The following is a 56,686-nucleotide window of genomic DNA, read 5'->3' on the forward strand; positions in this document are numbered from 1 at the left end:
CCAAGGCGCTGTCGCGGGTGTGGAAAGCGGTGCGCTTTTCCTGGTGGATGACGACGATGCTGCACCGCTTTCCCGAGACCGGTGAATTCGGCCAACGCATCCAGGAAGCCGAGCTCGACTATCTCGTGCATTCCAAGGCCGCTTCCACGGCGCTGGCCGAAAACTACGTCGGTCTGCCTTATTGATCCGACCGGTCAGACCCGCTCCAGGACAATTGCTATGCCCTGGCCGACGCCTATGCACATGGTGGCCAAAGCCAGCTTGCCGCCGCGCTCGCTGAGCTCGAGCGCCGCCGTGCCGGTGATGCGCGCGCCCGACATGCCGAGCGGGTGACCGAGCGCGATCGCGCCGCCATTCGGATTGACGTGCGCGGCATCCTCGGCGATGCCAAGCTGGCGCAGCACGGCAATGCCTTGCGAGGCGAAAGCTTCGTTCAATTCGACGACATCGAATTGCTCGGGCGTCAGACCGAGGCGGGCGCAAAGCTTCTCGGTGGCCGGGGCCGGACCGATGCCCATGATGCGCGGCGCCACACCGGCGACGGCGCCGCCGAGGATGCGGGCGATCGGCGTCAGGCCATACTTCTTCGCCGCCGCTTCCGACGCGATGATGAGGGCCGCCGCACCGTCATTGACGCCGGAAGCGTTGCCGGCGGTGACGCTGCCGCCCTGGCGGAATGGCGCCGGCAGTTTGGCCAGGGTCTCGACGGTGGTGCCGGCGCGTGGATGCTCGTCCTTCGAGACGACGACCGGATCGCCTTTCTTCTGCGGGATCGTCACGGACGTGATCTCTTTCGCCAGCCGGCCGCTGCCTTGAGCGGCAACGGCCTTGTCCTGGCTGCGCACCGCGAAGGCGTCCTGGTCCGCGCGGGAAACGGAAAAATCCTCGGCGACGTTCTCCCCGGTCTCCGGCATGGACTCGATGCCATATTGCTTCTTCATCAGCGGGTTGACGAAGCGCCAGCCGATGGTGGTGTCGTAGATCTCGGCGTTGCGCGAAAAGGCGGCGTCGGCCTTCGGCATGACGAAAGGCGCGCGGCTCATCGATTCGACGCCGCCGGCAATCATCAGCTCGGCCTCGCCCGATTTGATGGCGCGCGCGGCGATGGTGACGGCATCCATGCCCGAGCCGCACAGGCGGTTGACTGTCGAACCGGGGATGTCCTGCGGCAGGCCGGCAAGCAGCAGCGCCATGCGCGCTACATTGCGATTGTCCTCGCCGGCCTGGTTGGCGCAGCCATAGACGACATCATCGACGGCCGCCCAGTCGACGCCCTGATTGCGCTCGACCAAGGCCCTCAACGGGATGGCGCCGAGGTCGTCGGCGCGGACGGAGGACAACGAGCCGCCGAAGCGGCCGATGGGCGTGCGGATGTAGTCGCAAATGAAGGCTTCAGTCATCTAGGCAGCTTTCCCCTCGGCGATCCCTTGATGCGCCGCCTTGGTGCGGACATGCAGGTCGCGCAATGTGTTCAGCTCGAGTTCCGTCGGCGCCGGCGTCTCGTCAAGAGCCTCCGTGAACTTGACCGTCCAGCCACAGGTCTCCTGTACCTGCTCGCGCGAGACGCCGGGATGCAGCGACACCACTGTGAATTCCTTGGTCACCGGGTCCGGCTTCCAGATGGCGAGGTCCGTGATTAAAAGCGTTGGCCCGGCAGTATCGATGCCGAGCCGCTTGCGATGATCGCCGCCATCGCCATGGCCGAAGGAGGTGAAGAAGTCGACCTTTTCGACCATGCCGCGCTTCGACTGCGCCATGGTGATGTAGACCTGCTTTGACGAAGTGGCGATCTCCGGCGCGCCGCCGCCGCCGGGCAGGCGGGTCTTGGGATGCGCATAGTCGCCGATGACGGTGGTGTTGATATTGCCGAATTTGTCGAGCTGGGCGGCGCCCAGAAAGCCGATCGAGATGCGGCCGCCCTGCAGCCAATAGCGGAACATCTCCGGCACCGCGACGGTGGTGACCGCCGTCTCGCACAATTCGCCGTCGCCGATCGACAGCGGCAGCACGTCGGGCGCCGTGCCGATGGTGCCGCTCTCATAGATCAAGGTGATATCCGGCGCATGCGTCAGCCGCGCGACGTTGCAGGCGGCCGACGGCGCGCCGATGCCGACGAAGCAGACATCGTCGCTCTTCAAGGCGCGGCTGGCGGCGATCGTCATCATCTCGTTCGGGGTGAAACCAATCTCCTTCGCGTCGCTCATGCGGCTTTCCTCAGATGTTCGATGCGGCCGGCAAAGTCATCCGGGCTGCTCTCGATGACGTTCTGCTGCATCCACGCCTGGAAGCGACCGCGGTCGGCGGCGATCTCGTCCCATTCGAGATAGGCGGCGTTGTCGCGCTCGTAATAGCCATGCGTGTAGGAGGGATGCGAGCCACCGGGCACGACCGAAATCGCAGCGATCGTCCAGCTGGGCAGCACGGTGAGATTGGGGTGGAGTTCGTCGAAGCTGTCGACCATTTCCTCGACCGTCACCACTGCGCGCTTTGCGGCAAGAACAGCCTCCTTCTGGATGCCGATAATGCCCTCGACCAGCACGTTGCCTTTGCGGTCCGCCTTCTGCGCGTGGATGAAGGTGACGTCCGGCCTTATCGCCGGAACGGCCGCCAACACCTCGCCCGTGAAAGGGCAGGTGACGGATTTGATGTTTGGATTGACCACGGCAAGACCGGCGCCGCGATAGCCGCGGAACACCGCACAAGGCAGGCCGGCGGCGCCCGCCTCATAGGCATTGGCCATGCCGGCGTGGCTGTGCTCCTCGATCTCGATGGCGCGGGGAAAGCCGTTCTCGATGGCGTCGCGGGCGCGTCTGAGCAGGCCGACGCCGGGATTGCCGACATAGGAGAAGACGATTTTCCTAGCCATGCCCATGCCGATCATCTGGTCATAGATCAGGTCGGGCGTCATGCGGATAAGCGTCAGGTCGCGAAAGCCCTGGCGGATCGCCTCATGCGCGGCGGCGGTCGGGATCAGATGAGTGAAGCCCTCGAAGGCGACCGTATCGCCGTCATGCAGGTTTTCCGCGACCGCCTCTTTCAGCGGCAGGAACTTGACCATCTCCAGACCCCACGAAAAAAGTTCGCATTGCGAACATCTGTTTTGTATGAGATATTTCTAACTCCGAGCTCTGCATTGAGTCAACGCCGGCATGGAGGCGCTCGTGGGAGAGGAAGTAATTTCGCGCGACCACGTCGGCTCGCTGGAACGTGGCCTGGCAGTGATGGAAATCCTTGCGCGCCATCCGGCCGGCATGACGCTGACCGAGATGGCCGAAGAGGCCGACCTCACCCGCGCGGGCGCCCGCCGCTTTCTGCTGACATTGGTCGCCACGGGCTATGCGACGCAGTCCGGCCGGCTGTTCTCGCTGTCGCCGCGCCTTTTGACCGTCGCGCGGACCTGGCTCGGCGGCGCATCGCTCTGGACGTTCGCGGCGCCGATCATGCGCGAGGTGGCGGGCAAATTCGACGAGGCCTGCAACGCGGCGGTGCTATCGGGTGAGGACGTCGTCTATGTTGCGCGCATCCCCGGACGGCGGATCTTAAGCGTCGCGCTCGATGTAGGCACGCGGCTGCCGGCCTATTGCACCTCGATGGGGCGGGTGCTGCTTTCCGGTCTGGAGGCGGACGACTTGAAGACCTTCCTGGCGCAAGCGACCATCGAGCGGCGGACGCCGAAGACGATCACCGGCCGCAACGCGCTCGGCAAGGCCATCGACAAGGCGAGGGCGGAGGGCTTCGCCATCGTCGACGAGGAACTGGAACTCGGCCTGCGCTCGATCGCGGTGCCGATCGTCGATCGCGCCGGCCGCACCGTCGCCGCCATCAACGTCTCGACGCAGTCGGCGCGTTTCTCGGTCGAGGCGATGGAGCGCGACATCCTGCCGGTGCTGCGCCAGGCCAAGCAGCGCGTCGAGGAGTTCTTCTTCGCTTGAGCGGCGCGTCTCCGGTTGCCGCACGCTCATTCTGCGCCCGGTCCGCCTTCCGTTCTTGAATGGTGATGAAGGTTCGTTGACGGGGGAATTCAAATCCGATATTGAACAGGATTATACAGGTTCACTGAACAGGTATCGATATGGCCCGTCGCGCGACGCAGATCACTCCCGGCACGGGCAAGCCCGAGCAGATCGCGACGGTTCTGGAGCATGAGATACGCTCCGGCCTGCTCGGCTTCGGCGACCGCCTGCAGAGCGAAAACGAGCTCGTTCAGCGCTTCTCCGTCAGCCGCAATACGGTCCGCAAAGGGCTCGAGGAATTGTCGAGCCGCGGGCTGATCACCACCAAGGTCGGCATCGGCTCATTCGTCACCTTCGACGGCATGCCGGTCGACGACGCGATCGGCTGGTCGAGCGCGCTTGCCAATGCGGGCGCCAATGCCGAGACACGCACGTTGCGGCTCGAGATCATCGATGACGCCGAACTGGCGGCCAGGCTCGGCGTCGAGAGCTCGTCCTTCATCGCCGTCGATCGTGCCCGCACCAACGCCGATGACGGCCATGCCATTTCGATCGAGCGCAGCCGGCTGCCGCTGTCGCCGGAGTTGGAAGACATACCGCTGCGCGGCCTGCGCGAAGGCTCGCTGCACCAGACGCTGCGCGGGGCAGGGCTTGTTCCCGATCACGGTGAGGAATGGGTCGATATCGAGATGCTGAGCACCGCCGACGCGGCGATCCTCGCCTGCGCGCCCGGCACGCCGTTCCTGCGCACACGCCGCCTGACACGCGCCGCCGACGGGCGTGCCATCGAATTCGTCACTAGCCTGCTCAACCCGGCGCATTTCGCGCTGCACCTGGAGTTCTGAGCATGGTGGCCGACGCAATGGACCGGGCTATGGGCGCGCTGATCGGCGGGGCGCTGGGCGATGCGCTCGGCATGCCGACGCAGCTTCTGTCGCCGGCCCGCATCGCCGAGCTCTACGGCCATGTCGAGGATTTCGTCGCGCCTGCCGCCGATCACCCGGTGTCGAAAGGGCTGCCCGCCGGCGCGATCACCGACGATACCGAACAGGCGCTGCTGCTTGGCCGCATCCTCGTCGAATCCGGCGAGCGTTTCGATCATGCGCGCTGGGTCAACGCGCTGCTCGACTGGGAGCGCGAGGTCAAGGCGCGCGGCAGCTACGACCTGCTTGGGCCGTCGACCAAGCGCGCTATCGATGCCATCAACAGCGGCGTGCCCGCGGAGGAGGCCGGCCGCGGCGGCGACACCAATGGCGCTGCGATGCGCATCGCGCCGGTCGGCATCATGATGCCGCCGGAGCCGCTCGACGTTCTGGTCTCCAAGGTGGCGGAAACCTGCCGGGCCACGCACAACACCTCGATCGCCATCGCATCGGCTGCGGCGGTCGCAGCCGCTGTCAGTCTCGGTGTCTCGGGCGGCGACTGGCGCATCGCTTTCGGCCATGCCGTCGCGGCGGCAAGGCTTGGTGCTGCGCTCGGCCATTGGGTTACCGGCGGCGACATCGCCGCGCGCATCGTCTGGGCGCAGGAGCTTGTCCGCGGCAAGGCGGAGAAGCAAGCCATCAAGCTTATCGTCGACCTGGTTGGCACCGGCGTCGCCAGTCAGGAATCGGTGCCGGCGGCCTTCGCCGTGCTGGAGGTCGCGCAAGGCGATGCGTGGCGGGCTGCCGTCATCGGCGCCAATCTCGGAGGCGACACCGACACGATCGGTGCGATTGCCGCCGGCATGGCCGGGGCCTGCGCCGGCCTGTCGAAGCTGCCGCAGGATCGCATCGCCCAACTGCATGGGATTGACCTCGCGGACGTCCGCGCGCTGGCTGGCGACCTGGTCGCCGCACGCGGCTCCAAGGCCGGCCCAGGCAAGGAGGTTGCCTGATGAGCGGGCGCCTCGTTCATGTCGGCAGCGCCGTGGTCGACTATGTCTACCGCATCGACGCCCTGCCGGCGGCCGGCACGGAAAAGACCGCGTCAGCTTACGCGCGGGTCGCCGGCGGCGGCTTCAATATGATGGTGGCGGCAAGCCGCACCGGCATGAAGGTGGTGTTCGGCGGCCAGCTCGGCACCGGGCCGGACGGAGACTTCCTGCGCAAAGCCTTCGCGGCCGAAGGCATCGAGACGCTGACGCCGCCATCGCCTTCGATGGACAGCGGCAATTGCGTCGCGATGATCAGCGGCGACGCGGAGCGCACCTTCGTTTCGTGGCCGGGCGCCGAGAGCCGGCTCACGCCGGACATGATGAAGCCGGTTCAAGTCGTTCCGGGTGATTGGGTTTTCACCTCCGGCTACACGCTGAGCTATCCCGGCAGTCGCGACGCGCTTGCCGGTTGGATCGAAGCGCTGCCGGCCGGCATTCCTTTCGTCTTCGATCCGACACCGGTGATCGCCGACATTCCACGGCCGATCCTGGACAGGGTTCTGGCGCGTACGACCTGGTTGAGCTGCAACACCAATGAGGCTGCCGAGATTGCCGGCGCCGGCGATGCCCAGACCGTCGCGATCCGATTGCTCGCCGAGCATTGCCCCAGGGCGGAAGGCGTCGTCATCCGCGCCGGCGCGCATGGCTGCTTGGTGCGCATGGCCGATGGCGGCACCCGTGCGGTGCCGGGCTTCAAGGTGGAAGCCGTCGACACGAATGGGGCCGGCGACACGCATATCGGCGCCTTCGTCAGCGGCCTTTCGCGCGGCATGGGCGCTTGCGAGGCGGCACGCTATGCCAATGCGGCCGCCGCGCTTTCGGTCACCCGCCATGGCGGGTCTTCGGCGCCGACCGACATGGAAATCCAGGAGTTCCTGACCGAGCGCGGCGAAGCGACGACCGCGCTCGACCGGGCGGAAGCGACTGCAACTTAACAAGCCCGTCAATCGGGCAAACAATGAGAGGAAAAGAACATGCGCATGCCAAGACTGACCGCTTTCCTGACGGCGACCGCCGTCTTCGTCTCAGCATTTACGCTTGGAGCACAGGCCGCCGAGGAAGTGCATGTGCTCAACTGGAAGGGCTATGGCGCCGACGAGCCCTGGGCGGTCGCCAATTTCGAGAAGGCGACCGGCTTCAAGGTGGTCAACGACTTCTTCAACTCCGAACAGGAGATGCTGACCAAGATCCGCACCAATCCCGGCCTCTACGACGTCGTCATGATCAACGCCGCCTTCAACGACCAGGCGATGGCCGGCAAGCTGATCCAGCCGATCGATGTCTCGAAGCTTTCCAACTATGCCGACATCGCCAAGGACAAGGCCAGCTCGCCGATGCTCAATCATGACGGCAAGGTCTATGGCGTGCCGTGGGTGTGGGGCCTGACGGCTCTGGCGATCAACGACAAATCCTTCGACAAGCCGCCGACGAGCATCGCCGAAATGTGGAACCCGGCGCATAAGGGCCGCGTCATCATCCGCGACGACGCCGTCGAGGCGGTGCAGTTCGGCGCGATCGCGTCGGGGCAGGACATCAACGACATCAAGGATATGGACGCGGTCAAGGCGAAGCTCACCTCGCTGATGCCGCAGATCAAGACCTTCTGGAGCTCGGAGAACGACTGGAACCAGATGGTCGCCTCCAACCAGATCGACATCGGCACCTATTGGAGCGGCTCGGCCGACCGCGCCAAGACCCATTTCAAGCTGCCGGTCTCGCTGGTCATCCCGCAGGAAGGCGCCGTCGCCTGGCTCGACGCCTTTTCGATCCCGGTCGGCTCGAAGAATGTCGCGGGCGCCGAGGCCTTCATCAACTATATGATCGACCCGAAATTCTACGTCGAATGGGTCACCAAGGTTGGCGCGCCGGTTTCGGCCAACACCAAGGCTGTCGACGCGCTGCCCGAGGACGCCTTCAACCGCAAGGTCATGGGCAGCCCCGAGGTCGCAAAGCGCATCCAGTTCCAGGCGCCGATCACCGACGCGCAGCGCGAGAAATACCTGGCGCTGTGGCAGGAGCTGAAGGTCAACGTGAAGTAATCACGTCTTTCGGTGAGGAGAGGCAGATGGCTGACCAGCTTGCGATCGGTTCGCGCCGCGGACTGAGGCCGGCCTTGCCGCTTCTCCTTCCGGCCTATCTGTGGCTGACGGTGGCGATCTTCCTGCCGCTGTCGGCCATGGTGTTCTTCTCCTTCATGACCGACCTGCCGCTGGCCGGAAAGGAATGGTCGTTCACGCTCGGCAACTACGCAGCTTTCTTCTCGCAGAGCCTCTATTCGACGCTGTTGTTTTCATCGCTGCGGCTCGGGCTGGAGGTGACGCTGTGGTGCGTCGTCATCGGCTACCCGGCGGCCTATGTGCTTGCGAAGGTGCTGAAAGGGCGCAGCCGCGAGGCGATCTTCCTGCTCGTTATCCTGCCCTTCTGGTCGAACGGGCTGGTGCGCATCTTCTCCTGGGCGATGGTGCTGCGCGAAGGCGGCATCCTCGACACCGCGCTCAATGCGGTGCTGCCGTTCAAGATCAACATTGATCTCATGTATTCCTACCCAGCCGTCATCATCGGCCTGGTGCACTCCTATGTGCCCTATATGGTGCTGACCTGCTATCTCACGCTGCAGGCCATCGATGATTCGCTGATCGAGGCGGGCCGCTCGCTTGGCGCATCGCGGCGGCAGGTGCTGTGGCGGGTGATCATCCCGCTGTCGATGCCGGGCCTGATCGCGGGTGCCGCGCTGATCTTCGTACCGGTAGTCGGCTCCTTCATGGAGCCGCGCATCCTCGGCGGCCGCACCGGTACCTTCTACGGCACCATCATCGAGGACCAGTTCGTCGCCGTCTTCAACTGGCCGCTGGGCGCGGCACTCTCCTTTATCCTGCTCGCGGTCGTGCTGATCATCCTGGCGCTGGCCGCGCCTGTCCTGCGGAGGGCTGCGTGATGGCGACGACGCGCATCCTCGAATGGCTCGGGCGCTTCTACATCGTGCTTTTGCTCGGCTTCCTCTATTTGCCGATCATCATCATGGCGGCGATGTCCTTCAACGCTTCGCCCTTCTACCAATTGCCGTTCGAATGGACGACGGACTGGTATTCATCGCTCTGGCAGAACGACCAGTTGATCGCGGCGACCTGGAACAGCATCGAGATCGCCGTCATCACCACTTTGATCTCGACGGTGCTGGGCTCGATGGCCTCGCTGGCGCTCTACCGTTACGACTTCCGCGGCAAGAAAGTCCTGCAGGCGCTGCTCTTCCCGCCTATCGCCATCCCGTGGCTAATCACCGGCACGGCAATGCTGATCTTCTTCTTCGACGTCGGCATCGGCCGCGGGCTGGTGGCAATCCTGCTCGGCCATGTCGCGCTGGCGCTACCTTATGTTATCGTCGTCGTGTCGGCCCGGCTGCAGACCTTTGCGCCAGAGCTGGAGGAAGCGGCGCGCTCGCTCGGCGCCAACCAGTGGCAGGTGACCATGCGGGTTACTTTGCCGTGGATCATGCCTGGGGTGATCGCCGGCGGGCTGTTCGCCTTCGCCGTGTCGTTCGACCAGTTCGTGGTCTCGTATTTCCTGTCGACGCCCGGCCAGACGACATTGCCGGTCGAAATCTATGCCGCGATCCGCAAGGGTTTCACGCCCGAGATCAACGCGGTCTCGACGATCATCATTGTCGTGTCGATGGCGCTGATGCTGCTCACGGCGCGCTTCTTCAAGTTTGGCGGAGAGAAATAATGGCTGGCCTCCAGGTCGCGAACGTTTCGCGCAGCTTCGGCGCGCACAAGGCGCTGGACGATGTCTCGATCGACTTTGCCGATGGCGGCTTCTATGCGCTGCTCGGACCATCCGGCAGCGGCAAGACCACGCTGCTCCGTCAGATCGCCGGCTTCGATTTTCCGGATTCCGGCCGCATTGCGATCGGCGGCGAGAGCGTCGAGCGCGTGCCGGTCGAAAAGCGGCGCATCGGCATGGTGTTCCAGAACTATGCGCTGTTTCCCAATATGAGCGTCGTCGACAATATCGCCTTCGGCCTGTCGGTGCGCGGCGAGCCGAAAGCGACAATCGCTGCGGAAGTGCAACGCGCGCTCGATCTCGTGCAGCTCGGCAAGCTCGGCGGGCGCAAGCCGCACCAGCTCTCCGGCGGCCAGCGCCAGCGCGTGGCGCTGGCGCGGGCCATCGTTACCAAGCCGCGCGTGCTCTTGCTCGACGAGCCGCTCGGCGCGCTCGACAAGGCATTGCGCGTCGACATGCAGATCGAGCTGAAGCGCATCCAGCGCGAGATCGGCATCACGACCATTTTCGTCACCCACGACCAGGAAGAGGCGCTGACGATGAGCGACCGCATCGGCATATTGCGCGACGGCAGGCTGGTGCAGGAAGGACCGCCGGAAGAGATCTACGACAGGCCGCAAAGCGAGTTCGCCGCGACTTTCCTCGGCGACGCCAATATCTTTCGCGGCAACGCGACCGGCTCAGGGATCAAGCTGCCCGACGGCACGACGATCGCGGCTTCGACAGGCGCATCGGTGCCGGCCGGCGCCAAGGCGAGCTGCGCCGTTCGGCCCGAGCGCATCCGGATTTCGCCCGGCGCGGCAAAGCCCGATCCAGCCAATGTCAACACGCTCACGGGGCAGGTCTCAAAGCGCATCTTCGCCGGCAACAACAGCACCTATTTCGTCGACCGCGACGGCCAGACTTTGAAGGTGATCGTCCAGAACACCGGTGCCGAACGCCTCGCAGAGGGTCAGCCCGTCGTACTCAGCTGGTCGCCGGACAGCACGGTGCTGATTGCGGCCTGACTGATGGGAAATGATGGCGCGGGCCTTGGCTGTGGTCCGGACCATGGCGTTATATCCATCCTCCAAGGGAGGAATGGATGGGGAGTATAGACTTCGAACCGGACGTGACAGTTCGGGTCAGGGAATACCGGATCGGCTGCATCGGCGCCGGCATGATCATGGCCGAATGCCATCTCGCCGCCTATCACGAAGCCGGTTTTCCGGTGGTCGCCATAGCATCGCGCACCAAAGCCAATGCGCAGAAGGTCGCCGATCGCTGGAATATTGCGACCGTCCACGAGACGCCGGAGCAATTGATCGAGGACAGCCAGGTCGAGATCGTCGATCTGGCCTTTCCGCCCGATCAGCAACCGGCTTTGATCCGCCATGCGTTGAAGCAGCCGCACGTCAAAGCGATCTTGGCGCAGAAGCCGCTGGCGCTTTCGGTCGAGGAAGCTGTGAAGCTGCGCGACGAAACGGCTGCGTCCGGCAAGATCCTCTCGGTCAATCAGAACATGCGCTATGATCAGTCGATGCGCGTCTTGAAGCAGATCATAGACAGCGGCGCGCTTGGCGACATCGTCTTTGCCCAGATCGACATGCACGCGATCCCGCACTGGCAGACCTTCCTTGCCGATTACGACCGACTGACGCTCGCCAATATGAGCGTGCATCACCTCGACGTGCTGCGTTTCCTTTTTGGCGAACCGGAGGAGATAACCACGCTGACGCGCAAGGATCCGCGCACGGCGTTCGAGCACTCGGACGGCATCACCGTGTCGACGCTGCGCTTCCCCTCGGGCGTGCTTGCCGTTTCGCTGGAGGACGTCTGGTCCGGCCCGCGCCAGGAGGGTTACGAGGACGATCAGCACATCAATTGGCGGGTCGACGGCATCAAGGGCGTCGCCAAGGGCACGATTGGATGGCCGAAGGGCGTCGCGTCGACGTTGACCCATGCCTCGAGCGAAACGACGGGCGGCAAATGGGTCAGCCCAAGCTGGGAGACGATGTGGTTTCCGCATGCATTCATCGGCGTCATGGAGCAGTTGCAATACGCGCTGAAGACCGGCACGCCGCCGGCGCTGTCGGTCGCCGACAACGTCAAGACCATGGCGCTGGTCGAGGCCGGCTACCGTTCGATGGCGGAAGGTCGCACGATCAGGCTGTCCGAAATCTCTGTCGACTAGGCGACTAAAAGGCAGGGCAACTGAATCGCTTACCCAGAGGACTTCACCTCATGATGCAGGCAGGTATCTTCACAGGCTATTTTCCCTACGAGCTGGAAGAGTCCGCCAGGCGCATCCGTGCGCTCGGCTTCAACACCGTGCAGCTCGACCTGCATTTCAAGGATATCGACCTGTCGGCCGGGCAGATCTCCACGGAAAAGGCGCGGAAAGTGCGCGACACTTTTCGCGATCATAACCTGCCAGTCTGCTGCGTGTCCGGCTACACCAACATCATTCATCCGGACAAGACCGAGCGCGACAGGCGACTGGCGTATCTGAAGGAGATTATCCGCAATGCGCGCCATTTCGGCTCGCCTTACGTGATCTCGGAAACCGGCACCTACAACACCGAGTCCGACTGGGTGCATCACCCGAAGAATAAGACCGAGGAGGGGTTCGAGGAATGCCGCAAAGTGATTTCCGACCTTGCCCGGACGGCTTACGACCACGGCGCCGTGTTTCTGCTTGAGACCTATGTCAACAACGTCGTCGGTTCGGTCGAGGAGACGGTCAGGATGTTCGCACAGGTCGACCACCCCGGTCTCGGCCTGTTGATGGATCCGACCAATTACTTCGAGGCGCACAACATCGACCGCATGGACCATGTGCTGAACCAGGTGTTCGACACGCTGAGCGACAAGATCAGGATCGCGCATGCCAAGGACGTCAAGCGCTCGGGCGACGACAAGTCCGAGAAGCATGCCGATATCGGCGATGCGGACGCGCATGAGGGGCTTACCTTCCGCGGCGTCGGCGAGATCGAGCTGCCGGCGCCGGGCCTCGGCGCGCTGAACTACGACCTCTATCTGAAGCGGCTCAGCGAGAAGCATCCGAACATCCCGGTGATCATCGAGCACCTGACCGAGGACGACGTGCCGCGCGCGAAAAAATTCCTCGATGAGAAATTCTGCGCCAACGGAGTTTGACGGCTGGGGAATATGACGATGGCGATGGCCGGCAGCACCAAGCGCGACTACAGCCTTGTCGGCGAAAGCACTCGGCTTGCGATCGAGACCGGGCTCGCCTCGGCCGAGTGGTACCATACCGACGTGCCGCGCAAGACCATGAAGGAATTGATGCAGCGCTCCGATGGGCCGGCGATCCGCGACACCATCATCTGGATCGTCGCGATCCTGGGCTCGGCGGCCGGCATCGTCTGGTTCTGGGGCAGTTGGTGGGTCGTGCCGTTCCTGTTCGTCTATGGCGTGCTCTACGGCTCGTCGAGCGACTCGCGCTGGCACGAATGCGGCCACGGCACTGCCTTCCGCACGCGCTGGATGAACGATGTCGTCTATCACATCGCCTCATTCATGCTGATGCGCAATCCGGTGCAGTGGCGCTGGAGCCATGCGCGCCATCACACCGACACGATCATCGTCGGTCGCGACGCCGAGATCGCGGTGATGCGGCCGCCGGACCTCATCAAGGCGGCTTTGGCCTTCACCGGCATCCTCGACTTCCGTTATTCGCTGCCGACGCTGGTGCGCCAGGCCTTCGGCAGATTGTCGGACGACGAGAAGAGCTACATTCCGGAAATGGAGCAGCACAAAGCGGTGATCGCGGCGCGCTGGCATATGGTCGCCTACGCCGCGACGATTGCTGTCGCGATCGCGCTTGGATCATGGATACCGCTCGTATTGATCGGCCTGCCGCGGCTCTACGGCACCTGGCACATGGTGCTGACGGGGCTGTTGCAGCATATCGGGCTGGCCGACAACGTCACCGATCACCGGCTGAACACGCGCACCGTCTACATGAACCCGATCAGCCGCTTCATCTACTGGAACATGAACTACCATGTAGAGCACCACATGTTCCCGATGGTGCCGTACCACGCCCTGCCGAAGCTGCATGAGCTGATCAAGCACGATCTACCGGTGGCGAACCCGTCGATGTGGCATGCCTATCGCGAGGTCTGGCCGGTGCTGCTCAGGCAACTGAAATACGAGGACTATTATCTCAAGCGCGAATTGCCGGCGACGGCCAAGCCGTATCGCGGCGAATTCCATGATCTCGACATAACGGCCGCGGCCGCCGAATAGGCGCAGCTTAGGCAAAATGGAGACAGACGATGGCGGAATGGGTCGAAGCATGCGCGGTCGACGACGTGGACGAGGAGGATGTGATCCGCTTCGATCATGGCGGCCGCACTTTCGCGATCTATCGCTCGCCGGACGACGCCTTCTTCGCGACCGATGGATACTGCACGCATGAAAAGGCCCATCTCGCCGACGGGCTAGTGATGGACGACATCATCGAATGCCCCAAGCACAATGGCCGCTTCAACTACAAGACCGGCCAGGCCAAGGGCGCGCCGGTCTGCGTCAACCTCAAGACCTATCCGGTCAAGGTCAAGGCCGGTAAGGTGATGATCGATATCGGCTGAAAGCCGCCAGACAAAACAGGATGTAACCGATGAGCCGGAAGAGACCGACCGTTGCCGATCTGCGCGCCATGAAGGGCAAGCGGCAATTGACCATGCTGCGCGTGCTGACGCTGGAGGAAGCCGAGGCCGCCGAGCGGGCAGGGGTCGACATCGTCTCGGTGCCGCCGGACCTGGTTCTCAACCCGCAATATCGCGACGCCGCGCCCAGCCTCTTCACCATGCCGGGCGACAATTTCTTCGAGATCGGCACGGCCGACGATTTCGTGCGCTGGTCGTTCCGGCTCTACAAAGCCGGCGCCGACGCGGTCTATTGCAGCGCCGGCTACGCCACGATCAAGCGCATGGCCGACGACGCCATCCCGGTCATCGGCCATGTCGGCCTGATCCCGTCGCGCGCGACCTGGACTGGCGGCTTCAAAGCGGTCGGCAAGACAGCCGATACGGCCATGCAGGTGTTCGAGGCGGTCAAGCAGCTGGAAGCGGCCGGCGCGATCGGCGCCGAGATCGAGGTGGTGCCGGTGGAAGTGGCGAAGGCGATCTCGGAGCGCACATCGCTGATCATGCTGTCGATGGGCGCCGGCACGGGCTGCGACGCGCAATATCTGTTCGCCGAGGATATTCTCGGCGCCAATCGCGGTCACATGCCGCGCCACTCGAAAGTTTATCGCAACTTCGCCGCCGAATATGACCGGCTTCAGCAGGAGCGCATTGCGGCGTTTTCCGAATATGTCGCCGACGTTAACAGCGGCGCCTATCCGGAAGACAGGCATGTCGTGCACATGGATCCGGACGAACTCACCCTCTTCATGAGGAAGGTGGACGCAAAGCCCTGAACCAAGAGTCGAAAAGCGTCAGCCCGTTGCCGGGGGACCTTGCCAGATTCCGCTGGCGAGGGCGGCGTAAAGCGCTTCGGCGTCGATGCCGAGCGGTCTGTCTTCTTTGAGCGTCGCCACATGCGAGCGCACGGCCGCGTGGATTGTGCCCGTGGCCGGCGCGAGCGTCATACCCTCGCGCAAATCGACCGCCTGCGCTGCCGCCATCAGCTCGAAGGTAATCAGCCGCCGCCACAGCACGATCATCTCGGCGCATTTCGCGACGGCGAGCGGCGTCTGCGTGGCGTGATCCTCGACGCCCTCGGATACAGGCAGGAAATCGAGCATTACCGGATTGGCCTTGTGGCGGATCGCGGCCAGTATCGCCGTCACCGTCTTCTGCAGCGGCACGAAGCCGGCGGAAGCGCCGCCCACCGGCGAGAGGTATTTCGGCAGGCCATGGCGGGTCGAGCCGGTGAGCTGGACAAAGCGCGCGGCGGATGCCGCCGCGCATTGCGCGATCGCAAGGCCAAGCGTCTCGAAGGCGAGCGCCAGCGACGCGGTGTGGAAGTTGCCGGTCGACATGACCAGCTCGTCCTCGGCAAGCACCAGCGGGTTGTCGGCCGCGGCGTTGAGCTCGATCTCGATCGCCAACCTGGCATGGTCGATCGCCTGGATCAGCGCGCCGTGGATCGAGGGCATGCAGCGGATCGACAGCGGATCCTGGATGGTTGTCGGCGCCGGCGCTTCATCGCGGGCCAGCAGGTCGCGCAGGGCTTTCGCCGCAAGCTGCTGGCAGGCACCCGGGCGTGCCTGATGCTGGCGCGGATCGAGAATGGTGCGGTTGGCGCCGATGCCTTCCATCGTCAGCGCGCCGGCCTGCTGCTGCTGTTCGAGCGCCGACAGCGCATCGGTCAGCGCCAGCGCTCCGATCCCGACGGAAACGGCCGACGCGTTGATCAGGGAGAGACCGTCCTTCGGCGAGAGAGTGACGGGCGCCAGCCGCGCCATCATCAGCGCCTTGGCGGCAGGCATGCGGCGGCCCTGATATTCGGCTTCGCCATCGCCGATCAGCACGCGGGCGACCGCCGTCATCAGCAGAAGATCGCCGGCGCCGATCGAACCCAGCGACGGCATCACGGGATGCACGCCGGCATTGAGCGCCTCGACCAGCGCGGTGAACACGCGCGGCGACAGGCCCGAGCCGCCGGCGGCGAGCATCGCAAGGCGGGAGAACATCGCCGCCCGCACCACCGGCACCGGCAGGGCCTCGCCGACCGCGGCGCTGCGGCCTTCGATCAGCTGGCGCTGGAAGGCGCCGGCGTCGCCTTCGACAGCCGTGACGAGATTGGCGCCGAGCCCGGTGTTCAGCCCGTAAATCTGCTGGCCGCCCGCCGCGGCCGCATCGAGGACCTGGCGAGCCTTGTCGAGCTTTTCCAGGACGGCAGGCGTGATCTCGACCTTGCAGGCGTTGCGCGCGGCGGCAACCACATCCTCGATGCTGATGCCGGCGCCGGTGAGAACGAGCGGGCTCATGCGAAGCGCAGCCTCTGGCCGATGCCGTTTTCGCCGGCCTTGGCGAGCATGGCCTTGCCCAGCGCAATGTCGGACAACGAGAGGCCGCGATGCCAGAACAGGATCGTCTCGCCATCGCTTTGCCGGCCGGCTTTGAGGCCGGCCGCGATCTGGCCGAGCTCAGCGTGCAGCGTCGCCTCGCTCAGCCGTCCCGTCTCGACATGGGCGCGCAGCGAGCCGAACTTGCCGCCCTTGCACTGGCCCCAGTCGTCGACGACGATCTTCTGCATGATATCGGTCAATGACAGCTCGACCGCGCTCATCGTGCCATAGGGCACGACCAACGCGCCGCGCTTGATCCATTCGGTCTTGAGCAGCGGCTGCGGTTCCGGCAGCCGCGAGGCTTCGACGACGATGTCGGCGCCTTCGACGCAGCTTTTCCAGTCAGCCACGGCCATGACCGGCTTGCCGAGGTCGGCCGCCAGCCTGGCGACAAATCTATCGCGGCTTTCGGGGCGGCGTGAGTGGACGCGGATCTCGTCGAAGTCGAAGAGGTGGTCGAGCAGGCGCACGTTCCAATAGGCGGTGCCGCGCGCGCCGATATGGCCGAGTACCTTGGACGACCTCTTCGCCAAATGCTTGGCGCCGATGGCGGTGACCGCGCCGGTGCGCATATCGGTGATGACGGTAGCGTCGAGGATGGCGCGCGGCGTGCCGGTGCGCGGATCGAAAAGGTTGAGGATGCCGAATTCCGACGGCAGGCCATGCCTGTAGTTGTCGACATAGTCACCGACGATCTTCACGCCGGCGGCGTCGAGCGGCGCCACATAGCCGCGCAGCACGTTGAAGTGGCCGTGAAAGGACGGGTCGGGCTCGAGATGGACGCGCGGCTCGATAACAGTCTGGCCGTTGCCCTGCGCGACGAGCCCGGCTTCGACGGCGCCGATAATCTCGGCGTCCGTCATGGCAAGCGCTTCGATATCGAGAGCATTGAGGTAGTCGATATAAATCGGCTTCATGCGTTTTCCTCGGCCCACCCCCCGGGCTCATCCATAACAGGCGAGACGGCGACACGGAAGTTTGTTGGATAAGCTCTGGACTGGGCCGGCGCCACGGCGGTGTGTGCATGCTCCTGCCGCCAATGCCGGCGCAGAGGTTTCGGGCCATTCAGCGAACAATTGACGTCGTGCCGGGCGCATTTTGCGGACTCGAATTGCGCCGGTCCCGCGGGGTCCGAACAGGTTCTTCCGCGCGCCGTGCGATCACGGCAACGAACCGCCAAAAATCCAAGAGTTTCCAGCTATTGCGCCAGTTGCGGCAATTGATGCGTCCACTCGGAAAATAGTCGGAGAGGCGCGGTTCTTGAACGCGGATTCATTTGACGAGCCGCTGTTGAGCCGATTAGCTTTCATGCGGGGTGAGGGCCGGCAAGGCCTTGCCCACGGGGCGAAAGACACAAGCGATGAATGCGATCGGCTGGCCGAACTGGAGGCGCCTTAATCAGGAAGGCATCGTCTTTGCCATCGCCATCCTGTTGTTCGCCGCCGCTGCGCTGGGCCTGCCCGGTTTCCTGACCGCCGACAATCTGGTGGCCATCGTGCGCTCGGTCTCGGTGCTCGGCATTCTGGCGCTTGGCATGGCGGTCGTCATCATCGGCCGCGGCATCGACCTGTCGGCGGTGGCGATCATGGCGATGTCGGTCGCCTGGTACCTGCAACTGCTCAACACCGGAACCTCGGACGGGCTCGCCTTCGTCTATGTGCTGGCGAGCGTTTTAGCCATCGGCCTGCTCAACGGCTTTCTCGTCGCCTATGCCGACGTGCCGGCGATCTTCGTGACCTTGGCCACCGGCTCCTTCGTGTTCGGCTATGTGCGCTCGCAACTGATTACGCAGGATGCCGTGCCGGTGCCCGGCGGACACTGGGTCGAGCTGCTCGGCGGCGTCCGCTCCCTCGATATTCCGGTCGAGGTGTTCGTCTTCGCCGGTCTGGCTTTCCTGATGTTCCTGTTCCTGCGCTACACCAAATGGGGCCGCTTCATCTATTTCGCGGGCGACAATCCGGTCGCTGCCCGCAACATCGGCGTTCCGGTGCGGCCCATGCTGGTGCTGCGCTACGTGCTCTCCGCCTTCGTGGCGCTGATCGCCGGGCTTTTGACTGCGGCCAGCCTGCATTCGATCAACACCCGCATCGTCAACTCGACGCTGCTCTACGACATCGTCCTGGTGGCGGTGATCGGCGGCATCGGACTTTCGGGCGGCAGGGGCGGCGTGCGCAACGTGCTGGTGGGCGCGGCGCTGATCGGCATCCTGCTCAACGCCATGACCATTATCGACATTCCGCTTCTCTACCAGAACCTGATCAAGGCGGCGATCCTGCTCGGCGCCATCATCGTCGACGGCATCATCAATCCGCGCGACGAGCAGACGGCGCAACAAGGCGACATTTAGAGCGGATGGGCTAGCCCATCTTGCTCTCGGGTACCCGGCGCGATCGTGACGATCGGCCGGCAATGAAAACCGAACCAGAGGTGTGACATGAAACTAATCAGGACATTGATGGCCGCCGCCACGGCGCTCGCCGTTACCGCCTTCGCGGCGCCGGGCTTCGCCGCCGACGATCCAGGCCCCGCCGCCTATGCCAAGGCGCTCAACGGCAAGCGCGTAATGCTGGTGCCGCTGGCGATGGGCTTCGACCTGGCGCAGGGCTGGGCGCACTATCTGAAGAAGGAAGTCGAGGCCTGGGGCGGCACATTCGAAACCCGCGATCCGAACTGGGTGGTTGATGCCGGCGCGCAGGCGATCACCGACGCCATCGCTTCCGATACCAGGCCGGACGTACTGATCATCCATGCGCCCGACCTCAACTCCTATTCGAAGCTGATGAAGAAGGCGCAGGCCGCCGGCACATATGTGATCCTGGTCGACAATCCGGCCAACTTCCCGGCCGACGCCTTCGTCGGCAGCGACTGGGACAAGCTCGGCCAGCTCGAAGCCGAAGCGGCGATCAAGGGCTGCGGCGAGAATTCGTCCAAGAAGATCGGGCTGGTGCAGGGCGACCAGGCGAACTCGTCTAGCCTCTACCAGTATGCCGGCATCATGAAGGTGCTGGAGAAGCATCCCGACTTCCAGGTGGTGGCCAAGCCCGACTCGAATTGGGATGCGACCACGTCGCGCAACGTGACGACGACGATGCTGCAGCAGCACCCGGATATATGCTCGATCATCGACTTCTGGGACGGCGACGCCACCGGCGCCTCGGCCGCGATCCGCGACGCCAAGCTCGACGGCAAGGTGTTCCTGGTCACCACGGGCGGCGGCGAAAAGGCGGCCGATTGCGACAAGCTGAACGACGGCACCTATGGCGCCGTGGTGATGACCGATCTTGCCCGCCAGTCGGGCGACATGAACGCCATCATCAAGTTCCTGCTGCAGAGCGGCCAGCCGGCCGGCACCTCGCACACCTATATCTACACGCTGGAGAAGGCGACGACCAAGGCCGACCTCAAGCCCGACAGCTGCTGGGACCTGAAGGCGCTGCAAGCCGAAGCGGCCGCGAAATAAACCGCGCCGCCCCAAGAGCATCCCATGAGGTGGCCGGATCGTTCCGGCCACCTCTTTCCCGTTTTAATGACAGCGGCAGCCGATGAATTTCCGTGAACGCCTCCAGGCCTGGCGCTACAACCTCGTGCCCGACCATCTGGTCGGCGAGATCTTGACCAAGCGCTGGACCGACAACGCCATACCCTTCCTGGCGCTGGTGGCGACGCTCGGCGTGTTCGACTCGATCATTCCGGGCTTCTTCAAGCTCACCTCGCTGCAGGAATCGACGCGCCAGCTCGGCGAGTTCTCGCTGGTCGTCATCGGCATGACCGTGGTGATGCTGGGCGGCGGCATCGATCTTTCGGTGGGCTCGATCTTCGCGCTGTCCTGCTTTTCCGCCGTCTACGTCTTCTTCATCCTCGAACAGTCGATCTGGCTCGCGTTGGCCGCGGCACTTTGCACGGGGCTCGTCTTCGGCGCCATCAATGGCTACCTGGTCGGGTATCTCAGGCTGCGCGCCTTCCTCACCACGCTGGTCACCTTCATTTTCGGGCGGGCGCTGTTCGACATCCTCGTCACCACCTATGCCGCCGACGTGCAGCTTTCCCAGGCAAGTTCCGATGTGCTCGACTTCATCGGCGACGGCACGTTCTGGGGCCTGTCGGTCTCGGTCTGGCTGGCCATTATCCTTGCCGTCATCACGCATATCGCGCTGACGCGCTCGCGCCCGGGCTGGCATGTGCTGGCGGTCGGCGGCTCCCGTCGTTCGGCGCATAATGCCGGCATCCGGGTGCGGCGCACCGTGTTCATGACCTACGTCTTTTCCGGCTTCTGCGCCTCGATCGGCGGCTTCCTGATCGCCTGCCGGTTGAGCGGGGCGGGGCCGGGCACCGGCCTCAATCTCGAGATCATGGCGCTGACGGCGGCGGTGGTCGGCGGCGTCAGCCTTGGCGGCGGACGCGGCTCGGTGGTCAAAGGCCTGATGGGCGCCATCATCGTTCTGACCATGACCAACGGGCTGATCCGGCTCGGCTACGGCACCGGCACCAACCAGATGGTGCTCGGCATCCTCTTGGCGGTCGCCGTCACCATCGACATCCGCTGGCTGAAGAACCGCCACAAGGTGCTGAACGAGGTCTATGTCGCGCCGGTCTACCTCAAGATGGGCGAGACCCAATCGGCCGCGCCCGGTTCCGGCACGTCCTACGAACTCGACAATCGGCTCTCGGCCGCGGACCATATCGGGCTCGGCGAGCTGGAAGGACCCGAGGACGTCATCCTCGACCGCGGCGACCATCTCTATTGCGGCACCCGCCACGGCGAGATCGTCCGCTTCTTCGCACCGGACTACCGGCGTTCCGAAGTCTTTGCCCATATCGGCGGCTTTCCGCTGGGGCTCGCCTTCGACCGGGACGGCAATATGATCAGCTGCGTCGGCGCCATGGGGCTCTATTCGGTCTCGCCGGACCGGGAGGTGAAGCGCCTCTCGGCAGAGACGGCGCGCTCTTGGACCTCGATCGTCGACGATGCGCGTCTGCGGGACCCGAACGATTGCGACATCGCGCCTGACGGCCGCATCTATTTTACGGATTCGACCAAGCGCTATGACGCCCATGATTGGGCGCTGGACTCGATCGAGAACCGCGCCACGGGCCGGCTGCTCGTCTATGATCCCAAGGACGGCTCGACCAGAACGCTGCTGGACGGCTACCGCTACACCAACGGCGTGTGCATGGCGCATGACGGCAAGTCGCTGTTCTTCGCCGAAAGCTGGGCCTGCCGCGTGCACCGCTATTGGCTGGAAGGGCCGAAGGCCGGCACCGCCGAATGCGTCATCCGTGACATGCCGGGCTATCCCGACAACATCAACCGTGCCTCCGACGGCAATTACTGGATGGCCTGGCTCGGCATGCGCACGCCAAGCTTCGACCTGTCGCTGCGCCATCCCGACATGCGCAAGCGCATGACCCGGCGCCTGCCGCAGGATGAATGGCTGTTTCCCAACATCAACACCGGCGGCGTGGTGAAGTTCAACGAGAAGGGCGGCATCGTCGAGACGCTCGGCGATCTTTCCGGCAACGCGCATCCGATGGTCACCTCGATGCGCGAGCACAAGGGATATCTGTTCGTCGGCGGCATCCTCAACAACCGCATCGGGCGCTACAGGATCGAAGGCGCAGACCCGAGCTGGACGAGCCCCGCCTCCTATTGGGGAGGCAAGCCATGATCCTCGATCCGATCCTGGATGTCTTTCGCGGCAGAGCGGTCACCATTCCGCCGCTCGACGGCGCCTTCCGTCCCAACACGCGGCTGGACGACGCGCCGGCCTTCGCCGAACTGAGCGAGCCGGACAATCTGCTGGCGTCTGACGGGCGGCTGCTTGTCTCCAGCGGCAACGCTCTCCTGGCGGTTGCGGCCGGTTCCGAGCCCGTCGCGGTCGAAACCTTTCAATCCCCCGTGACCGCCCTGGCGCTGTCACCATCGGGCGACCTGACGGTCGGGCTGGAGAGCGGCAGACTGCTGATCGCCGGCGAGGAGGTTTCGCTCCCGGCCGAATTAAGGTGCATCACAGCGCTTGCCTATGCCGATGACGGCACGCTGTGGCTGGCCAATGGCTCCAGCGAACATGCTCCGTCGCAATGGGCGGCCGACCTGATGAAGAAGGGCGCATCCGGTTCGCTGTGGCGGTGCGGGGCGGGTGGCATCGGTTTTCAGAAGATCGCCGGCGACATCGCCTTTCCCTATGGACTTCACCCGGTCGGCGCCAACGTGCTGGTGAGCGAAAGCTGGCGCCACCAGCTCGTGCGCTTTGACGGCGCGAACGGAAGCCGCTTGACGGTGCTGACGCATCTGCCCGGCTACCCGGCGCGGCTGGCGCCTGCCGACGATGGCGGCGCGTGGCTGACCCTTTTTGCGCCGCGCAACCGGCTGATCGAATTCGTGCTGCAGGAAACGCATTATCGCCGCGACATGATCGACCAGGTGCCGCCGGCCTACTGGATTGCGCCGGCGCTGGCCTCCAACCGCAGCTTCCTCGAGCCGCTGCAATGCGGCGGCATCCGCACCATGGGCATCCACAAGCCGTGGTCGCCCAGCCGCTCCTATGGGCTCGTAGTCAGGCTCGACCGAACCATGCAGCCGCAATTCAGCCTGCACAGCCGCGCCAACGGCACGCGGCACGGCATCTGCAGCGTGGCGGAAAAGGACGGGCGCCTGTTCGTCGCCTCGAAGGGCGGTGATTGCGTGCTGGCGCTCGACCTCGCTTCGGGAGGTTTCTGATGGAACTGATCGTCCGTCTGGAAAACGTCACCAAGACCTATCGCGGCGTTCCGGCGGTGAAGAACGTCACCTTCGATCTGCGGAAGGGCGAGATCCATGCGCTGCTTGGCGAGAACGGCGCCGGCAAGTCAACGCTGACCAAGATCATTGCCGGCGTCGTCGACGCCACGTCGGGCAAGATGTTCCACAAGGGCGTCGAGACGGCTTATGCATCGCCGCACGCCGCGCTGGAAGCGGGCATCGCCATGGTGTTCCAGGAGACCAGCCTGGTGCCGTCGATGACGGTGGCGCAGAACCTTTATCTCGGCACCGAGAAATTCCTCAACCGGCTGCGCGGCACCTACATCTCGGCGCAGCAATTCCTGCAGTCGCTGAATTTTCCGGTCGATCCCAATGCGATGGTGGCGACGCTGGGTGCTGCCAAGCGGCAGATGGTCGAGATCGCGCGCGCGGTCCACCATAATGCCGAGATCATCATCTTCGACGAACCCACGGCGACGCTGACGCCGGAGGAGAAGCGCCATTTCTTCGCGCTGATCCGGAGGCTCAAAGCGCGCGGCGTATCGATCGTCTTCATCAGCCACGCGCTGGAGGAGGCGCTGATGATCGCCGACCGCATCACCATCCTGCGCGACGGCGAACTGGTGATCACCGACCAAACATCGGCTTTCGACCGCGACAGGATCGTCGCCGCCATGGTCGGGCGGTCGCTGTCGGGACAGATCTACCGCCAGCGCGACGAGACGAAGCTGCGCAAGGCCGGCAAGAAAGTGCTCTCGGTGCAGGACATCTCGATGAGCAACATCGTGCGCAACAATTCCTTCTCGATCTTCGAGGGCCAGATCACCGGCGTGTTCGGCCTGATCGGGTCGGGCCGTACCGAGACATTCAAGATCGTCTCGGGCATCTACAAGCGCGACTTTTTGCGCGGCGGCGCGATTGAATTGGACGATAAGCCGGTACGCTATCTGGTGCCGAGCGAGGCGGTGGCCGACGGCATTGTCTACGTCACCGAGGACCGCAAGAGCGAAGGCATCTTCGAGACGATGGGCATCGCCGAGAACCTGTTCGGCGGCCTGCTCGCCGCGGGCCGCGAAAAGGCCTGGGTGATCAACCAGCAGGAGATGCGGCAGCTCTCGGCCGAATGGACCAAGACACTCAACATCAAGGCGATCAACGACAACGCCCGCGTGGTCGAGCTTTCCGGCGGCAACCAGCAGAAGGTGGTGATCGGCAAGGGGCTGGTGCAGCAGCCGCGCATCGTCATTTTCGACGAGCCGACACGCGGCGTCGATGTCGGCGCCATCGCCGAGATCCACCAGATCGTCAACCGACTGGCCGACGAGGGCCTCGCCGTCGTCGTCATCTCGTCCTACCTGCCGGAGATCATGAACCTGTCCGACCGCATCCTGGTCTGCCGACAGGGCCGCATCGTGGAAGAGTTCTCGCCAGCGGAGGCGACGGAGGAGAAGATCATGTACGCGGCGGTGCACTAGGGTGTCGCTGGTGGCACCTTGACAATTGGCCGGAGCCTCCGCGACGTCGTCATCCACGGGCGGAGCAAGGAGCGCAGCGACGCGCGCAGACCCGAGGATCCATGCCGCGACTTTCAGGCGCGGCTACGGTCCAGAATTCTGCTCCGCCGCACCCTTCGCGCGAGGTCACGGAATGGATTCCAAGGTCTGCGCGCGTCGCTTCGCTCCTTGCTCCGCCCTGGAATGATGATGCTGAGGTGCTTCGGCCAATTTCCGCGGCAGTGTGTTGCTTCGAGCTAAAAACTGAATCGGACAAACACGTTAGCTGTCTATGCGCAACCTTGGTTCAACGACCTCGACCAGCGATTCAAACGAAAGGAAACACCATGGCCACCACAAAACTGCTCAGCGATGCCGAGGTCGAAAAGACCCCGGCGGTGAAGGCCGTGTTTGACGATATCCGCGCGACGCGGAAGTCCGACTTCGTCAACAATTTCTGGCGCGGACTGGCCAATGATCCCGCATCGCTGAAGCGGGTGTGGGAGCAGCTCAAGGCAGTGATGGTCGCCGACAGCGCCATCGATCCGCTGACCAAGGAAATGATCTATATCGCGGTCTCGACCGCCAATGGCTGTTCCTACTGTGTCCACTCGCATACCGCCGCCGCACGGGCCAAGGGCATGACCGACGCGCAGCATGGCGAGCTTGTGTCGATCATCGGGCTTGCGGGACAGACCAACCATCTGGTGACGGCAATGCAAATCCCGCTCGATCCGCAATTCGAGGTCAAGTGAAGCGCCAGCTTCTCCTTCTCCCCTTGTGGGAGAAGGTGGCCGAGCGAAGCTCGGTCGGATGAGGGGTGTTCCAGGGAATGCCACCGTCTCACTCCGATGGAGCACCCCTCATCCGTCTCGGCGCTTCGCGCCGATCCACCTTCTCCCACAAGGGGAGAAGGTAAAGCCGCGCTACACCGGCCGATACACCTTCTCCGCCGTGTTCCAGAAGATATCCGCTTGCGCCGCCGCGCCATGCTTCGCCACCGCTGCCCGGTGCGCTTGGATCAGCTCGGCATGGCTGGTCCAGAGCTTCTCGATCGGGAAGTTCGAGCCGAACATCAGCCGGTCGCTGCCGAGGATTTCGATGGCGTTGTCGACGATGTAGGCGATGAGCTCGGGATCGTTGCGATGCTCGAAAGTGCCGAGGCCTGACAGCTTGGCGTAGAAATTGGGCGCCGCTGAAAGCGTGCGGAGGCCAGCTTGCCAGGCTTCGGTGGTTTCCGGCTCCATGCCGGTCAGCATGCCGGCATGGGTGAGGATGAAATTCGTCTCAGGGTTTTCGCCGACCAGCGTCAGCCCGTCCTTCATCTGCGCCGGGAAAAGCTGCAGGTCGAAGGAGAGGCCGTAGTCCTTCAAACGCGCGACGTTCTTCCGCACTTTCGGATCGATCACCTGGTCGGCCGAGGCGGCGAAGCGGAAGGCGGGCGTCTCGTGCCAGTGGAGCTGCATGCGCACGCCGCGCAGCAGCCTGTATTTCATCAGCCGGTCGATCTGCGGGCGGACATCGTCGACCGTCATGTCGGCATAGCCGACGATGGCGTGCGGCCAGCCGGTTTCGTCGGCGGTCTTCTGCAGGAAGGCGACCTCCTTCTCGAAATCCTCCTTGGCCCAGTTGGTCTGGACATAAACGGCCTTCTCGACGCCCGAGCCTTTCTGGTCCTCGAGGAACTCCGTGATCGGATAGTCGCGGCGGATCGGCTCGTAGGGGCCGAAGATGCGCGGCACCATCGGTCCGACCAGCCAGGGCTGGTCCTTCTGGCGCCAGATGTGGAAATGCGCGTCGATGGCTTTCTGCATCACGATACCCTTTTCCAGATGGCTTCCGCCGCCGGGGCCGGGCGGGCGAGCGACAGGATGAAATCGGTCAGGCTCTTGACCGACGAGCCGTCGACCAGGTCGTCGAGCGCCGGCAGGATGGCGCGGAGCGCCGACGTCGCCGGGCGGAAGCGCGGATCGCCGGCGAGCGGGCTCGCCAGCGACAGCCGGAAGGCGCGGGCGCTCAACCGCCGCATCGCGGTTTCGAGGTCGGAATGATCGCCGCGTTCCAGCCCGTCGGACAGGATGACGACGCAGGCGCCGCGCGCGAAGGCGGAGAAGCGTGGCACCGAAAGGAAGGCGAGCAATGTCGGCCCCATGCGCGTGCCGCCGTCCCAATCGTCGACGAGCGCTGCGGCGCGGGCGAGCGCCTGTCCGCGGTCGCGGATGCGCAACGCCGAGGTGATGCGGGTGAGCCGCGTGCCAAAGGTGAAGACTTCGGCGCGGTCGGTGCCTTGCACGGCCGCGTGGGCCAGCTTGAGATAGTCGGCGGTGTGCAGCTTCATCGATCCGGAGACATCGATGAGCAGGAGCAGCTTTCGCGGCACTGGCTGCCGGCGGCGCAGCAGCGGCGAGGGGATGTCGCCGTCCGCGGTGACGATTTCGCTGAGTGAGCGGCGGAGGTCGAGCGTGCCGCGCGAACGGGTGCGCATGGTGCGGAAAGAACGGCGCGCGGGGAGGGCGGAGGCGAGCTTGCGGCGGAACTGGCCGAGACCATCGGGATCGCGCTGGAAATCGCGGCTGCTCAATTGCTCGAGCGCCGAGGACAGCTCACCGCCTTTCTCCTGGCGGATGGTTTGCTTCTCTTCCTCGCGCGTGCCGCGATCGTCCTTGACGCGGGTCTCGTCGTCCTTCTCGCCTTCGATCGAAGGCTTGGCGTCGCCGTAGAAATGGGCGCGGAAATGCGTTTCGAATTCGTCGCGGCGATCGGGCGAGGGCGTAAGCGTCGCGAGCGCTGCTTCGCGGATGTCGTTCATCGAGCGCGGGCCGAGCAGGGTCACGGCCTGCATGAAGCTGGTCACCTGTTCCGGCGCGATGGCGAAGGCGTGGCTGCGCAGCAGACGAGCGAAGCCGAGGAAGGGGGCTGCGGGACGAGGCAAGCTCTCCTCTCCCCGTTCACGGGGAGAGAATGCCGGCAGGCAGGTGAGGGGCAGCGCCATGTTCTGCCTAGCATGGCGCTGCCCCTCATCCGCCCCTTCGGGGCACCTTCTCCCCGTGAACGGAGAGAAGGGGTTGTCGAGATCGCGGCTCACCCTAGCGCCTCCTCGACAATCCTCCCCAGCTCCGGTGCGATCGTCAACAAATCCTCCTCGTCCTTGATCAGCACGCCGATGGCCCGCCGAAAGGCGTGCGGCCACGGGCTGCCGCCTTTTTCGAGGATGGTGGCGGCATTCGCCCATTCGACCGCTTCGGCGATACCGGGTGGCTTGGCCAGAGGCCGCGCGCGGATCTCCTGCACGGCGTTGGCCACGGCACGTGCGGTAGCTTCCGCGACATCGCCCGCGCGCAGCATGATGATCTCGGCCTCGCGCTGGGCGTCGGGATAGCCAATCCAATGATAGACGCAGCGGCGGCGCAACGCCTCGGCCAGCTCGCGCGTGCGGTTGGAGGTGAGGATGACGATCGGCTGCGTCGCAGCACGGATCGTGCCGCGTTCCGGGATGCTGATCTGGAAGTCTGAGAGGAATTCGAGCAGCAGCGCCTCGAACTCGTGATCCGAGCGGTCGATCTCGTCGACAAGAAGAACGCGCTGCTCCGGCGCTCGCAGCACCTGCAACAGTGGCCTGGCGATCAGGAAGCGGTCATCATAGATGTCGATCTCGTGCTTGCCGGCATGGCGGATGGCGAGCAACTGGCGCTGATAGTTCCACTCGTAAAGCGCATGCCCGGCGTCTATGCCTTCGTAGCATTGCAGCCGCACCAGCTCGCGGCCAAGCAGTTCGGCCACCGCCTTGGCGGCCTCGGTCTTGCCGACGCCCGGCGCGCCTTCGAGCAGCAGCGGCTTGCCCAGGCGGATCGCGAGGAAGATCGCCGTCGCAAGGCTGTCGTCGGCCAGGTAGCGCGAAGCGGCAAGGCGCGCGGCGATCGCCTCCGGCGAGTCCGCGACCGCAACGGCGTCGGCGCTGGTCATCTCCCCTCAGCCCGCCGCCTGCGCCTTCAGCGCGCGCAGGATGCGCTCGGGCGTGATCGGCAGCGTGTCGATGCGCACGCCGACCGCGTCGAAGACGGCGTTGGCAACGGCGGGGATCTGCGGGTTGGCGCACATCTCGCCCGGTCCTTTGGCGCCGAACGGCCCATCGGCGGAAGGACGCTCCAAGACGATGATCTCGGTTTCGGCTAGGTCCCCTGGGCCCGGCATCAAATACTGGTTGAAGTCGGTGCCGCCATGGTCGCGGTTCGGATAATAGGGCTCGGTCGTCTCATAGAGCGCGTGGCTGATGCCCATCCAGGAGCCGCCGACCAGTTGCTGCTCGACCATCTTCGGGTTGAGCGCACGGCCGATCTCGAAGATGTTCTTGACACTGAGCACCGTCACCTCGCCGGTCTCGTCGTCGACCTCGACCTCGGCCACCGTGCAGGCATGGGCGTAGCAGGTGGAAGGCTTCATCGCGCCGGTCTCTTTTTCCGGGTAGGAGCGCGGAATGAGAAACATGCCGCGCCCCGAGATCGAGCGGCCGCGCTTGAAATGCGCCGACAGCGCCACATCGAAGATCGAGATCGATCTTTGCGGCGCGCCCTTCACCTTGATGTTGCCCTGACCGTCGGTCTCAAGGTCGGAGGCGTTTACCTCCAGCTCCTCGGCGGCCACTTCCAGCATCACCTGGCGGGCTTCCTTGGCCGCCTGGATGACGGCGTTGCCGGCGCGGTGCGTGCCGCGCGAGGCGAAGGTGCCCATGCAGTGCGGGCCGGTGTCGGTGTCGGCGGTGTCGATGACGACGCGGTCGGTCGGCACGCCGATCGTCTCGGCGCAGATCTGCGCCATGATCTGCTTCATGCCCTGGCCGAGATCGACGCTGGACAACGTCACCATGAAGTTGCCGGTCGGCGTCGAATGCACCAGCGCCTGCGTCGGGTCGCCGCCGAGATTCATGCCGGTCGGATAGTTGATCGCGGCGACGCCGCGTCCACGCCGGATCGCCATCTCAGGCTCCCTTCCTGTAGGAGGACATCGCCATGTACTTTTCCGCCACCGGCCAGTTGGCGACGCGCGAGGCCTCCTGCATGCATTCGATCAGCGCCGCACCCTCGGTCGGCTGGCGATGCGCCTTCATGTCGCCGTCGCGATAGGCGTTGATGAAGCGGAACTCGAGCGGATCCATGCCGATCAGCCGCGCCAGCTTGTCCATCTGCACCTCCAGCGCGAAGTCGCCGATGGTGACGCCGAAGCCGCGCATGGCCGACGAAGGGGTGCGGTTGGTGTAGACGCAATAGGTGTCGATCCAGACATTCGGGATCGTATAGGGGCCTGGATAGTGGGCCGCGCCCTTCTGCGCGCCATAGGGCGAGTGGCGCGAATAGGCGCCGGCGTCGGTATAGCCGGTCACCTTGCGCGCGACGATGCGGCCGTCCTTCATGACGCCGTCCTTGATGATCACCTTTTCGGCGGCGCGCGGCGAGGAGATCTGCATCTCCTCCTCACGGCTGTAGATAAAACAGACCGGGCGTCCGGTCAGCTTGGCCGCGAGGATGGCGATCGGCTCGACGACGACGTCGACCTTGCCGCCGAAGCCACCGCCAACGGTGCCGCCGACGAAATGCAGCTTCGAGCCGGGCATCTGCAGGATGATCGAGGCGTTGTCGAGGGTGAAGAACATCGCCTGCGTGTTGGTGTAGCAGGTGAAGCGGTCATTGCCTTCCGGCGCCACCACGCAGCCCGTGGTTTCGGTCGGGGCGTGCTCGATCGGCGAGGACTGGTAGGACTGTTCGAGGATGTGGTCGGCCTGGGCAAAGCCTGCCTCGACATCGCCGAAGCGCACCTTGCGGCATTCGCCGCTGTCATAGAGGTAGTAATTCTGGCCGTGATATTCGTTGACCAAAGGCGCGCCGGGCTTCAGCGCTTCTTCCATGTCGAAGACGGCCGGCAACACCTCATAGTCGACCTTGACCTTGGCGGCGGCTTCCTGCGCGGCGCGCTCGGTCTCGGCCAATACCGCCACCACGGCCTCACCCTTCCACCGCACCTTGCCGTCGGCAAGCACGGTTTCGTCCTCGGGACCGATCTGGATCAGGATCAGGATGGTGTAGACATTGTGCGGCACGTCCTTGGCGGTCAGCACGCGCACCACGCCCGGATGTTTCTCCGCTTCCGACGTATCGATCGAGCGGATGCGGGCATGGTGGTGCGGGCTGCGCACCATCTTCAGATGCAGCATGCCCGGGAAGTTTCGGTCGGCGAAATAAACGGTCTTGCCGGTGACATGTCCCGGCGAGTCGAGCCGCGGGCGACCCTGGCCGATCTCATGCAGGCCGTCCTTGCGGACATCGGCGAAATAATCCTTGCGCAGTTCCATGGCTCGTTCCCTCAGGCGGCGTTCTGCGAGTTGGCGAGCGCCGCAAGCAGCACGGCCTGGATGATCGGCTCGTAGCCGGTGCAGCGGCAGATGTTGCCGGACAGCGCCTCGACCACATCCTCGCGGCTCGGGTTGGGCGTGCGGTCGAGCAGAACCTTCGCGGCCATGATCATGCCCGGCGTGCAGAAGCCGCATTGCGTGGCGAAGGCATCGAGGAAGGCGCGCTGCAGCGGATGCAGCACACCGCCTTCGGCAAGGCCGGCGGTGGTCCTGACGTCGGCACCGCCGCAGGTTTCGGCCAGCGTCAGGCAGGAGAGCCTGAGTTCTCCGTCGATGATGACCGAGCAGGCGCCGCAGGTGCCTTGGTGGCAACCCCCCTTGGGTGAGGTGTCGCCGATCTTGTCGCGCAGCACATTGAGCAGCGTCGTGCCGCTTTCGACGAACTCGGCTTTCTCCGAGCCGTTGAGTGTGAATTGAACCGGGACCTTCGCCATTTTTCCTCCCTGCGCGCCTGCCCGGGTCGGCCGGACAGACGCGCGTCCCCACGGATATTAGTCAAGCAGCAGCCGGCCGAGATGGACCGGCAGAACCTCGGCGCGATACCAGGCGCTGGCGATCGGGTCGGTGATCGGCGCGATGCCTTCGCTCGCGGCGGTCAGGGCCGGCGCGATCTCCTGCGGGGTGAGCTTGCAGCCGAGCAGCGCCTTTTCGGCCGCTAAAGCGCGCATTGGACGATCGGCCATGCAGCCCAGCGCGATGCGCGCCGAGGTCACCGTGCCGTCCGGTGCGAGTTCCAGAAGCGCGGCGATGCTCAGCACGGACACACCCTTGGGCTTGACCCGCGATACTTTCAGGAAGCGGAAGCTCTCGGCTTTAGGCAATGAAAAGCCGACAGCCGAGACGATGGCGCGGCTGGCATCACGGCCGACCAGGAAGGTCTTGATCGGCACTTCGCCGTCTTCGGTGAAGACGGTCGCGTCCAGCGCCAGCAGCGCCACCGCGAAATCGCCATAAGGGGCAGGGGCGAACAGATTGCCGCCGACGGTCGCCATGTTGCGGATCGCCGGCCCGCCGACGGCGCGCGCGGCCGGCGCAAGCGCGGCGAGCTCGGGATGGCGGGCAATCGCGGCCATGGTGACCGAAGCGCCGAGCCGGACCTTGCCGCCGGAAACCGCGATCTGCGAGAGGCCGGGATCGTTGACGCGGATCAGGCTGGAGACGGCAACATCGCCTTCATTGGCCGCGCGGACGACAAGCGTGCCGCCGCCGAGATAGCGTGTCCCAGCGGCCTGCAACGCGGCGTTGGCGTCTTTCACGCTCGAAAAAGTCTGCAGCGCAAGCGACATGGCGCGCTCCCGTCAGCTCTGGCCGGCGAAATGGGCCTTCAGGGCGTTGAAACCGCCCTGGAAGACGTTGGCGCCCATGCCCTCGGCCAGCTTGTCGGCCTCCTCGGGCGCGGCGTCGAAGCTCGCTGTCCATTCGGCATAGGTGCGGTTGCCGTCGGTGACGCGCCGCAACTGCAGCGTCGCCTTGTGATTGGTGAGCGGCTGCGGCGTCTCGAGGATCGAATAGCTGACCAGGAAGTTCTCATCCGAGAAATCGAGCAGCTTCTCGCGTAGCCGCGCGCCGCTGACCAGTTGGAAGTTGCGCACGCAGCCGATCGTGGCGGCGTCCTTGCCGTCCTCGATATGGCTTTCCACCATGCGCGGATGCCAGCTGGGCAAACCATTGAAGTCGCGGATGCGCGCCCAGACCTGCTCGACCGGCGCGTCGATGACGCTGGAGATGGTGACTTTCGCCATAGACTGGTCCTCTTGCAAAGATCGGGAGCAGGCTAGAGCGGCCGACGGGCCGGCGCTTATCAATGCGTCTTGAGCGCGTATCAACCAGTCGGAAAATGCGGCGACGGATCAGCCTGCAAAGGCGCTCACGACATGGCCTGAGCGGCTTCGCGGTAGAGCGTCGGCGGCACGCCGACATGGTCGCGGAAAAAGCGCGAGAAATTGCCCTGGGTGGTAAATCCGAGATTGCAGGCAACGGAGATCAGCGGTTCCTGCGACCACTGCAGCTGGCGCACGGCTTCCTCCATGCGCAGCGTGTTCCAGTAGACGTTCGGCGTAAGGTTGGTCTGTTCCTTGAAGAGCGCGAAGAAATGCGGCCGTGAGAGCCCGACCGAACGAGCCACGTCGTCGAACGAGATGCGCTCGCAGACATTGGCCTTCATCAACTGGATCGCCTTGCGGACACGGAAGTCGAGCATAGTGTTGATGCGCGCGCGGACTACCTGTGGCGCCGAAGCATCCGCCGCGTCGAGAACGCTGTCGATGAAACGCTCGATCTCGTAGTTGGCCACGTCGTCGATGCTCTCATTGTCGGCCAGGTGATCGAGCAGGTTCGCCGCCGCCTGGTGCAGCCAGGGCTCCAGCGTGATCGCCGCTTGCGCGAACAGCGGCGCGGAGGAGGGCAGGTCGCGGCGCCGGCGCGCCCAGTCCGGGTCGATGTAGAAGGCTAGGAACAGGCCGGGCTTGCCGTCGCGGGATAGCGCATGGCTATGCGGCTGGAACGAATTGATGCCGGCCGCGGTGCCAGGCCCAAGCCGCACCGTCTCGCGGCCGATGGTCATTTCGCCTGCCGTGCCTTCCAGCCAGATGATGAGATGCGCCTCGCCATGGGCATGGGTGACGAAGTCGTTGGCGACATTCAGCACGGAAACATGTCCGAACCGGCCCCAGTAGAGCCTGATCGCGTCCGTCATGGCTATCGTTCCTCCCGCAGGCGACTGGCCTCCCTTCGCCTGCCGGGCAATAGTGCGGCTGGGGTGAGGCTGCGTCAAGGCAGGCAGGAATGGTGGCCATCTCGCATCGCCCGTCCGGACCCGATTTTCAGACTGGGCGATAGGCGCGTTCCCTTCTCCCCCTGTGGGAGAAGGTGTCGCCGAAGGCGACGGATGAGGGGTGCTCCAGGGAAAGCCAGCGTCTCACTCCGCTGGAACACCCCTCATCCGTCTCGGCGCTATCGCGCCGATCCACCTTCTCCCACAAGGGGAGAAGGCGAGGCGGCGCGCTTCAGTCGCTACGCCTGAAATTGCGGATGCGATCGAACAGAACCGCCAGGATGATCGCGCCGCCGATGAAGGTGCCTTGCCAGAAGGCGTTGATGCCGAGCAGGCCAAGGCTGTTGCGGATCACCTCGATGAGGGCGGCGCCGACGACGGCGCCGAGCGCGGTGCCGACGCCGCCGGCGAGATTGGCGCCGCCGATGACGGTGGCGGCAATCACCTGCAGCTCCATGCCGTTGCCGAGATTGGTGGTGACGGCGCCCAGCCATCCGGTCTGGATAATGCCGGCAAGCCCTGCCGACAGCGCCGAGATCATGTAGACGACGACCTTGATCTGCTTGACGGGAACGCCGGTCAGCGTCGCCGCATGCTCATTGCCGCCGATGGCGAAGATGTGCCGGCCGAATTTGGTCCAGCGCAGGATGAAGCCGGTGATCCCCGCCAGGAGGATCATGTAGAGCACCGGATTGGCGATGCCGAAAACCCAGGCGCCGCCGCCCAACGACAAAAGCTTCTGGTGGTCCGGCCCGAACTGGAACACCACGGTGTTGTTCGAGGCGACCATGGCAAGGCTGCGCGCCACCGACAGCATGCCGAGCGTGACCACGAAAGGCGGGAAGCCGAGATAGGCGATGAGCAGGCCGTTGAAGGCGCCGATCGCAAGCGCGGTGGCGATCGAGGCCAGGATGCCCACCTCGATCGAATAGCCGGCATGCATGGTGACGGCGAGCACCATCGAGGATAGGCAAAGCACCGAGCCGACCGAAAGGTCGATGCCGCCGGTAATGATGACGAAGGTCATGCCGAGCGCGACGATGGCGACGAAGGTGATATTGCGCGTGATGTTGAAGATGTTCTTCGACGTGGCGAAGGAATCGGTGGCGACGGACAGGAACAGGCAGGCGAGGATGACCGCGATCACCACCCAGAAAGTCTGGTTGGCAAAAAGCCGCGACAGGAAGGTGTGCTGCTTCTGCGCGATCGTCTGGTCAAGTGTGACTGCCATTATCGACCTTTCCTGAGGCGTGGACGCCCGATCCACGCGACTACGCAACCTGTTCGATGGCGCCGGTGATCAGCCCGGTGACTTCCTCGGGCGAGCTCGAGGCGATTTTCTTGTCGGCCACCTTGCGGCCGCGCCGCATGACGATAACACGGTCGGCGACGTCGAACACGTCGGGCATGCGGTGGCTGATCAGCACCACGGCGATGCCCTGATCGCGCAGGTGGCGGATGAGATTGAGCACTTCGGCGACCTGCCTGACCGAAATCGCCGCCGTCGGCTCATCCATCAGCACGATCTTGGCCTGCGACAGCATGGTGCGGGCAATCGCCACCGCCTGGCGCTGGCCACCCGACATCTGCTTGACGAGGTCGCGCGGCCGCGTCTCGGATTTCAGCTCGGCAAAGAGCTGGCCGGCACGCTTGTACATCGCGCCATAGTCGAGAATGCGCAGCGGACCGAAGCCGCGGCGCAGCTCGCGGCCGAGATAGACGTTGGCCGCGGCGGTCAGGTTGTTGCAGAGCGCAAGGTCCTGGTGGACGATCTCGATGCCGTGCTGGCGCGCATCCGCCGGCTTGTGCATGACAAGGTCCTTGCCCTCCAGCCGCATGGTGCCGTGGCTCGGGTGGAAATTGCCAGCGATCATCTTCACTAGCGTCGACTTGCCGGCACCGTTGTCGCCCATCAGGCCGACGACCTCACCAGCTTCCAGCGAAAACGATACATCGTTGACCGCCTGGATGGCGCCGAAATGCTTCGAGATGTTGGCGAGTTCCAGAACCGACACCAGCCTTAAGCCTCCCCGTTGTTGGCGCAACTGGCCACCGAACCCGGCGGCGCCGCTTGCGTCTTGCCCCGTCCATCTCCTCCCGAACGGTGCGTCCACGCATTTAGGCAAAAGCGGACGGGGGCGTCAATCAATTGTCTGACGATTAATTTCGAGACTCGACGAAAAATCGGTTTTGTAGGACAAATAGCAATTGACGCTGGCGAAAAGCCGATATTAGCTAAGCTTCGGAACAAGACTTTGCCAATCGTCCGTCTATCCGGCGGAGGCAGGCAGATGGTTTGAGGGTAAAGGATTCGGCTGCATCGGTATTCGGGCGGACGGATCGGCAAATGCTTATCAGCCCGGCGCGGGGCGCGAACATCATGAGATGCTCGTCGTGGTTCTTGTGTATCCGGGTTGATCAGTGTGGCGGGCACGCGGTGTCCGTCTGTTTCAAGGGAGGACTGACATGAGGAAAACACTTTTGCTTGCCGCCGTCGCCGCCATGGCGTTGGGCGCCGGGCCGGCTTTGGCCAAGAAACAGCTCGTCATCGTTGTGAAGGGTCTCGACAATCCGTTCTTCGAAGCCATTCATCAGGGCTGCGAGAAGTGGAACAAGGAAAACGCCAGCTCGGAATATGAATGCTTCTACACCGGCCCGGCATCGACTTCCGACGAGGCCGGCGAGGCGCAGATCGTGCAGGATATGCTGAGCAAGCCAGACACGGTGGCGATGGCGATCTCGCCGTCGAACGCGCCGCTGATCGCGCAGACGATCAAGAGCGCCAATCCGTCGATCCCGATCATGACGGTCGACGCCGACCTTGCCAAGGAAGACGCCGCCCTTCGCAAGACCTATCTCGGCACCGACAACTACCTGATGGGCAAGAAGATCGGCGAGTACATCAAGAAGGCCAAGCCGAATGGCGGCACGATCTGCACGATCGAGGGCAATCCGGCGGCCGACAACATCCTGCGTCGCGCGCAAGGCATGCGCGATGCGCTGACCGGGAAGGAAGGTCTTGCAGCACTTGCCGGCGAAGGTGGCTGGACCGAAGCTCCCGGCTGCCCGGTGTTCACCAATGACGACGGCGCCAAAGGCGTGCAGGCGATGACCGACATCCTCGCCGCCAACCCGAAGCTCGACGCCTTCGGCATCATGGGTGGCTGGCCGCTGTTCGGCGCGCCGCAGCCTTATCGCGACCTGTTCAAGCCGATGGCCGACAAGATCGCCAAGAACGAGTTCGTCATCGGCGCCGCCGACACGATCGGCGACGAGGTGGCGATCGCCAAGGAAGGCTTGGTGACCGCGCTGGTCGGCCAGCGGCCGTTCGAAATGGGCTACAAGGCGCCTTCGGTGATGATCGACCTCATCGGCGGCAAGAAGGTCGACGATCCGGTCTTCACCGGCCTCGACGAATGCACCAAGGAAACGGCCGACACCTGCATCCAGAAGTAGGCGCCGGCTGCATCCAGAAGTGACAAAAAGGGGCGCCCGGTGGGCGCCCCATCTTTTCCAGCGCCTGCTCCCGCCGTCGAACAGGGCAGGGCGGCTCCCGCCTAAATCTTCTGCTTCACGCCGTCCTTCGAAGGCATCAGGTCGACGCCGTTGAGCTTGCCGATATGCGTGGCGAGCATCGGCACATACTGTTCCGCGGGGCCGGTGGCGAAGGCGGTCGCAAAGGAATTCTTGGTCGCGTTGCCCAGAGGGTTGGCGATGCCGGCCGCGCCCGCCATCGATTCCAGATAGGTCAGGTCCTTGAAGGCATTGGCGATGGTGAATTTGTGCGCGTCGCGGTCGCCCTCCAGCGTCCAGCGCATGAAGGTCTGGTAGAAGCCGCAATCCATGCGGCCGTTGCGAATGACGCTGTCGAAGCGCGGCGGCGAGATGCCGACCTTCTCGGCCAGCGCCAGCGCCTCGGAATAGATCGCGGCGTAGGCCAGCGAGATGAAGTTGTTGAGCAGCTTCATGCGGTGGCCGTCGCCGGTATCGCCGATATGAACGATGCGGCCGGCCCAGGTCTCGAGCACCGGCTTCAGCCTGGCGAACACGGCGTCAGGCGCGCCGACCATGGCGTCGAGCGTGCCTTCCCAGGCCTCCTTCGGCGTGCGGCTGAGCGGCGCATCGACATAGTCGACGCCGAGCGCCTTGAGTTCGGCGGCCAGGGCCACTGTCGAGACCGGATCGGAGGTCGAGCAATCGACGACGACCGAGCCTTGCTTCAGGCCCTCCTTCAGCCCGTCGGGGCCGCGGATGATCGCCTCCACCTCGCGGGAGCCGGTGACGCAGATGAAGACGATGTCGGAGGCCGCGGCCACCTCCTTGGACGTGGCAACTTCCTTGGCGCCGCGTCCGGCCAAGTCTTCCGCCGGCTTGCGGTTCTTGCGACCGAGGAAGGTCAGCGGATAGCCCTTGTCGACGATGTTCTTGGCGATGCCGTGCCCCATCAGGCCAAGGCCGATGAAACCGATGTTCTCGCGGGCAGCGGTGGTGCTCATGTCGTCTCTTCCTTGTCTTTCATGGTGATGGGCGCCCGCGCGGCGGGCGATTGTCCAGAAGGTTTCCGCGGATCGCGGGTGGCGGGCGATCGCGGAATGTCATATTGTCTGACAATACACATAATTACCTAGCATTGTGGAGAGCAAAATGACGAAGCGGATCATGTTCACCGGCGGCAGCGGCAAGGCTGGCCGGCATGTCGTGGAATATCTGGTCGAACATGGCTGCCAGGTGCTCAACATCGACACCAAGCCGCTCGACAATCCGAAGGTGCGCACTTTGGTCACCGACATCACCGACAGCGGCCAGGTTTTCAACGCGCTGTCGAGCTATATGGGTCTGCACGAGTTCGACCCGTCGTTGAGATCGCAGCCGGTCGACGCCGTGGTGCATTTCGCGGCGATCCCGCGCATCATGATCACGCCGGACAACGAGGTGTTCCGCATCAACGCGATGGGCACCTATAATGTCATCGAGGCGGCGGTGAAGCTCGGCATCCGCAAGGTTATCATCGCTTCCAGCGAGACGACCTACGGTCTTGTCTTCGCCAACGAGCCTCGCAATCCGACGCATTTCCCGCTCGACGAGGATTATGACGTCGACCCGATGGACTCCTATGCGCTGTCGAAGATCGTCAACGAGAAGACTGCGCGGGCTTTCGCGTTACGCAGCGGCTTCGACATCTATGCGCTGCGCATCGGCAATGTCATCGAGCCGCATGAATATTCGCTATTCCCGAAATGGTTCGCTGATCCCGGTTTCCGCAAGCGCATCGCCTGGAGCTATATCGATGCGCGCGATCTCGGCCAGATCACCTTGCGCGCCATCGAGAAGGACGGCCTGGGCTATCAGGTGTTCAACGCGGCCAACGACGACACCTCATCGGACCTGCCGACGGCGGAGCTGTTGAAGCGCTTTTATCCGGGCGTGCCGGTCAAGGCCGAGCTTGGCGAATATGAGACGCTGCTTTCGAACCGCAAGGCGCGCGATGTGCTTGGCTTCCGGCCCGAGCACAGCTGGCGCAAATACGTCAAGACGGCGTGAGCCGGCGGCAAATGCCGGTTGATCTGTGCACATCCTCGCGCATTGCGGCAAAGCGGGCTTGCCCTGCTTGACAGCTTCTGAAAACGGGATTTTGTGGAACCATGCGGGACGCTAAGCCGAACAACGAAAAGAGGCCGACAAAAATGGCAGCGGCGGAGCGTCCGTCCGGCGTTCGCCGGGCCAACGCGTCACGCATCCCGGGCGCCAGCGTGCATGCTTCGCTTGCGAGCGAGATCGGCCTTCGGATCGTGCGCGGCGACTATCCGCCGGGCACCATCCTGCCCAATGAGGCCAAATGGTCGGAGACCTTCGACGTCAGCCGCTCGGCGGTGCGCGAGGCGATCAAGATGCTGATGGCAAAGAGCCTTCTGGCCTCGCGACCGAAGATCGGCAGCTGGGTCGAACCGAAGGAACGCTGGAACCTTCTCGACCGCGACGTGCTCGCCTGGTACGCGACCTCGCCGGACCGCGAGGTGTTCCTCAAGACCGTGCAGGAGTTCCGCCACATCATCGAGCCGGAGGCGACGGCCTTCGCGGCGATGCGGCGGACCCGCGAGCAGATGGCCGAGATCAGCCAGGCCTGTCGCGAGATGGGCGAGGCGACCAACCTGCAGGAGCGCACGCGGGCCGACACGCGCTTCCACCTTGCCATCCTCAGGGCTTCGGGCAACGACCTGCTGGTGCCGCTGGGCGTCTTGATCGAGTCTGCCTTCGACCATCTCTTCACCTATACGACGCGCGAGCTCGACAATCTGCAGCACGCCCAGAAACTGCATGAGGCGATCGAACGCAGTATCCGCCTGCAAAGGCCGGATGCGGCGCGCAATGCGGTGCGCAAGCTGCTGGCCAATACCGACGAAGTGATCCAGTCGCGTTAGGGTCTTGTACCGGACCAGTTCGCCAGCACAGAAACTTTGACCGCTGCCCGTGCGTGCGTTGGCAGATCCCATGCCTTGGCGATTGGCCAAGACGCCTATCGCGGTCGTCATCCTCGGGTCTGCGCTCCGCTTCGCGTAGCTCCGCCCTAGAATGACGAGGTTGGGGGCTTCAGCTCATCGCCAGCGTTTGCGCTGAACACCCCAAACGGATGCTGATAGCCTTGCCCGACAAGCCTGCAATCTTTCCAGATCCCTGCGTTGAGGAACTGGTGCTAGCGCTCCCAGCAACCCTCAATCCTGCTTTTCGCGACCGAAGGCGACACGCAGCTCGTCCTTCGCCTTTTCCAACACCTTCTTGCGCTCGTCAGGCAGATTCTTGCCGGCACGGTTGATGTAGAAATTCAACATCGACATGGCGGATTGGAACGGCTCTGCCTTGCGGCGGTGGCTGTGCTCGGCCGAGCGCTTGAGCGAGGCGGCGATCTTCTTCGCGTCATCGGATTCGAAGACGTGCTCCTCGAGATCGAGGGCGTCGCTGTGTTCGGTCACGTCGGCCGACCATTTCTTCTTGGCGGTCATGACAAACTCCTTCCTTCAGAGAAACCCCATGAGGTGAGGCGGGTTCCCGGTTCTGGAGCCACGGATTTGCCGGTCGTGGCGCTGCTCGGCTCAGGAAATGGGCCGATAGTGCGCTCAAACGCGCGATCTCGAAGAAATCGTGGACAGGAAACCCCGTGACGACAGTTCCAGGAAACGCGGCAAACAACGCGGACATAGACAGCTTCTACGCGTGGACGCGGCTCGGGATCTCCTTGCTGCTGGCGACGATCGGCGGCGTCGGCATGTGGGCCGTAGTCGTGGTCCTGCCCGCCGTGCAGGCCGAGTTCGGCGTCGATCGTGCCGCCGCCTCGATGCCTTACACCGCTACCATGGTCGGCTTCGCCGCCGGCAATGTGCTGGTCGGCCGCGCCATCGACCGTGTCGGTTACTGGATCCCGGCGCTGGGTTCCTCGATGGCCCTGGTTGCCGGCTTCGCGCTGGCGTCGCTCTCCACTTCGATCCTGCAATTCACGCTCGCCCAAGGCTTGCTCATCGGGGTGGGGACATCGGCGATTTTCGGACCGCTGATCGCCGATATCTCGCACTGGTTCAACCGCCGGCGCGGCGTTGCCGTGGCTACGGCCGCGGCGGGCAGCTATCTCGCCGGAACGGTCTGGCCAGCAATCATACCGCCGCTGATGAAGGCGGAGGGTTGGCGCTTCACCTATGTGGCTATCGGCATCGCTTGCCTGGTGACTATGGCGCCGCTGGTCATAATGCTGCGACGTCGCGCCCCGGTGGCCGTCGCAGGCTCGCCAGGCGCACGCCCGGTCCAGCCGATTTCATTGTCGCCGGCCGCCCTTCAGGCGCTGCTCGTCATAGCTGGTCTTGGCTGTTGCGTGGCGATGTCGATGCCGCAGGTGCATATCGTCGCCTATTGCATGGACCTCGGCTATGGTGTCGCCCACGGCGCCGATATGCTGTCGATCATGATGGCCGCCGGCGTCGTCAGCCGCCTTGTTTCCGGCTTCGTCGCCGACCGTATCGGCGGGGTGAGGACCTTGCTGATCGGTTCGGTGCTGCAGTGCCTGTCGCTGTTCTTCTACATTCCCTTCGACGGTCTTGCCTCGCTCTATGTCGTCTCGCTGGTGTTCGGCCTGTCGCAAGGGGGCATCGTGCCCTGTTATGCGATCATCGTGCGCGAATACATGCCCGCCAAGGAGGCCGGCCAGCGCGTTGGCATCGTCATCATGGCGACCATTTTCGGCATGGCTATCGGCGGCTGGATGTCGGGCTGGATCTACGATCTCACCGGATCTTACGCGGCCGCGTTCCTCAACGGAATTGGGTGGAATATTTTGAATTTACTAGCAATTGGTTTGCTATTGTGGCGAGCACGACGATCGTCAATGATTGCTGCTTGAGCCTAATTTTCAGCGGTGCACAGAATGCATCTAGCCCTTCACGGTAAGCCCATTCTTCTAGCAATAGCGGTCTGGGCGTGCACCGCTGTGTGTCTCGTAAGCTTCGCCTTTTTTATCTATGCGATTTTGCTGGTAATCAGCAGAACCGGGGCGCTTGTCGACATAGCCGAGGAAAGAGCACTTGGTTGGAGCGAGCGTGTTGGCCGTAAGAATAGCCGACTCAATAGGTTTTTTGTTGCCCAAGAGTTTCGACCGCTCCGCAAACGTCTATTTGGTGCATTGGCCGGATTTTACGTATCGTTTGGTCTTCTTTTCCTGCTGATTTTGCTCTTCGGCGACCGGACGTCGGCCTAATGTCGGGCTGGAGATGCCTGAACGACAGGCTGCGTTGACAACATAGGCGACTGCGCGACGCGATGGCTGACAACAACTGTTTCGTTCGGCATATCGAGGAGGCTCGCTCTTGACCAAGCCGCGCTCCCGTCGTGGCGGCGGCCGTCCGACCATTGCCGACGTGGCGCGCAAGGCCGGTGTCGGCGCGATCACGGTATCGCGGGCCTTGCGTGAGCCCGGGCGGGTGTCGGAAGACCTTCGACGGCAGATACAGGCCGCGGTCGACGAGCTCGGCTATGTGCCCGACCCGAACGCCCGCGCGCTCGCCTCGGCGCGCGCCGAGGTGTTCGGCGTGCTGGTGCCTTCGCTGACCAACAACGTCTTCGCCGAGGTGGTGCGCGGCATCTATGACAGTCTTTCCGACAGTCCGTTCCGCATCCAGATCGGCAACACCCATTATTCAGGCCTGGAGGAAGAGCGGCTGCTGCAGGTCTTCGGATCGCAACGCCCTGCGGCGCTGATCGTGGCCGGCATAGACCAGACGCCCAGCGCGCGACGACTGCTGGAGAATGCCGGCTGCCCGGTGGTGCAAGTGATGGAGACCGGGCCGGACCCGGTCGACATGATGGTCGGCTTCTCGCATCTCGACGGCGGCAGGACCGCCGCCGAACACCTGCTGCAAGCCGGATACCGCAAGATCGGCTTCATCGGCGCGCGGATGGATCCGCGTTCGCAGCGGCGCCTTGCCGGCTACCGCGCCGCGATGGAGGCCGCCGGCCTGTTCGATGCGCGGCTGGTCACCACAACGCCGGTGCCGTCAAGCGTGACGCTCGGGCGCGAGTTGTTCCGCGACGCGCTGGCCAAGATGCCGACGCTGGACGGCGTGTTCTGCAACAATGATGATATCGCGCTTGGCGTTCTGTTCGAATGCCATCGCGCATCGATCGACGTGCCGAAGCAGATCGGCATTGTCGGTTTCAACGATCTCGACATGATGCAGGTGTCGTTTCCTTCAATCACAAGCGTGCGCACGCATCGCTATGAAATCGGCACCCGTGCCGTCGCCATGGCGCTGTCGGCGATCGCCGGAAACCGGCCGGAACAGCGGATCGTCGATCTCGGTTTCGAGCTGATGCGGCGCGAGAGCACCGGGCGCTGACGCGGTACTGTTGGTTCCTTAAGATGATTCTTTACAGCCTGAGATGGTAGCGCTACCATTTGCGTGCCGGTAAAGGCTCGGCGAGGCGGGAAGGCTGTTTATTATACATAAGCAACAGCTCGTACTTGTTTATTATGTATAATATGATAGTTTTCTAAATTGCCAGAGAGCTGAGGGGGACGAGGAGGATCTGGGCGGCGCGGCCGTCCTGTGTGGGTGTCTGGTTGGCCGGAGGGTTGCCGACCGTATCGCCAAAGATTCATAACAAGCGGAACTGCAACTGGGAGGAATATCGATGATCAAGTCACTCGTTGGCGGCGTCATTGCCGCCACCGCATTTGTCATGCTGAGTTCGTCGGCGATCGCCGGACCCGAGGTCGTCAAGGGGCCCGCGGCCGAGCCGGACTGCTTCGCGCCGTGGTCGGCCGACACGCAGTTTTTCAAGTATCCGAAGAAGGACGGTCCCTACCGCATCGCGCTTGCCAACGGCTACATCGCCAACACCTGGCGCATCCAGATGATCCAGACGGCCAAGGCTTATGCGGCGCAGCCGGATGTCGCCAAGAAGCTCAAGGAATTCAAGGTCGTGTCGACCGGCGAGGATGTGCCGGCGCAGATCTCGGCGATCAACAACTTCATCGATTCCGGCTTTGACGCCATCGTCGTCAACGCGCAGAACCCGACCGCGTTCGGGCCGGTCATCAAGCGCGCCAAGGAAGCCGGTGTCGTGCTGGTCGCCTTCGACAACATCCTCGACACCAAGGACGCGATCAACGTCAATGTCGATCAGAAGGGCCTCGGCGAGCTCTGGGGCAAGTGGCTGGTCGCGCATGTGCCGAACGGCGGCAAGGTGCTCGAGGTACGCGGCGTCGCCGGCACTTCGGTCGACACCGACCGCCACAACGGCATCCATGAGGTGCTCGACGGTTCCGGCAAGAAGTGGGCCGTCACCGAGGTGGTCGGCAAGTGGGATGACGGCGTGGCGCAAAAGGCCACGGCCGACGCGATCGCCACCAGCGGCCCGTTCGACGCCATCACCGGGCAGGGCGGCGACACCGGCATCGTGCAGGCGATGATCGACGCCAAGCATCCGTTCGTGCCGTTCGGCGGCGAGACGGAAAACGGCTTCCGCAAATTCTGCGCCGCGCATGCGGCCGACGGGCTGAAATGCTCGTCCGCCGGTACCGGCCCGGCCCAGGTGGCGGTTGCCATCAAGACGGCGATTGCCGCGCTCGAAGGCAATGTCGTGCCGCAATCGGTCAAGCTGCCTTTGGCCATCGTCGAGGATCCGAACTTCAAGGCGGGTCAGGATTTCTTCCCCGACCAGTCCGACAATTTCTTCGTCGGCAATTCCTTCCCGACCTGCGGCATCAATTTCACCGCGCAGGAAATCATGGGCCAAACCAAGGAAAACAAATAGTCTGACCGGACAGTGCCGCGGCGAGCCCGCGGCACTGTCTCCCCAATCAAAACCGGCCGGGAGGGCTGATGGACGGCACGGCTCCGCTCTTCCGCATGGAAGGCATATCCAAGCGCTATGGCGGCGTTCGGGCCCTGGAAAAGGCCGAGCTGACGGTCACCGCCGGCAGCATCCACGCCATCCTCGGCGAGAACGGCGCCGGCAAATCGACGCTGATCAAGGTCATGGCGGGCGTCGTGGCGCCGGATGAAGGTCGCATGACACTGGACGGAAGCGAGGTCACCTTCGCTTCGCCTGCCGCCGCCAACCAGGCCGGCATCGTCTGCATCTTCCAGGAGCTGTCGCTGATTCCGGAACTCAGCGTCGCCGACAACATCGTCATTTCCAATCCACCCAAGCGTTTCGGCATGATCGACCGCAAGGCGCAGCGGAAGATCGCTGAGGAAGCGCTGGCACGCGCCGGCGCTTCCGACATTCATCCCCGCGCGCTGGTCAAGGACCTGCCGCTGTCGCGCCGGCAGATGGTGGAGATCGCCAAGGCGCTGGCTCGGAAGCCGCGCATCCTGATCCTCGACGAGGCGACCTCGGCGCTGACGGCGGCGGACGTCGCCAAGGTCTTTGAGGTGTTGAAACGGCTGCGCTCGGAAGGACTGGCGCTGCTCTACATCTCGCACCGCATGAACGAGATCGCGGAACTCGCCGACCATTGCACGGTGTTCCGCAACGGCCGCAACGTCGCCAGCTACCCGGCCGGCTCGAAGAGCGACAATGAGGTGGTCGAGCTGATGATCGGCCGCGAATACAGTCATATCTTCCCGCCGAAACCCGCTTCCGCCCCGGCCGCTGCGACGGTGCTCGAAGCGCGCAATCTCTCCTGGGCCGACCGGCTGGACAATATTTCGCTTAGCGTCAGGGCAGGGGAGGTTGTGGGCCTGGGCGGTCTGGATGGGCAGGGTCAGCGCGAATTGCTGCTTGCCTTCTTCGGCGTGCTGCGCGGCCTGCGCGGCGAGGTGCTGATCGACGGCAAGCCGGTTTCGATCGCCAGCCCGACCGCGGCCAGCCACGGCCGCATCGGCATGGCGCTGATCCCCGAGGATCGCAAGACCGAAGGACTGATGCTGCCGATGACGGTGCGCGAGAATCTCTCTTTCGCAGCCCTAGACCGGCTGACCAAGGCCGGCATCATCGACCGCGCCACCGAACAGCGCCTGATCGACGACATGGTCGGGCTGCTGGCGATCAAGACGGCGGGCCTGGACATTCCGGTCGGCGCGCTTTCCGGCGGCAACCAGCAGAAGGTGGTGATCGCCAAATGGCTGATGCGGCAGCCGCGCATCATCCTGCTCAACGATCCGACGCGCGGCATCGATGTCGGCACCAAGCAGGAGCTCTACCAGCTTATGCGCAAGCTCGCGGATGCGGGTGCTGCGATCCTGTTCTATTCGACCGACTATGACGAGCTGATCGGCTGCTGCGACCGCGTGCTCGTGCTCTATGACGGCGCGGTCAAACGCGAGCTGGTCGGCGCGGGGCTCACCGAGCACGCGCTTATCGCCAGCGCGCTCAACATTCACGGCGATGATGTCCGCATCGGGCAGGGAGAGCACGCGTGAAGGATTGGCGCTACCGGCTGGCCGAACAACGCGGAACGCTTTTGGCCTTCGGCATCTTCGTCGTCATGTTCGCAATTTACAGCGCGAACCATCCGGCCGGCTTCACCGCCAATGTCGTGCAGACGGCCGCCAACAAGGGCGTGCTGCTCGCCTTCGTCGCGATGGCGCAGACATTGGTGGTGATCACCGCCGGCATCGATCTGTCGGTCGGCATGATCTTCACGCTGACCAACTGCATGGCTTCATGGCTGGTGGTCGGCACCGGCCTGGAAACGGCGTTCGGCGTGCTGGCGGTGCTGGGCACCGGGCTCATCTGCGGGGCGATCAACGGTGCCATCGTCATCTACGGGCGGCTGCAGCCGATCGTGGCCACCATCGCCACGGGCGCCGTCTATTTCGGCCTGGCCTTGCTTTTGCGACCCGTTCCGGGCGGATCGGTCAACGAGGCTCTTGCCGATTTCCTGACCGGACGTTTCTTCGGCGTCGTGCCGGCGAGCCTCGTGGCGCTGCTCGTGATCGTGCTTGTCGTCTGGGTGCCGTTCAGTCGCTCCGAACTTGGGCGCGCCGCTTATGCCGCGGGCTCGTCGGAGACGGCGGCCTACATGTCCGGGGTGCCGATCCGCAGAGGCAAGTTGCTGGCTTATACGCTTGCCGGCCTGCTTGCGGCCATCGGCGGACTGTTCCTGACCTTCTTCACCTATACGGGCGAGGCGGCCTATGCCAGCGGCAATGCCTACACGCTGTTTTCGATCGCGGCCGTCGTGCTCGGCGGCGTGTCGCTGTTCGGCGGCAAGGGCAGCGCCATCGGCGCGATCTTCGGCGCGCTTGCCTTTCGCACCATCGGCGACCTCCTGTTCGTCTTCGATTTCGATCCGCTCTGGCAGCCGTTGTTCCAGGGCGTTATCCTGTTGATCGCGGTCAGCCTTGGCGCCTTCGCGCTGTTTCGGGTACGCAACCGGCTGGAGTGGTTCCTGTGAGCGAAACGACGCATGGCGGCATCATGGGCGGCATTGCCGGCCGCATGCCCAAATTCATCCGGCGCGCCGACCCGGCGGTGCTGACGGCCTTTGCCTGCATCGTGGTCCTGCTCCTGCTCGGCAGCCTCTATTCGCGCAACTTCCTGTCGCCGGAATATCTCCTGCAGCAGTTGAAGGTCGCGTCTTTCCTCGGCGTCATCGCCACCGGCATGATGCTGGTCATCCTGCTTGGCCAGATCGATCTTTCCGTGCCATGGGCCGTGGCCGCCGGCGCCATGATGGCCTGCGCGGCCGCGGCCTACGGGTCGGTCGGCGTTGCTCTCGCCATTCCCTTCGGCGTCCTGTGCGGCGTGGCGATAGGCATCGTCAACGGCATCGGTGTCGCCTATCTGCGCATCCCCTCGATGATCATTACTTTAGCCACCAATGCCGTGGCGCAAGGGCTGATGGTGGTCTACACAGGCGGTTTCTCGCCACAGGATTCGGCGACCGCCGCGATGCGCTACCTGGCAACCGGTTTCACCATCCCGGGCGTTCCCAATGCCGTCATCATCTGGGTGCTGATCGGCGCCGCGATGGTCTTCGCGCTGACCCGCACAAGCTTCGGCCGCGCCGTTTACGGCATCGGCAACCGTGAGCGCGCCGCCTACCTGTCCGGCATCGACACGCGTCGCATCGTCATGATCGCCTTCGCCGTCTCCGGCGGGCTGTCGGCCTTTGGCGGCGTGCTTCTGGCGGGCTATGCATCCAAGGCGGCGCAGTCCATGGGCGATGCCTATCTCCTGCCGTCGATCGCGGCGGTTGTCCTGGGCGGCACATCGATCCTGGGCGGGCGCGGCTCCTATCTCGGCACGGTGGCCGGCGTGATCCTGATCACGCTCCTGCAATCCATCCTCTCGGTCATGCAGATGCCGGAAGCGGGGCGGCAGATCATCTATGGCGTCGTCATCGTCGCCATGCTCCTGCTTTACGGGCGCGCGCCGGCAAGCCGCTGACGGTAAATGAGGCGAGCGCAAGACCGCAGACACCGGAGCCTGGCATGAACGATCTTCGGACGGCGCCCGCCATCGTCGTCATGGGCGTTGCCGGCTGCGGCAAGACCGCCGTCGGCGAGGCGCTCGCCAAGGCGCTGGGCGCCGACTTCGTCGAAGGAGACCTGCTGCATCCGCCGGAGAACGTGGCGCGCATGGCGCGCGGCGAGCCGCTGACCGATGCGTTGCGCGCCGGCTGGCTCGACGCCATAGGCGAGCGTATCGCGACCTCGGTTGCCGATGGGCGGAAGGCGGTGGCGGCGTGCTCGGCGCTGAAGCGAAGCTATCGTGACCGGCTGAGCCGCTTCTGCCCCGGTATGGTCTTCCTCTATCTCAGGATCGATCGGGAGACCGCCTGGCGGCGCGTCGCCGATCGCAAGGGCCATTTCATGCCCGCCAGCCTGGTCGACAGCCAGTTCGCCACGCTGGAGGAGCCCACGGCGGACGAACAGGCGGTAGCGGTCGACGGAACGCGAAGTGTAGCGGGAATCCTGCAAGAGATCATCCGCTAGATCAGTTGGTAATCAGGCTTCGTCGTTGCCGATCGCGGCTTCGGCTGGCTGCTCGGTCAGCCGCACGGCGCTCGACCAGGCCATCATCTGTTCAGGACAGAGTTTGAGCGTCTCCAGCATCCGGTCGCGCTTCGACAGGATAAATCCCGCCTGAACGACGAGGTTCTTCCCTGTCATGTCCTTGGCAGGCGATGCTGGCGCCTCTGGCGTCGCTCTCAGTTCTTTGACGATCGCCCTATATTCGCGAAAGGGCGCCGTCTCGATGGTCGCCATATGAAACAGCGCAGCGCCGGCGCGCGCGGCGAAGTTTGCCGGGGCCGAGGCGAGGTGGGTCCAGCCGCGCTCGCCCATGGCGGCCTCGGTGAAGGCGGAGCCGGCATAGACGGTGTTGGTCATCAGCACCACGCCGTTTGCTTTCAGCACCTTCTGGATACGCGTGGTGACCTGATAGGCGTCGGTGCGCTCAAAGACGATCCGGCTTTTCAGGAAGCGGTTCTCGAGCCTGACCAGCGGCGGGTTGATCACGCGCAGGCCGAACTTGCTCGGCGAGAAGCCGTGGTAGCGCGCGCTCACCTGATGGGTATCGACGCCGGCCTCATGCAGAGCGCGCTTGCCCATGATCGTCTGCGCCGTGAACTGGTCGCACCACACGATGGCGCCGCGCCCATTGCGCAGGGCTTGTTGCAGAGCCTCGAGGCCTTCCAGCCGGATCGCCGGCGACCAGCGCCAGCCGGCGACGAGATGCGCCGCAAGCGTCAGCCGCCGGCGGTGAACGGCGGCGAGTTGCGCCTCGAACATGCTTTTCGTGTCGACGGTATTGCCGAGCACGGCCTTCACCGCGACGTCGTAACGGGCAAACTCCTTGCGGAAGTGGCGCTTGCGCCTGAGCCTGGACACCCAGCCGCAGATCGGACTCCACCAGGAGACCGGCAGCATCGCCGCGACGCCGAGATAGAAACAGGACAACAGGCTCTCGCGCGGATCCCGATTGGTGAAGCGACGCAATTTGCCGGGGCGCACAACCTTGCGGCTGAAGAAGCGAACGGACTCGCCGCGCTCCGGCACCGGCACGTCGGCCGTGATCTCGGTGTGATAGATGTCGTTCGACGATGGTTGCCGGCTGGCCTTGCGGGAATTGCCAAGCCAAGGCAGCCTCATGCGTCAGAGCCCCGTTTCATCCTCCAGCCGCTTTACTGCGTGGAAAGCAGACAAGCAACCGACGGGACTGCCGTCAGGGCCGGGTCGCTTCAAATCTGAGACGTGAGCTCCGCCGGGAAATCGTCGTTATCGGCGTCGCGCATGGCGGCGAGGCTGCGGTTGTCGAGCACCTCGGCGATCGCCTGGCGCACTTCCAGCATCATGTGGCGGACCTGGCAGGTTGCCTCGTCGCAATCCTCGCAGCGCTGGTATTGCGTGCGGCTGGCGCAAGGGATCGGCGCCAGCGGCCCGTCGAGCACGCGCACGACATGGCCGATCTTGATCTCGGAAGCGGGACGGGCAAGGCGATAACCGCCTTCCTTGCCCTTGCGGCTCTGGACGAAACCGGCATTGCGCAATTCGCCCAGGATCGCATCCAGGAATTTCTTCGGGATGTTGTTGGCGACGGCGATGTCGTTGACGAATGCAAGCTGGCCAGCCGGCAGGCCGGAAAGATGCACGAGGGCCTTGAGGCCGTATTTGCCTTTTTTGGTCAGCATGCCCGATTCAGTTCATCAACCCCAATGCGCCTGCATCTGGCGGTTGTTTGTGTGCAAATCATGACAGTTTGACCGCCTGACGCCGCCTGGCCCAATAATTCGCACCGCAGCTTAGGCACAAACGCGTTGATTCTTCGTAACGTTTTTCACATTTGGGTTGGGATTTCCCCGCGAACTCATGCAGCCCCGCTTACATGAAGAAAGCCGGCAAAGCCGGCTTTCTTGCTCTTCCTGATTGCGGAGCTTTTCAACGGCTGCCGTAGGCCTGATCGAGCAGCCCGCCGGCGGCGAAATGCTCTTTCTGCACCTTGTCCCAGCCGCCAAAGACGTCCTCCACGGTCAGCAGCCGGACATCCGGGAAGTCCGTCTTGTGCTTGGCGGCGACCGTCGCGTCGCGGACACGCAAGCCGTTCCCGGCGGCGATCTCCTGGCCCTCCGGCGTATAGAGGAAGTCGAGATAGGTCTTGGCGAGATCGCGGCTGCCATGCTCGTCCGCAACCTTGTCGACGACCGCCACCGGGAACTCGGCCAGCAGGCTGACCGAAGGCGTGACCTGCTCGAACTTGTCGTCGCCATACTCCTTGCGAATGCCGCGCGTCTCAGACTCGAAGGTGATCAGTACGTCGCCGATTTCGCGCTGGACGAAAGTGGTGGTGGCGGCGCGGCCGCCGGTGTCGAAGATCGGCACGTTGTTGAAGAGCTTGGTGATGAACTCCTTCACCTTGGCGTCGTCGCCCTTGAAGGCTTCCTTGGCGTAGGCGGTGGCGGCGAGATAGGTGTAGCGCGCATTGCCGGATGTCTTCGGGTTCGGGAAGATCACCTGCACGTCGTCGCGCACCAGATCGTTCCAGTCCTTGATATGCTTGGGATTGCCGGCGCGCACCAGGAAGGACGGCAGCGAATAGAAGGGCGAGGCGTTGTCCGGGAAATTCTTCTGCCAGTCGGCCGAGACGAGCCCCTTCTTGACCAGGAAGTCGACATCGGTGACCTGGTTGAAGGTGACGACATCGGCGCCGAGGCCTTCGGCGATCGCGCGCGCCTGCGCCGAGGTGCCGGCGTGCGATTGGTCGATCGCGACGCCGGGGTGCTTGGCGATGAAGGCCTTGTTGATGTCGGCGAACAACTCGCGGCCAACGTCATAGGATGCATTCAAAAGCTTGTCGGCCGACCAGGCTTGGGAGGACGCGAGGAGGAGACCGGCAACAGCCGCGATGCCGAGCAACAGGCGCTTCATGAAAACGGGCTCCTTGGAAATAAGATCGAAGCTAAGGCGCTACCCTAGTCGTGAAAGCCTGGTGCGAGGAGGCACGGGCTCCGGAAGGCGAGCGATGCTCTGGAAAATATATCGCCAAAACAATCCTTTTCTAGGATCTTCTTCCAAGCAAATTCGTAGATGGCGCCAGGCTCGGGCGCTGGCGTCGGGGTGAAAGTCAGCTCAGGAAGCCGGAAAAAGCTTCCAGCGTCGCGGCCTGAAAGCCACCCGGCTCTTCTGCGCCGCGGGATGGTCGACCGGCAGCTCGATCTCGACGCGCTGGCGCTCACCGCCGATCTCGAGCTCGACGCGCCTGGTGCCGGCGACGCGGCGGCTGGCGGCAACCGTGCCGGCGATGCAGCCGCTGCAGCCGTCGACCAGGTCGACGTCATGCGGACGGAAGTGGAGGACTGCCTCGCCGGACGGCGCGTGCGGCGCCGAGAGCCCGATCGGCCGGTCGGCGATCCACACCTCGCCGTTCTCAACCTTGACCGGCAGCGAGCTCGACTCGCCGATGAAGGAGTAGACGAAGGGCGAGTTCGGCGTGTCGTAGATATCGTCGGCGGTGCCGACCTGCTCGATGCGGCCCTGGCTCATGACCACGACGCGGTCGGCGAGCTCCAGCGCTTCTTCCTGGTCATGCGTGACGAAGACGGTCGTGTGGCCGGTGCGGTCGTGGATCTCGCGCAGCCAGCGGCGCAGCTCCCGGCGAACCTGCGCGTCGAGCGCGCCGAACGGTTCGTCGAGCAAAAGCACCTTGGGCTCGATCGCCATGGCGCGGGCGAGCGCGACGCGCTGGCGCTGGCCGCCTGAAAGTTGCGCCGGATAGCGTTTCTCCAAGCCCGACAGCTGGACGAGATCGAGCAATTCCAGCGCCCGGCGGCGGATTTCCTGCCCCGACGGCCTTGCGGCGCCGTGCCGGACCTTCAGGCCGAAGCCGATGTTGTCGGCAACCGTCATGTGGCGGAACAGCGCGTAATGCTGGAAGACGAAGCCGACATTGCGCTCCTGGATCGACTTCTGCGAGGCGTCCTCGTCGCCGAAGAAGATCGCGCCCTTGGTCGGCCGTTCCAGGCCGGCGATCAGCCGAAGCAGAGTCGTCTTGCCGGAGCCGGATGGCCCGAGCAGCGCGATGAGCTCGCCAGACCTGATGTCGAGCGATACGTCGTGGAGCGCTGGAAACCGCTCGAACTCCTTGCGCACGTTGACGACGCGAACTTCCATGCAAATCCCTCAGTCCGTTGATGCTGTCGTTGTTCCTAAAATTGCCAGGCACTCTTCGGCGACAGATAGTGTTCAGTGTCCGCGCGTCGCGGCGATCTCGGCGCCGTAGCGCATCTCGAGAAGCGTTTTCAAGACCAGCGTCACCAGCGCCAGACCGGCGAGCAGCGAAGCCACGGCAAAGGCGCCGACAGCGTTGTATTCGTTATAAAGGATCTCGACATGCAGCGGCATGGTGTTGGTGAGGCCGCGTATGTGGCCCGACACCACCGAGACTGCGCCGAACTCGCCCATGGCGCGCGCATTGCACAGAAGCACGCCGTAGAGCAGCCCCCATTTGACGTTGGGCAGCGTCACATACCAGAACGCCTGCCAGCCGCCGGCGCCCAGCGATAGCGCCGCCTCCTCGTCGCCATTGCCCTGTTCCTGCATCAGCGGGATGAGCTCGCGGGCGACGAAGGGGAAGGTGACGAAGATGGTGGCCAGCACGATGCCGGGCACGGCGAAGAGGATGACGATGCCATGCGCCTTCAACCAGGCGCCGAGCAGCCCTTGCGCGCCGAAGAGCAGCACATAGACCAGGCCGGAAATGACCGGCGAGACCGAGAAGGGCAGGTCGATCAACGTGGTCAGGAACGCCTTGCCCTTGAATTCGAACTTGGCGATGGCCCAGGCGGCAGAGATGCCGAAGACGACGTTGAGCGGCACCGAGATCGCCGCCACAAGCAATGTCAGACGGATGGCGGAGCGCGTATCGGGGCTGGAAAGGGCTTCCGTGTAGGCGCCGATGCCTTTGGCAAGCGCCTCATGAAAGACGACGATCAGCGGCAAAAGCAGGAAGACTGCAAGGAAGGCGAAGGCGATTGCCATCAGCACGGCCTTGACGGGCCGGCTTTCGGTCACCGCAGCCGACTGGCTCTCGTGATGCGGCTCGTAGGATTTGATCTCGGGATCAGCCATAGCGCTTGCGGCTCCATGTCTGGACGAGATTGACCACCAAAAGCATCACGAAGGACAGCGCCAGCATGATCGCGGCGATCGCAGTCGCCGCCTCGTAATTGTATTCCTCGAGCCTGATCACGATGAGAAGCGGCGCGATCTCGGACTTGAAGGGCAGGTTGCCGGCGATGAAGATGACCGAGCCGTATTCGCCGACGCCGCGCGCGAAGGCGAGCGAAAAGCCGGTGATGATCGCCGGCGCCAGGCCTGGGAAAAGCACGCGGGTGATGATCTGGAAACGGCTGGCGCCGAGCGTGGCGGCTGCTTCCTCGACCTCCTTGTCGATCTCTTCCATGATCGGCTGTACGGTGCGCACCACGAAGGGCAGGCCGATGAACACCAGCGCGACGACGATGCCGAGCGGCGTGTAGGCGACCTTGAGGCCGAGCGGCATCAGAAGCTGGCCGATCCAGCCGTTCGGCGCATAGAGCGTGGTGAGCGCGATGCCGGCGACGGCCGTTGGCAGGGCGAAGGGCAGGTCGACCATCGCGTCGGCGATGCGGCGTCCAGGGAAGCGGTAGCGGACCAGCACCCAGGCCACGATGGTGCCGAACACGACGTTGACAACAGCCGCCAGGAAGGCGGTGCCGAAGCTTATCTTCAGCGCGTTGAGGGTGCGTCGGTCGACGGCGATCGCCCAGAAATCGGCCCAGCCGAGCGCTGCCGAACGCCAGACCAGCCCCGAAAGCGGGATGAGGATGATGAGCGTGAGGTAGGCAAGTGAGAAGCCGAGCGTCAGTCCGAAACCCGGAATGACACTCGGCTGCTTGAATCGCCACCCCGCCTTGACGGGTGCTGTGGTCATGCTGTTCTGGATCGTCCCTTCTATTCAAACCAGAATGGCTTTGCGCAGTCGCATCCGGCCGGCATGCCCGAGGCTCACCGGCCGTCCGGCCTCACTGCGCCGGCTTGTAGATCTGGTCGAATATACCACCGTCGCCGAAATGGTAAGGCTGCGCTTTCTTCCAGCCGCCGAATTGCGGGTCGTCGATGGTGACCAGCTTGATTGCCGGCAGCTTGGCAAGGTCCTCGGCCGGCACCAGGTCGGGCTTGGCCGGGCGATAGTGGTTCTTGGCGATGATGGTCTGCGCTTCCTTGGAATAGAGCCAGCCCAGATAGGCCTCCGCGACCTTGCGCGTGCCCTTGGCGTCGACATTGGCGTCGACGACCGCGACCGGCGGTTCCGCCAGGATCGAGGTCGGCGGGTAGACGATGTCGAAATTGTCGGCGCCGAATTCGTCGAGCGCGAGAAAGGCTTCATTCTCCCAGGCGATCAGCACATCGCCCAGGCCCTTCTGCGCGAAGGTCACCGTCGAGCCACGCGCGCCGGTATCGAGGACCGGGACGTTCGCATAAAGCTTGCCGACGAACTCCTTGGTCTTGGCTTCGTCATTGCCGTCATTGGCGTTTGCATAGGCCCAGGCAGCAAGATAGTTCCAGCGCGCGCCGCCGGACGTCTTCGGGTTCGGCGTGATCACCTGGACGCCGTCCTTCACCAGATCGCTCCAGTCGTGGATGCCCTTGGGATTGCCCTTGCGCACCAGGAAGATGATGGTCGAGGTGTAGGGTGCGGAGTTGTTCTCGAACTTCGTGCGCCAATCCGGGTTGATCTTCTTCGTCTTTGAGACGATGGCGTTGATGTCGCCTTCGAGGGCCAGCGTGACGACGTCGGCGTCGAGGCCGTCGATCACCGCCCGGGCCTGCGCGCCGGAACCGCCATGCGACTGCTGGATGGTGACGGTTTCGCCGGTCTCAGCCTTCCAGTGCGCGGCGAACGCCTCGTCATAGGCTTTATAGAGCTCACGTGTCGGGTCATAGGACACATTCAAAATGGTCGTGTCGGCAAACGCGAAACCGAGCGTGCCGAACTGGACAGACGTGGCGACCAGCGCGCCGAGCAGTTTCCTGAAATGAGGTTTGGTCATTCCGGCCTCCGTTGAACTGCTGCGAACTCTACCGAGTTTATAGAATTTAGATGCATTGAATGTTGCCTTTTTCATCTCCTC

Annotated in this window: 55 protein-coding genes (1 of these 55 running past the window's edge); 30 read left to right on the plus strand and 25 right to left on the minus strand. The window is 64.0% G+C overall.

What is annotated here, in order from left to right; all coding sequences use genetic code 11:
- On the plus strand, positions 1-185 hold the 3' end of the coding sequence (gene pobA / locus LB520_RS22720) for a 4-hydroxybenzoate 3-monooxygenase (protein ID WP_224522919.1). 988 nt of this gene lie to the left of the window's left edge; 185 of the gene's 1,173 nt are visible here — the last part of the coding sequence; its start codon lies beyond the left edge, outside the window; the stop codon is at positions 183-185.
- Between the two features lie 9 nt (positions 186-194).
- Here pobA and pcaF read toward each other — a convergent pair whose 3' ends face one another.
- From pcaF to LB520_RS22735, 3 genes are read right to left on the minus strand one after another with little or no spacing between them, the layout of a single operon-like run.
- The gene (gene pcaF / locus LB520_RS22725) at positions 195-1,400 is read right to left on the minus strand and encodes a 3-oxoadipyl-CoA thiolase (protein ID WP_224522918.1); all 1,206 of its coding nucleotides are present in this window, start codon (positions 1,398-1,400) and stop codon (positions 195-197) included.
- Positions 1,401-2,204 carry a CoA-transferase subunit beta gene (locus tag LB520_RS22730; protein ID WP_224522917.1) on the minus strand — a complete coding sequence of 268 codons (804 nt, stop codon included), beginning with the start codon at positions 2,202-2,204 and terminating at the stop codon, positions 1,401-1,403.
- Entirely contained in the window at positions 2,201-3,058 is an 858-nt protein-coding gene (locus LB520_RS22735) for a CoA transferase subunit A (RefSeq protein ID WP_224522916.1), read from the minus strand. The genes LB520_RS22730 and LB520_RS22735 overlap by 4 nt, the downstream gene beginning before the upstream one ends.
- Positions 3,059-3,161: 103 nt before the next feature.
- Between LB520_RS22735 and LB520_RS22740 the strand changes: the two genes are divergently transcribed.
- From LB520_RS22740 to LB520_RS22800, 13 genes are all read left to right on the plus strand, one after another.
- The gene (locus LB520_RS22740; RefSeq protein ID WP_140838925.1) at positions 3,162-3,932 is read left to right on the plus strand and encodes an IclR family transcriptional regulator C-terminal domain-containing protein; all 771 of its coding nucleotides are present in this window, start codon (positions 3,162-3,164) and stop codon (positions 3,930-3,932) included.
- A gap of 140 nt (positions 3,933-4,072) precedes the next feature.
- Positions 4,073-4,798 carry a GntR family transcriptional regulator gene (locus LB520_RS22745; RefSeq protein WP_224639456.1) on the plus strand — a complete coding sequence of 242 codons (726 nt, stop codon included), beginning with the start codon at positions 4,073-4,075 and terminating at the stop codon, positions 4,796-4,798.
- Between the two features lie 2 nt (positions 4,799-4,800).
- Positions 4,801-5,829, plus strand: coding sequence for an ADP-ribosylglycohydrolase family protein (locus tag LB520_RS22750; RefSeq protein ID WP_224639457.1), 1,029 nt, complete (start codon positions 4,801-4,803; stop codon positions 5,827-5,829).
- The gene (locus LB520_RS22755) at positions 5,829-6,803 is read left to right on the plus strand and encodes a PfkB family carbohydrate kinase (protein ID WP_224625572.1); all 975 of its coding nucleotides are present in this window, start codon (positions 5,829-5,831) and stop codon (positions 6,801-6,803) included. The genes LB520_RS22750 and LB520_RS22755 overlap by 1 nt, the downstream gene beginning before the upstream one ends.
- Before the next feature lie 39 nt (positions 6,804-6,842).
- On the plus strand, positions 6,843-7,907 hold the full coding sequence (locus LB520_RS22760) for an ABC transporter substrate-binding protein (RefSeq protein ID WP_224625571.1): 1,065 nt from the start codon (positions 6,843-6,845) through the stop codon (positions 7,905-7,907).
- 26 nt (positions 7,908-7,933) lie between these two features.
- Positions 7,934-8,803, plus strand: a complete 870-nt coding sequence (locus LB520_RS22765) for an ABC transporter permease (RefSeq protein ID WP_224639458.1) — start codon at positions 7,934-7,936, stop codon at positions 8,801-8,803.
- Complete coding sequence (locus LB520_RS22770; RefSeq protein ID WP_224639459.1) at positions 8,803-9,591, plus strand: ABC transporter permease; 789 nt, start codon at positions 8,803-8,805, stop codon at positions 9,589-9,591. Before LB520_RS22765 ends, LB520_RS22770 begins: the two co-directional genes overlap by 1 nt.
- Positions 9,591-10,655 (plus strand): ABC transporter ATP-binding protein, encoded by a 1,065-nt coding sequence (locus LB520_RS22775; RefSeq protein WP_224639460.1) that lies wholly within the window; start codon positions 9,591-9,593, stop codon positions 10,653-10,655. Before LB520_RS22770 ends, LB520_RS22775 begins: the two co-directional genes overlap by 1 nt.
- 77 nt (positions 10,656-10,732) lie before the next feature.
- The gene (locus tag LB520_RS22780; RefSeq protein WP_224639461.1) at positions 10,733-11,821 is read left to right on the plus strand and encodes a Gfo/Idh/MocA family protein; all 1,089 of its coding nucleotides are present in this window, start codon (positions 10,733-10,735) and stop codon (positions 11,819-11,821) included.
- 50 nt (positions 11,822-11,871) lie between these two features.
- On the plus strand, positions 11,872-12,786 hold the full coding sequence (locus tag LB520_RS22785) for a sugar phosphate isomerase/epimerase family protein (RefSeq protein WP_140838907.1): 915 nt from the start codon (positions 11,872-11,874) through the stop codon (positions 12,784-12,786).
- 24 nt (positions 12,787-12,810) lie between these two features.
- Positions 12,811-13,902: a fatty acid desaturase family protein gene (locus tag LB520_RS22790; protein WP_224639492.1), complete on the plus strand. Its 1,092-nt coding sequence runs from the start codon at positions 12,811-12,813 to the stop codon at positions 13,900-13,902.
- Positions 13,903-13,931: 29 nt separating this feature from the next.
- Complete coding sequence (locus LB520_RS22795) at positions 13,932-14,246, plus strand: MocE family 2Fe-2S type ferredoxin (protein ID WP_224639462.1); 315 nt, start codon at positions 13,932-13,934, stop codon at positions 14,244-14,246.
- Positions 14,247-14,275: 29 nt separating this feature from the next.
- Positions 14,276-15,079: a 3-methyl-2-oxobutanoate hydroxymethyltransferase gene (locus LB520_RS22800; RefSeq protein ID WP_224639463.1), complete on the plus strand. Its 804-nt coding sequence runs from the start codon at positions 14,276-14,278 to the stop codon at positions 15,077-15,079.
- 18 nt (positions 15,080-15,097) lie between these two features.
- Here the strand turns inward: LB520_RS22800 and hutH are convergent, their stop codons facing one another.
- Entirely contained in the window at positions 15,098-16,594 is a 1,497-nt protein-coding gene (gene hutH / locus LB520_RS22805; RefSeq protein ID WP_224639464.1) for a histidine ammonia-lyase, read from the minus strand.
- Complete coding sequence (locus LB520_RS22810; protein ID WP_224639465.1) at positions 16,591-17,592, minus strand: ornithine cyclodeaminase family protein; 1,002 nt, start codon at positions 17,590-17,592, stop codon at positions 16,591-16,593. The genes hutH and LB520_RS22810 overlap by 4 nt, the downstream gene beginning before the upstream one ends.
- A gap of 443 nt (positions 17,593-18,035) precedes the next feature.
- On the opposite strand from LB520_RS22810, the gene LB520_RS22815 reads away from it, so the two are divergent.
- The 6 genes from LB520_RS22815 (at position 18,036) to LB520_RS22840 (ending at position 25,662) form a co-directional block, all read left to right on the plus strand.
- Complete coding sequence (locus LB520_RS22815) at positions 18,036-19,022, plus strand: ABC transporter permease (protein ID WP_224639466.1); 987 nt, start codon at positions 18,036-18,038, stop codon at positions 19,020-19,022.
- A gap of 87 nt (positions 19,023-19,109) precedes the next feature.
- Positions 19,110-20,135 carry a sugar ABC transporter substrate-binding protein gene (locus tag LB520_RS22820; protein ID WP_224639467.1) on the plus strand — a complete coding sequence of 342 codons (1,026 nt, stop codon included), beginning with the start codon at positions 19,110-19,112 and terminating at the stop codon, positions 20,133-20,135.
- An 82-nt stretch (positions 20,136-20,217) separates the two neighbouring features.
- On the plus strand, positions 20,218-22,341 hold the full coding sequence (locus LB520_RS22825; RefSeq protein ID WP_224639468.1) for an ABC transporter permease: 2,124 nt from the start codon (positions 20,218-20,220) through the stop codon (positions 22,339-22,341).
- Positions 22,338-23,393 carry a hypothetical protein gene (locus tag LB520_RS22830; RefSeq protein ID WP_224639469.1) on the plus strand — a complete coding sequence of 352 codons (1,056 nt, stop codon included), beginning with the start codon at positions 22,338-22,340 and terminating at the stop codon, positions 23,391-23,393. Before LB520_RS22825 ends, LB520_RS22830 begins: the two co-directional genes overlap by 4 nt.
- Positions 23,393-24,889: a sugar ABC transporter ATP-binding protein gene (locus LB520_RS22835; RefSeq protein WP_224639470.1), complete on the plus strand. Its 1,497-nt coding sequence runs from the start codon at positions 23,393-23,395 to the stop codon at positions 24,887-24,889. Before LB520_RS22830 ends, LB520_RS22835 begins: the two co-directional genes overlap by 1 nt.
- A gap of 365 nt (positions 24,890-25,254) precedes the next feature.
- On the plus strand, positions 25,255-25,662 hold the full coding sequence (locus LB520_RS22840) for a carboxymuconolactone decarboxylase family protein (RefSeq protein ID WP_224639471.1): 408 nt from the start codon (positions 25,255-25,257) through the stop codon (positions 25,660-25,662).
- Positions 25,663-25,833: 171 nt separating this feature from the next.
- Here the strand turns inward: LB520_RS22840 and LB520_RS22845 are convergent, their stop codons facing one another.
- From LB520_RS22845 to LB520_RS22895, 11 genes are all read right to left on the minus strand, one after another.
- Complete coding sequence (locus LB520_RS22845; RefSeq protein ID WP_224639493.1) at positions 25,834-26,721, minus strand: amidohydrolase family protein; 888 nt, start codon at positions 26,719-26,721, stop codon at positions 25,834-25,836.
- Entirely contained in the window at positions 26,721-27,899 is a 1,179-nt protein-coding gene (locus LB520_RS22850; RefSeq protein WP_318012126.1) for a VWA domain-containing protein, read from the minus strand. The genes LB520_RS22845 and LB520_RS22850 overlap by 1 nt, the downstream gene beginning before the upstream one ends.
- An 89-nt stretch (positions 27,900-27,988) precedes the next feature.
- A complete protein-coding gene (locus LB520_RS22855; protein WP_224639473.1) occupies positions 27,989-28,870 on the minus strand; it encodes an AAA family ATPase in 882 nt (293 codons plus the stop codon).
- Between the two features lie 6 nt (positions 28,871-28,876).
- Positions 28,877-29,881, minus strand: a complete 1,005-nt coding sequence (locus LB520_RS29180) for a xanthine dehydrogenase family protein molybdopterin-binding subunit (RefSeq protein ID WP_263483796.1) — start codon at positions 29,879-29,881, stop codon at positions 28,877-28,879.
- A 1-nt stretch (position 29,882) separates the two neighbouring features.
- A complete protein-coding gene (locus LB520_RS29185; RefSeq protein ID WP_263483797.1) occupies positions 29,883-31,250 on the minus strand; it encodes a xanthine dehydrogenase family protein molybdopterin-binding subunit in 1,368 nt (455 codons plus the stop codon).
- Positions 31,251-31,261: 11 nt separating this feature from the next.
- Complete coding sequence (locus tag LB520_RS22870) at positions 31,262-31,744, minus strand: (2Fe-2S)-binding protein (RefSeq protein WP_224544897.1); 483 nt, start codon at positions 31,742-31,744, stop codon at positions 31,262-31,264.
- A 57-nt stretch (positions 31,745-31,801) separates the two neighbouring features.
- A complete protein-coding gene (locus LB520_RS22875) occupies positions 31,802-32,596 on the minus strand; it encodes an FAD binding domain-containing protein (protein ID WP_224639474.1) in 795 nt (264 codons plus the stop codon).
- A gap of 12 nt (positions 32,597-32,608) precedes the next feature.
- Positions 32,609-33,052: an SRPBCC family protein gene (locus LB520_RS22880; RefSeq protein WP_224544895.1), complete on the minus strand. Its 444-nt coding sequence runs from the start codon at positions 33,050-33,052 to the stop codon at positions 32,609-32,611.
- 125 nt (positions 33,053-33,177) lie between these two features.
- Positions 33,178-34,005, minus strand: a complete 828-nt coding sequence (locus tag LB520_RS22885; RefSeq protein WP_224544894.1) for an AraC family transcriptional regulator — start codon at positions 34,003-34,005, stop codon at positions 33,178-33,180.
- 310 nt (positions 34,006-34,315) lie between these two features.
- Entirely contained in the window at positions 34,316-35,314 is a 999-nt protein-coding gene (locus LB520_RS22890) for an ABC transporter permease (protein WP_224639475.1), read from the minus strand.
- Positions 35,315-35,354: 40 nt separating this feature from the next.
- Entirely contained in the window at positions 35,355-36,098 is a 744-nt protein-coding gene (locus LB520_RS22895) for an ATP-binding cassette domain-containing protein (protein WP_095768909.1), read from the minus strand.
- A 451-nt stretch (positions 36,099-36,549) separates the two neighbouring features.
- Here LB520_RS22895 and LB520_RS22900 point away from each other — a divergent pair, with 451 nt between their 5' ends.
- Positions 36,550-37,539, plus strand: coding sequence for a sugar-binding protein (locus LB520_RS22900; protein ID WP_095768910.1), 990 nt, complete (start codon positions 36,550-36,552; stop codon positions 37,537-37,539).
- 101 nt (positions 37,540-37,640) lie between these two features.
- Here LB520_RS22900 and LB520_RS22905 read toward each other — a convergent pair whose 3' ends face one another.
- Positions 37,641-38,630 (minus strand): NAD(P)-dependent oxidoreductase, encoded by a 990-nt coding sequence (locus tag LB520_RS22905; RefSeq protein ID WP_224639494.1) that lies wholly within the window; start codon positions 38,628-38,630, stop codon positions 37,641-37,643.
- Positions 38,631-38,727: 97 nt separating this feature from the next.
- On the opposite strand from LB520_RS22905, the gene LB520_RS22910 reads away from it, so the two are divergent.
- Both LB520_RS22910 and LB520_RS22915 read left to right on the plus strand, forming a co-directional pair.
- Positions 38,728-39,624, plus strand: a complete 897-nt coding sequence (locus LB520_RS22910) for an NAD-dependent epimerase/dehydratase family protein (protein ID WP_224531872.1) — start codon at positions 38,728-38,730, stop codon at positions 39,622-39,624.
- A gap of 101 nt (positions 39,625-39,725) precedes the next feature.
- Positions 39,726-40,502, plus strand: coding sequence for a FadR/GntR family transcriptional regulator (locus LB520_RS22915; protein WP_224531870.1), 777 nt, complete (start codon positions 39,726-39,728; stop codon positions 40,500-40,502).
- A 291-nt stretch (positions 40,503-40,793) separates the two neighbouring features.
- Here LB520_RS22915 and LB520_RS22920 read toward each other — a convergent pair whose 3' ends face one another.
- Positions 40,794-41,081, minus strand: coding sequence for a DUF3175 domain-containing protein (locus LB520_RS22920; protein ID WP_140544432.1), 288 nt, complete (start codon positions 41,079-41,081; stop codon positions 40,794-40,796).
- A 155-nt stretch (positions 41,082-41,236) separates the two neighbouring features.
- On the opposite strand from LB520_RS22920, the gene LB520_RS22925 reads away from it, so the two are divergent.
- The 7 genes from LB520_RS22925 to LB520_RS22955 all read left to right on the plus strand — a co-directional run bounded on the left by LB520_RS22925 (position 41,237) and on the right by LB520_RS22955 (position 49,511).
- Positions 41,237-42,466 carry an MFS transporter gene (locus tag LB520_RS22925; protein ID WP_224639476.1) on the plus strand — a complete coding sequence of 410 codons (1,230 nt, stop codon included), beginning with the start codon at positions 41,237-41,239 and terminating at the stop codon, positions 42,464-42,466.
- 463 nt (positions 42,467-42,929) lie between these two features.
- Positions 42,930-43,958 carry a LacI family DNA-binding transcriptional regulator gene (locus LB520_RS22930; protein ID WP_224600728.1) on the plus strand — a complete coding sequence of 343 codons (1,029 nt, stop codon included), beginning with the start codon at positions 42,930-42,932 and terminating at the stop codon, positions 43,956-43,958.
- A 295-nt stretch (positions 43,959-44,253) separates the two neighbouring features.
- On the plus strand, positions 44,254-45,378 hold the full coding sequence (locus LB520_RS22935; protein ID WP_224639477.1) for a sugar ABC transporter substrate-binding protein: 1,125 nt from the start codon (positions 44,254-44,256) through the stop codon (positions 45,376-45,378).
- A 68-nt stretch (positions 45,379-45,446) separates the two neighbouring features.
- Positions 45,447-46,991 carry a sugar ABC transporter ATP-binding protein gene (locus tag LB520_RS22940; RefSeq protein ID WP_224639478.1) on the plus strand — a complete coding sequence of 515 codons (1,545 nt, stop codon included), beginning with the start codon at positions 45,447-45,449 and terminating at the stop codon, positions 46,989-46,991.
- A complete protein-coding gene (locus LB520_RS22945) occupies positions 46,988-47,968 on the plus strand; it encodes an ABC transporter permease (protein ID WP_224639479.1) in 981 nt (326 codons plus the stop codon). The genes LB520_RS22940 and LB520_RS22945 overlap by 4 nt, the downstream gene beginning before the upstream one ends.
- A gap of 23 nt (positions 47,969-47,991) precedes the next feature.
- Positions 47,992-48,963 (plus strand): ABC transporter permease, encoded by a 972-nt coding sequence (locus LB520_RS22950; RefSeq protein WP_263483101.1) that lies wholly within the window; start codon positions 47,992-47,994, stop codon positions 48,961-48,963.
- A gap of 44 nt (positions 48,964-49,007) precedes the next feature.
- On the plus strand, positions 49,008-49,511 hold the full coding sequence (locus LB520_RS22955; RefSeq protein ID WP_224639480.1) for a gluconokinase: 504 nt from the start codon (positions 49,008-49,010) through the stop codon (positions 49,509-49,511).
- 12 nt (positions 49,512-49,523) lie between these two features.
- Here the strand turns inward: LB520_RS22955 and LB520_RS22960 are convergent, their stop codons facing one another.
- From LB520_RS22960 to LB520_RS22990, 7 genes are all read right to left on the minus strand, one after another.
- Positions 49,524-50,669: a hypothetical protein gene (locus LB520_RS22960; RefSeq protein WP_224639481.1), complete on the minus strand. Its 1,146-nt coding sequence runs from the start codon at positions 50,667-50,669 to the stop codon at positions 49,524-49,526.
- 89 nt (positions 50,670-50,758) lie between these two features.
- On the minus strand, positions 50,759-51,208 hold the full coding sequence (locus tag LB520_RS22965; protein WP_040984137.1) for an RrF2 family transcriptional regulator: 450 nt from the start codon (positions 51,206-51,208) through the stop codon (positions 50,759-50,761).
- 247 nt (positions 51,209-51,455) lie between these two features.
- Positions 51,456-52,442 (minus strand): sulfate ABC transporter substrate-binding protein, encoded by a 987-nt coding sequence (locus tag LB520_RS22970; protein WP_224639482.1) that lies wholly within the window; start codon positions 52,440-52,442, stop codon positions 51,456-51,458.
- Positions 52,443-52,643: 201 nt separating this feature from the next.
- Positions 52,644-53,684 (minus strand): sulfate/molybdate ABC transporter ATP-binding protein, encoded by a 1,041-nt coding sequence (locus LB520_RS22975; RefSeq protein ID WP_140839568.1) that lies wholly within the window; start codon positions 53,682-53,684, stop codon positions 52,644-52,646.
- A 72-nt stretch (positions 53,685-53,756) separates the two neighbouring features.
- The gene (gene cysW / locus LB520_RS22980; RefSeq protein ID WP_095768925.1) at positions 53,757-54,641 is read right to left on the minus strand and encodes a sulfate ABC transporter permease subunit CysW; all 885 of its coding nucleotides are present in this window, start codon (positions 54,639-54,641) and stop codon (positions 53,757-53,759) included.
- Positions 54,634-55,485 (minus strand): sulfate ABC transporter permease subunit CysT, encoded by an 852-nt coding sequence (gene cysT, locus LB520_RS22985; RefSeq protein ID WP_224531843.1) that lies wholly within the window; start codon positions 55,483-55,485, stop codon positions 54,634-54,636. The genes cysW and cysT overlap by 8 nt, the downstream gene beginning before the upstream one ends.
- A 91-nt stretch (positions 55,486-55,576) precedes the next feature.
- Complete coding sequence (locus LB520_RS22990) at positions 55,577-56,605, minus strand: sulfate ABC transporter substrate-binding protein (RefSeq protein ID WP_224639483.1); 1,029 nt, start codon at positions 56,603-56,605, stop codon at positions 55,577-55,579.
- Between the last annotated feature and the right edge of the window lie 81 nt (positions 56,606-56,686).

The sequence above is a fragment of the Mesorhizobium sp. CA12 genome (genome assembly GCF_020165255.1).
Classification (GTDB): Bacteria; Pseudomonadota; Alphaproteobacteria; order Rhizobiales; family Rhizobiaceae; genus Mesorhizobium.

Excerpts from the sequence above, each read along its gene's own strand:
- LB520_RS22910 (WP_224531872.1), top strand. The coding sequence starts at position 38,728 with ATGACGAAGCGGATCATGTTCACCGGCGGCAGCGGCAAGGCTGGCCGG.
- LB520_RS22885 (WP_224544894.1), bottom strand. The coding sequence starts at position 34,005 with ATGACGGACGCGATCAGGCTCTACTGGGGCCGGTTCGGACATGTTTCC.
- LB520_RS22835 (WP_224639470.1), top strand. The coding sequence starts at position 23,393 with ATGGAACTGATCGTCCGTCTGGAAAACGTCACCAAGACCTATCGCGGC.
- LB520_RS22780 (WP_224639461.1), top strand. The coding sequence starts at position 10,733 with ATGGGGAGTATAGACTTCGAACCGGACGTGACAGTTCGGGTCAGGGAA.
- LB520_RS22800 (WP_224639463.1), top strand. The coding sequence starts at position 14,276 with ATGAGCCGGAAGAGACCGACCGTTGCCGATCTGCGCGCCATGAAGGGC.
- LB520_RS22975 (WP_140839568.1), bottom strand. The coding sequence starts at position 53,684 with ATGGAAGTTCGCGTCGTCAACGTGCGCAAGGAGTTCGAGCGGTTTCCA.
- LB520_RS22840 (WP_224639471.1), top strand. The coding sequence starts at position 25,255 with ATGGCCACCACAAAACTGCTCAGCGATGCCGAGGTCGAAAAGACCCCG.
- LB520_RS29185 (WP_263483797.1), bottom strand. The coding sequence starts at position 31,250 with ATGGAACTGCGCAAGGATTATTTCGCCGATGTCCGCAAGGACGGCCTG.
- LB520_RS22825 (WP_224639468.1), top strand. The coding sequence starts at position 20,218 with ATGAATTTCCGTGAACGCCTCCAGGCCTGGCGCTACAACCTCGTGCCC.
- LB520_RS22955 (WP_224639480.1), top strand. The coding sequence starts at position 49,008 with ATGAACGATCTTCGGACGGCGCCCGCCATCGTCGTCATGGGCGTTGCC.
- LB520_RS22815 (WP_224639466.1), top strand. The coding sequence starts at position 18,036 with ATGAATGCGATCGGCTGGCCGAACTGGAGGCGCCTTAATCAGGAAGGC.
- LB520_RS22750 (WP_224639457.1), top strand. The coding sequence starts at position 4,801 with ATGGTGGCCGACGCAATGGACCGGGCTATGGGCGCGCTGATCGGCGGG.
- LB520_RS22915 (WP_224531870.1), top strand. The coding sequence starts at position 39,726 with ATGCGGGACGCTAAGCCGAACAACGAAAAGAGGCCGACAAAAATGGCA.
- LB520_RS22795 (WP_224639462.1), top strand. The coding sequence starts at position 13,932 with ATGGCGGAATGGGTCGAAGCATGCGCGGTCGACGACGTGGACGAGGAG.
- LB520_RS22830 (WP_224639469.1), top strand. The coding sequence starts at position 22,338 with ATGATCCTCGATCCGATCCTGGATGTCTTTCGCGGCAGAGCGGTCACC.
- LB520_RS22880 (WP_224544895.1), bottom strand. The coding sequence starts at position 33,052 with ATGGCGAAAGTCACCATCTCCAGCGTCATCGACGCGCCGGTCGAGCAG.
- LB520_RS22785 (WP_140838907.1), top strand. The coding sequence starts at position 11,872 with ATGATGCAGGCAGGTATCTTCACAGGCTATTTTCCCTACGAGCTGGAA.
- LB520_RS22960 (WP_224639481.1), bottom strand. The coding sequence starts at position 50,669 with ATGAGGCTGCCTTGGCTTGGCAATTCCCGCAAGGCCAGCCGGCAACCA.
- LB520_RS22765 (WP_224639458.1), top strand. The coding sequence starts at position 7,934 with ATGGCTGACCAGCTTGCGATCGGTTCGCGCCGCGGACTGAGGCCGGCC.
- cysW (WP_095768925.1), bottom strand. The coding sequence starts at position 54,641 with ATGGCTGATCCCGAGATCAAATCCTACGAGCCGCATCACGAGAGCCAG.
- LB520_RS22990 (WP_224639483.1), bottom strand. The coding sequence starts at position 56,605 with ATGACCAAACCTCATTTCAGGAAACTGCTCGGCGCGCTGGTCGCCACG.
- LB520_RS22770 (WP_224639459.1), top strand. The coding sequence starts at position 8,803 with ATGGCGACGACGCGCATCCTCGAATGGCTCGGGCGCTTCTACATCGTG.
- pcaF (WP_224522918.1), bottom strand. The coding sequence starts at position 1,400 with ATGACTGAAGCCTTCATTTGCGACTACATCCGCACGCCCATCGGCCGC.
- LB520_RS22970 (WP_224639482.1), bottom strand. The coding sequence starts at position 52,442 with ATGAAGCGCCTGTTGCTCGGCATCGCGGCTGTTGCCGGTCTCCTCCTC.
- LB520_RS22875 (WP_224639474.1), bottom strand. The coding sequence starts at position 32,596 with ATGTCGCTTGCGCTGCAGACTTTTTCGAGCGTGAAAGACGCCAACGCC.
- cysT (WP_224531843.1), bottom strand. The coding sequence starts at position 55,485 with ATGACCACAGCACCCGTCAAGGCGGGGTGGCGATTCAAGCAGCCGAGT.
- LB520_RS22820 (WP_224639467.1), top strand. The coding sequence starts at position 19,110 with ATGAAACTAATCAGGACATTGATGGCCGCCGCCACGGCGCTCGCCGTT.
- LB520_RS22755 (WP_224625572.1), top strand. The coding sequence starts at position 5,829 with ATGAGCGGGCGCCTCGTTCATGTCGGCAGCGCCGTGGTCGACTATGTC.
- LB520_RS29180 (WP_263483796.1), bottom strand. The coding sequence starts at position 29,881 with ATGGCGATCCGGCGTGGACGCGGCGTCGCCGCGATCAACTATCCGACC.
- LB520_RS22890 (WP_224639475.1), bottom strand. The coding sequence starts at position 35,314 with ATGGCAGTCACACTTGACCAGACGATCGCGCAGAAGCAGCACACCTTC.
- LB520_RS22735 (WP_224522916.1), bottom strand. The coding sequence starts at position 3,058 with ATGGTCAAGTTCCTGCCGCTGAAAGAGGCGGTCGCGGAAAACCTGCAT.
- LB520_RS22760 (WP_224625571.1), top strand. The coding sequence starts at position 6,843 with ATGCGCATGCCAAGACTGACCGCTTTCCTGACGGCGACCGCCGTCTTC.
- LB520_RS22940 (WP_224639478.1), top strand. The coding sequence starts at position 45,447 with ATGGACGGCACGGCTCCGCTCTTCCGCATGGAAGGCATATCCAAGCGC.
- LB520_RS22790 (WP_224639492.1), top strand. The coding sequence starts at position 12,811 with ATGGCCGGCAGCACCAAGCGCGACTACAGCCTTGTCGGCGAAAGCACT.
- LB520_RS22845 (WP_224639493.1), bottom strand. The coding sequence starts at position 26,721 with ATGCAGAAAGCCATCGACGCGCATTTCCACATCTGGCGCCAGAAGGAC.
- LB520_RS22730 (WP_224522917.1), bottom strand. The coding sequence starts at position 2,204 with ATGAGCGACGCGAAGGAGATTGGTTTCACCCCGAACGAGATGATGACG.
- LB520_RS22920 (WP_140544432.1), bottom strand. The coding sequence starts at position 41,081 with ATGACCGCCAAGAAGAAATGGTCGGCCGACGTGACCGAACACAGCGAC.
- LB520_RS22900 (WP_095768910.1), top strand. The coding sequence starts at position 36,550 with ATGAGGAAAACACTTTTGCTTGCCGCCGTCGCCGCCATGGCGTTGGGC.
- LB520_RS22810 (WP_224639465.1), bottom strand. The coding sequence starts at position 17,592 with ATGAAGCCGATTTATATCGACTACCTCAATGCTCTCGATATCGAAGCG.
- LB520_RS22850 (WP_318012126.1), bottom strand. The coding sequence starts at position 27,899 with ATGGCGCTGCCCCTCACCTGCCTGCCGGCATTCTCTCCCCGTGAACGG.
- LB520_RS22775 (WP_224639460.1), top strand. The coding sequence starts at position 9,591 with ATGGCTGGCCTCCAGGTCGCGAACGTTTCGCGCAGCTTCGGCGCGCAC.
- hutH (WP_224639464.1), bottom strand. The coding sequence starts at position 16,594 with ATGAGCCCGCTCGTTCTCACCGGCGCCGGCATCAGCATCGAGGATGTG.
- LB520_RS22935 (WP_224639477.1), top strand. The coding sequence starts at position 44,254 with ATGATCAAGTCACTCGTTGGCGGCGTCATTGCCGCCACCGCATTTGTC.
- LB520_RS22950 (WP_263483101.1), top strand. The coding sequence starts at position 47,992 with ATGGGCGGCATTGCCGGCCGCATGCCCAAATTCATCCGGCGCGCCGAC.
- LB520_RS22745 (WP_224639456.1), top strand. The coding sequence starts at position 4,073 with ATGGCCCGTCGCGCGACGCAGATCACTCCCGGCACGGGCAAGCCCGAG.
- LB520_RS22855 (WP_224639473.1), bottom strand. The coding sequence starts at position 28,870 with ATGACCAGCGCCGACGCCGTTGCGGTCGCGGACTCGCCGGAGGCGATC.
- LB520_RS22870 (WP_224544897.1), bottom strand. The coding sequence starts at position 31,744 with ATGGCGAAGGTCCCGGTTCAATTCACACTCAACGGCTCGGAGAAAGCC.
- LB520_RS22965 (WP_040984137.1), bottom strand. The coding sequence starts at position 51,208 with ATGCTGACCAAAAAAGGCAAATACGGCCTCAAGGCCCTCGTGCATCTT.